65 protein-coding genes (2 of these 65 only partly in view) are annotated in these 54,379 nt (G+C 70.7%); 55 read left to right on the top strand and 10 right to left on the bottom strand.

Annotated features, from left to right (window positions below):
• The 21 genes from thrS to H1W00_RS12575 form a co-directional block, all read left to right on the top strand.
• Positions 1–1,079, top strand: the 3' portion of a protein-coding gene (gene thrS / locus H1W00_RS12675; protein WP_181756022.1) for a threonine--tRNA ligase. The gene continues 907 nt to the left of window position 1, outside the view; only the last 1,079 of its 1,986 coding nucleotides appear in the window; its start codon lies off the left edge, out of view; it ends in the stop codon at positions 1,077–1,079.
• Positions 1,079–1,582, top strand: a complete 504-nt coding sequence (locus tag H1W00_RS12670; RefSeq protein WP_181756021.1) for an HIT family protein — start codon at positions 1,079–1,081, stop codon at positions 1,580–1,582. The genes thrS and H1W00_RS12670 overlap by 1 nt, the downstream gene beginning before the upstream one ends.
• The gene (gene pgsA, locus H1W00_RS12665) at positions 1,582–2,187 is read left to right on the top strand and encodes a phosphatidylinositol phosphate synthase (RefSeq protein ID WP_181756020.1); all 606 of its coding nucleotides are present in this window, start codon (positions 1,582–1,584) and stop codon (positions 2,185–2,187) included. The genes H1W00_RS12670 and pgsA overlap by 1 nt, the downstream gene beginning before the upstream one ends.
• A 70-nt stretch (positions 2,188–2,257) precedes the next feature.
• Positions 2,258–3,169 carry a pyridoxal 5'-phosphate synthase lyase subunit PdxS gene (gene pdxS / locus H1W00_RS12660; RefSeq protein ID WP_181756019.1) on the top strand — a complete coding sequence of 304 codons (912 nt, stop codon included), beginning with the start codon at positions 2,258–2,260 and terminating at the stop codon, positions 3,167–3,169.
• 264 nt (positions 3,170–3,433) lie between these two features.
• Positions 3,434–4,021, top strand: coding sequence for a SipW-dependent-type signal peptide-containing protein (locus H1W00_RS12655; RefSeq protein WP_241733194.1), 588 nt, complete (start codon positions 3,434–3,436; stop codon positions 4,019–4,021).
• Entirely contained in the window at positions 4,018–5,082 is a 1,065-nt protein-coding gene (locus H1W00_RS12650; protein WP_181756017.1) for a signal peptidase I, read from the top strand. The genes H1W00_RS12655 and H1W00_RS12650 overlap by 4 nt, the downstream gene beginning before the upstream one ends.
• A gap of 257 nt (positions 5,083–5,339) precedes the next feature.
• Positions 5,340–5,879: an alternate-type signal peptide domain-containing protein gene (locus H1W00_RS12645; RefSeq protein ID WP_181756016.1), complete on the top strand. Its 540-nt coding sequence runs from the start codon at positions 5,340–5,342 to the stop codon at positions 5,877–5,879.
• A 47-nt stretch (positions 5,880–5,926) separates the two neighbouring features.
• Positions 5,927–6,502 (top strand): signal peptidase I, encoded by a 576-nt coding sequence (locus tag H1W00_RS12640; protein ID WP_181756015.1) that lies wholly within the window; start codon positions 5,927–5,929, stop codon positions 6,500–6,502.
• Complete coding sequence (locus tag H1W00_RS12635; protein WP_181756014.1) at positions 6,499–7,254, top strand: hypothetical protein; 756 nt, start codon at positions 6,499–6,501, stop codon at positions 7,252–7,254. Before H1W00_RS12640 ends, H1W00_RS12635 begins: the two co-directional genes overlap by 4 nt.
• Positions 7,236–7,922: a SipW-dependent-type signal peptide-containing protein gene (locus H1W00_RS12630; protein ID WP_181756013.1), complete on the top strand. Its 687-nt coding sequence runs from the start codon at positions 7,236–7,238 to the stop codon at positions 7,920–7,922. Before H1W00_RS12635 ends, H1W00_RS12630 begins: the two co-directional genes overlap by 19 nt.
• On the top strand, positions 7,919–9,340 hold the full coding sequence (locus tag H1W00_RS12625) for a signal peptidase I (RefSeq protein ID WP_181756012.1): 1,422 nt from the start codon (positions 7,919–7,921) through the stop codon (positions 9,338–9,340). Before H1W00_RS12630 ends, H1W00_RS12625 begins: the two co-directional genes overlap by 4 nt.
• 25 nt (positions 9,341–9,365) lie before the next feature.
• On the top strand, positions 9,366–9,959 hold the full coding sequence (gene pdxT / locus H1W00_RS12620; protein ID WP_181756011.1) for a pyridoxal 5'-phosphate synthase glutaminase subunit PdxT: 594 nt from the start codon (positions 9,366–9,368) through the stop codon (positions 9,957–9,959).
• 19 nt (positions 9,960–9,978) lie between these two features.
• Entirely contained in the window at positions 9,979–10,737 is a 759-nt protein-coding gene (locus H1W00_RS12615; RefSeq protein WP_181756010.1) for a YebC/PmpR family DNA-binding transcriptional regulator, read from the top strand.
• Positions 10,738–10,761: 24 nt separating this feature from the next.
• Positions 10,762–11,154 carry a hypothetical protein gene (locus H1W00_RS12610; RefSeq protein ID WP_181756009.1) on the top strand — a complete coding sequence of 131 codons (393 nt, stop codon included), beginning with the start codon at positions 10,762–10,764 and terminating at the stop codon, positions 11,152–11,154.
• Between the two features lie 87 nt (positions 11,155–11,241).
• Positions 11,242–11,754, top strand: a complete 513-nt coding sequence (gene ruvC, locus H1W00_RS12605) for a crossover junction endodeoxyribonuclease RuvC (RefSeq protein WP_206680075.1) — start codon at positions 11,242–11,244, stop codon at positions 11,752–11,754.
• On the top strand, positions 11,751–12,341 hold the full coding sequence (ruvA, locus tag H1W00_RS12600; RefSeq protein WP_181756007.1) for a Holliday junction branch migration protein RuvA: 591 nt from the start codon (positions 11,751–11,753) through the stop codon (positions 12,339–12,341). Before ruvC ends, ruvA begins: the two co-directional genes overlap by 4 nt.
• A gap of 2 nt (positions 12,342–12,343) precedes the next feature.
• Entirely contained in the window at positions 12,344–13,396 is a 1,053-nt protein-coding gene (gene ruvB, locus H1W00_RS12595) for a Holliday junction branch migration DNA helicase RuvB (RefSeq protein ID WP_181756006.1), read from the top strand.
• 10 nt (positions 13,397–13,406) lie between these two features.
• On the top strand, positions 13,407–13,694 hold the full coding sequence (yajC, locus tag H1W00_RS12590; protein WP_181756005.1) for a preprotein translocase subunit YajC: 288 nt from the start codon (positions 13,407–13,409) through the stop codon (positions 13,692–13,694).
• Complete coding sequence (locus H1W00_RS12585; RefSeq protein ID WP_181756004.1) at positions 13,691–14,221, top strand: adenine phosphoribosyltransferase; 531 nt, start codon at positions 13,691–13,693, stop codon at positions 14,219–14,221. Before yajC ends, H1W00_RS12585 begins: the two co-directional genes overlap by 4 nt.
• Positions 14,222–14,348: 127 nt before the next feature.
• Positions 14,349–16,670 carry a RelA/SpoT family protein gene (locus tag H1W00_RS12580; RefSeq protein WP_420826878.1) on the top strand — a complete coding sequence of 774 codons (2,322 nt, stop codon included), beginning with the start codon at positions 14,349–14,351 and terminating at the stop codon, positions 16,668–16,670.
• Positions 16,671–16,840: 170 nt separating this feature from the next.
• Positions 16,841–17,134, top strand: a complete 294-nt coding sequence (locus H1W00_RS12575; protein WP_181756003.1) for a GIY-YIG nuclease family protein — start codon at positions 16,841–16,843, stop codon at positions 17,132–17,134.
• 94 nt (positions 17,135–17,228) lie between these two features.
• Here the strand turns inward: H1W00_RS12575 and H1W00_RS12570 are convergent, their stop codons facing one another.
• On the bottom strand, positions 17,229–18,452 hold the full coding sequence (locus tag H1W00_RS12570) for a DUF349 domain-containing protein (RefSeq protein WP_181756002.1): 1,224 nt from the start codon (positions 18,450–18,452) through the stop codon (positions 17,229–17,231).
• A gap of 56 nt (positions 18,453–18,508) precedes the next feature.
• Here H1W00_RS12570 and H1W00_RS12565 point away from each other — a divergent pair, with 56 nt between their 5' ends.
• From H1W00_RS12565 to nusB, 18 genes are all read left to right on the top strand, one after another.
• Positions 18,509–19,204, top strand: a complete 696-nt coding sequence (locus H1W00_RS12565; protein WP_181756001.1) for an MBL fold metallo-hydrolase — start codon at positions 18,509–18,511, stop codon at positions 19,202–19,204.
• A gap of 76 nt (positions 19,205–19,280) precedes the next feature.
• The gene (gene hisS / locus H1W00_RS12560; protein WP_181756000.1) at positions 19,281–20,603 is read left to right on the top strand and encodes a histidine--tRNA ligase; all 1,323 of its coding nucleotides are present in this window, start codon (positions 19,281–19,283) and stop codon (positions 20,601–20,603) included.
• The gene (aspS, locus tag H1W00_RS12555) at positions 20,600–22,360 is read left to right on the top strand and encodes an aspartate--tRNA ligase (RefSeq protein WP_181755999.1); all 1,761 of its coding nucleotides are present in this window, start codon (positions 20,600–20,602) and stop codon (positions 22,358–22,360) included. The genes hisS and aspS overlap by 4 nt, the downstream gene beginning before the upstream one ends.
• A complete protein-coding gene (locus tag H1W00_RS12550) occupies positions 22,357–22,893 on the top strand; it encodes a DinB family protein (protein WP_181755998.1) in 537 nt (178 codons plus the stop codon). Before aspS ends, H1W00_RS12550 begins: the two co-directional genes overlap by 4 nt.
• 16 nt (positions 22,894–22,909) lie before the next feature.
• Entirely contained in the window at positions 22,910–24,271 is a 1,362-nt protein-coding gene (locus tag H1W00_RS12545; protein ID WP_181755997.1) for an AAA family ATPase, read from the top strand.
• A 10-nt stretch (positions 24,272–24,281) separates the two neighbouring features.
• Positions 24,282–24,791 carry a hypothetical protein gene (locus H1W00_RS12540; RefSeq protein ID WP_181755996.1) on the top strand — a complete coding sequence of 170 codons (510 nt, stop codon included), beginning with the start codon at positions 24,282–24,284 and terminating at the stop codon, positions 24,789–24,791.
• Entirely contained in the window at positions 24,788–25,057 is a 270-nt protein-coding gene (locus tag H1W00_RS12535) for a DUF6167 family protein (RefSeq protein ID WP_181755995.1), read from the top strand. Before H1W00_RS12540 ends, H1W00_RS12535 begins: the two co-directional genes overlap by 4 nt.
• Positions 25,057–27,714, top strand: a complete 2,658-nt coding sequence (gene alaS, locus H1W00_RS12530; protein WP_181755994.1) for an alanine--tRNA ligase — start codon at positions 25,057–25,059, stop codon at positions 27,712–27,714. Before H1W00_RS12535 ends, alaS begins: the two co-directional genes overlap by 1 nt.
• A complete protein-coding gene (gene ruvX, locus H1W00_RS12525) occupies positions 27,711–28,190 on the top strand; it encodes a Holliday junction resolvase RuvX (protein ID WP_181755993.1) in 480 nt (159 codons plus the stop codon). The genes alaS and ruvX overlap by 4 nt, the downstream gene beginning before the upstream one ends.
• Complete coding sequence (mltG, locus tag H1W00_RS12520) at positions 28,187–29,326, top strand: endolytic transglycosylase MltG (RefSeq protein ID WP_181755992.1); 1,140 nt, start codon at positions 28,187–28,189, stop codon at positions 29,324–29,326. The genes ruvX and mltG overlap by 4 nt, the downstream gene beginning before the upstream one ends.
• Before the next feature lies 1 nt (position 29,327).
• On the top strand, positions 29,328–30,131 hold the full coding sequence (locus H1W00_RS12515) for a shikimate dehydrogenase family protein (RefSeq protein ID WP_181755991.1): 804 nt from the start codon (positions 29,328–29,330) through the stop codon (positions 30,129–30,131).
• A gap of 10 nt (positions 30,132–30,141) precedes the next feature.
• Positions 30,142–30,798, top strand: a complete 657-nt coding sequence (locus H1W00_RS12510) for a prepilin peptidase (protein ID WP_181755990.1) — start codon at positions 30,142–30,144, stop codon at positions 30,796–30,798.
• A gap of 37 nt (positions 30,799–30,835) precedes the next feature.
• Positions 30,836–32,014 carry a chorismate synthase gene (aroC, locus tag H1W00_RS16265; RefSeq protein WP_206680022.1) on the top strand — a complete coding sequence of 393 codons (1,179 nt, stop codon included), beginning with the start codon at positions 30,836–30,838 and terminating at the stop codon, positions 32,012–32,014.
• Positions 32,011–32,523, top strand: coding sequence for a shikimate kinase (locus H1W00_RS12505; protein WP_338072898.1), 513 nt, complete (start codon positions 32,011–32,013; stop codon positions 32,521–32,523). The genes aroC and H1W00_RS12505 overlap by 4 nt, the downstream gene beginning before the upstream one ends.
• Positions 32,520–33,602 (top strand): 3-dehydroquinate synthase, encoded by a 1,083-nt coding sequence (gene aroB / locus H1W00_RS12500; protein WP_181755989.1) that lies wholly within the window; start codon positions 32,520–32,522, stop codon positions 33,600–33,602. The genes H1W00_RS12505 and aroB overlap by 4 nt, the downstream gene beginning before the upstream one ends.
• The gene (locus H1W00_RS12495; RefSeq protein ID WP_338072897.1) at positions 33,595–34,668 is read left to right on the top strand and encodes a M24 family metallopeptidase; all 1,074 of its coding nucleotides are present in this window, start codon (positions 33,595–33,597) and stop codon (positions 34,666–34,668) included. Before aroB ends, H1W00_RS12495 begins: the two co-directional genes overlap by 8 nt.
• A complete protein-coding gene (efp, locus tag H1W00_RS12490; RefSeq protein WP_241733185.1) occupies positions 34,665–35,231 on the top strand; it encodes an elongation factor P in 567 nt (188 codons plus the stop codon). The genes H1W00_RS12495 and efp overlap by 4 nt, the downstream gene beginning before the upstream one ends.
• A complete protein-coding gene (nusB, locus tag H1W00_RS12485) occupies positions 35,231–35,710 on the top strand; it encodes a transcription antitermination factor NusB (RefSeq protein ID WP_181755988.1) in 480 nt (159 codons plus the stop codon). Before efp ends, nusB begins: the two co-directional genes overlap by 1 nt.
• Here the strand turns inward: nusB and H1W00_RS12480 are convergent.
• Positions 35,672–36,874, bottom strand: coding sequence for an HNH endonuclease signature motif containing protein (locus tag H1W00_RS12480; RefSeq protein ID WP_181755987.1), 1,203 nt, complete (start codon positions 36,872–36,874; stop codon positions 35,672–35,674). The genes nusB and H1W00_RS12480 overlap by 39 nt on opposite strands.
• Before the next feature lie 85 nt (positions 36,875–36,959).
• Here H1W00_RS12480 and H1W00_RS12475 point away from each other — a divergent pair, with 85 nt between their 5' ends.
• The 6 genes from H1W00_RS12475 (at position 36,960) to H1W00_RS12450 (ending at position 41,239) form a co-directional block, all read left to right on the top strand.
• Positions 36,960–37,901 (top strand): hypothetical protein, encoded by a 942-nt coding sequence (locus H1W00_RS12475; protein WP_181755986.1) that lies wholly within the window; start codon positions 36,960–36,962, stop codon positions 37,899–37,901.
• 133 nt (positions 37,902–38,034) lie between these two features.
• Positions 38,035–38,274 (top strand): hypothetical protein, encoded by a 240-nt coding sequence (locus H1W00_RS12470; protein ID WP_181755985.1) that lies wholly within the window; start codon positions 38,035–38,037, stop codon positions 38,272–38,274.
• Positions 38,275–38,305: 31 nt separating this feature from the next.
• A complete protein-coding gene (locus H1W00_RS12465; RefSeq protein WP_181755984.1) occupies positions 38,306–39,064 on the top strand; it encodes an alpha/beta fold hydrolase in 759 nt (252 codons plus the stop codon).
• Positions 39,061–39,441, top strand: a complete 381-nt coding sequence (locus tag H1W00_RS12460; RefSeq protein ID WP_181755983.1) for a YciI family protein — start codon at positions 39,061–39,063, stop codon at positions 39,439–39,441. The genes H1W00_RS12465 and H1W00_RS12460 overlap by 4 nt, the downstream gene beginning before the upstream one ends.
• Positions 39,442–39,473: 32 nt before the next feature.
• Positions 39,474–40,070: a TetR/AcrR family transcriptional regulator gene (locus H1W00_RS12455; protein WP_181755982.1), complete on the top strand. Its 597-nt coding sequence runs from the start codon at positions 39,474–39,476 to the stop codon at positions 40,068–40,070.
• Positions 40,067–41,239, top strand: coding sequence for an SGNH/GDSL hydrolase family protein (locus tag H1W00_RS12450; RefSeq protein ID WP_181755981.1), 1,173 nt, complete (start codon positions 40,067–40,069; stop codon positions 41,237–41,239). Before H1W00_RS12455 ends, H1W00_RS12450 begins: the two co-directional genes overlap by 4 nt.
• Here H1W00_RS12450 and H1W00_RS12445 read toward each other — a convergent pair.
• Positions 41,236–41,595, bottom strand: a complete 360-nt coding sequence (locus H1W00_RS12445; RefSeq protein ID WP_194956266.1) for a VOC family protein — start codon at positions 41,593–41,595, stop codon at positions 41,236–41,238. The genes H1W00_RS12450 and H1W00_RS12445 overlap by 4 nt on opposite strands.
• An 18-nt stretch (positions 41,596–41,613) precedes the next feature.
• On the opposite strand from H1W00_RS12445, the gene H1W00_RS12440 reads away from it, so the two are divergent.
• On the top strand, positions 41,614–42,570 hold the full coding sequence (locus tag H1W00_RS12440; protein ID WP_181755980.1) for an NAD(P)-dependent alcohol dehydrogenase: 957 nt from the start codon (positions 41,614–41,616) through the stop codon (positions 42,568–42,570).
• Between the two features lie 56 nt (positions 42,571–42,626).
• Here H1W00_RS12440 and H1W00_RS12435 read toward each other — a convergent pair whose 3' ends face one another.
• On the bottom strand, positions 42,627–43,223 hold the full coding sequence (locus H1W00_RS12435) for a C40 family peptidase (RefSeq protein ID WP_181755979.1): 597 nt from the start codon (positions 43,221–43,223) through the stop codon (positions 42,627–42,629).
• Positions 43,224–43,588: 365 nt separating this feature from the next.
• Between H1W00_RS12435 and H1W00_RS12430 the strand changes: the two genes are divergently transcribed.
• The 4 genes from H1W00_RS12430 (at position 43,589) to H1W00_RS12415 (ending at position 46,111) form a co-directional block, all read left to right on the top strand.
• Entirely contained in the window at positions 43,589–44,047 is a 459-nt protein-coding gene (locus H1W00_RS12430) for a GNAT family N-acetyltransferase (RefSeq protein WP_181755978.1), read from the top strand.
• A gap of 32 nt (positions 44,048–44,079) precedes the next feature.
• Positions 44,080–44,634 carry a DUF2231 domain-containing protein gene (locus tag H1W00_RS12425; protein ID WP_181755977.1) on the top strand — a complete coding sequence of 185 codons (555 nt, stop codon included), beginning with the start codon at positions 44,080–44,082 and terminating at the stop codon, positions 44,632–44,634.
• 77 nt (positions 44,635–44,711) lie between these two features.
• A complete protein-coding gene (locus tag H1W00_RS12420) occupies positions 44,712–45,695 on the top strand; it encodes an RNA polymerase subunit sigma-70 (RefSeq protein WP_181755976.1) in 984 nt (327 codons plus the stop codon).
• Positions 45,692–46,111, top strand: coding sequence for a DUF6069 family protein (locus tag H1W00_RS12415; RefSeq protein WP_181755975.1), 420 nt, complete (start codon positions 45,692–45,694; stop codon positions 46,109–46,111). Before H1W00_RS12420 ends, H1W00_RS12415 begins: the two co-directional genes overlap by 4 nt.
• Here the strand turns inward: H1W00_RS12415 and H1W00_RS12410 are convergent.
• Both H1W00_RS12410 and H1W00_RS12405 read right to left on the bottom strand, forming a co-directional pair.
• The gene (locus H1W00_RS12410; RefSeq protein WP_181755974.1) at positions 46,049–46,792 is read right to left on the bottom strand and encodes an alpha/beta fold hydrolase; all 744 of its coding nucleotides are present in this window, start codon (positions 46,790–46,792) and stop codon (positions 46,049–46,051) included. The two genes, H1W00_RS12415 and H1W00_RS12410, sit on opposite strands and share 63 nt — an antisense overlap.
• A 5-nt stretch (positions 46,793–46,797) precedes the next feature.
• Positions 46,798–47,274 (bottom strand): Rrf2 family transcriptional regulator, encoded by a 477-nt coding sequence (locus tag H1W00_RS12405; RefSeq protein ID WP_181755973.1) that lies wholly within the window; start codon positions 47,272–47,274, stop codon positions 46,798–46,800.
• Between the two features lie 79 nt (positions 47,275–47,353).
• Between H1W00_RS12405 and H1W00_RS12400 the strand changes: the two genes are divergently transcribed.
• Positions 47,354–48,199, top strand: coding sequence for an SDR family oxidoreductase (locus H1W00_RS12400; protein WP_181755972.1), 846 nt, complete (start codon positions 47,354–47,356; stop codon positions 48,197–48,199).
• Here H1W00_RS12400 and H1W00_RS12395 read toward each other — a convergent pair whose 3' ends face one another.
• Entirely contained in the window at positions 48,200–48,520 is a 321-nt protein-coding gene (locus tag H1W00_RS12395) for a DNA gyrase subunit A (RefSeq protein WP_181755971.1), read from the bottom strand. It lies immediately after the preceding gene.
• A 94-nt stretch (positions 48,521–48,614) separates the two neighbouring features.
• On the opposite strand from H1W00_RS12395, the gene H1W00_RS12390 reads away from it, so the two are divergent.
• Positions 48,615–49,742, top strand: coding sequence for an alcohol dehydrogenase catalytic domain-containing protein (locus H1W00_RS12390; RefSeq protein ID WP_181755970.1), 1,128 nt, complete (start codon positions 48,615–48,617; stop codon positions 49,740–49,742).
• Here H1W00_RS12390 and H1W00_RS12385 read toward each other — a convergent pair.
• Both H1W00_RS12385 and H1W00_RS12380 read right to left on the bottom strand, forming a co-directional pair.
• A complete protein-coding gene (locus H1W00_RS12385) occupies positions 49,723–50,439 on the bottom strand; it encodes an ABC transporter ATP-binding protein (protein WP_181755969.1) in 717 nt (238 codons plus the stop codon). The genes H1W00_RS12390 and H1W00_RS12385 overlap by 20 nt on opposite strands.
• Positions 50,436–51,503, bottom strand: a complete 1,068-nt coding sequence (locus H1W00_RS12380; RefSeq protein WP_181755968.1) for an ABC transporter permease — start codon at positions 51,501–51,503, stop codon at positions 50,436–50,438. Before H1W00_RS12380 ends, H1W00_RS12385 begins: the two co-directional genes overlap by 4 nt.
• Positions 51,504–51,693: 190 nt before the next feature.
• On the opposite strand from H1W00_RS12380, the gene H1W00_RS12375 reads away from it, so the two are divergent.
• The 3 genes from H1W00_RS12375 to H1W00_RS12365 are packed head-to-tail and all read left to right on the top strand — an operon-like array spanning position 51,694 to position 54,084.
• Positions 51,694–52,887: a histidine kinase gene (locus tag H1W00_RS12375; RefSeq protein WP_206680021.1), complete on the top strand. Its 1,194-nt coding sequence runs from the start codon at positions 51,694–51,696 to the stop codon at positions 52,885–52,887.
• Positions 52,884–53,513 (top strand): response regulator, encoded by a 630-nt coding sequence (locus H1W00_RS12370; protein ID WP_181755967.1) that lies wholly within the window; start codon positions 52,884–52,886, stop codon positions 53,511–53,513. The genes H1W00_RS12375 and H1W00_RS12370 overlap by 4 nt, the downstream gene beginning before the upstream one ends.
• 13 nt (positions 53,514–53,526) lie before the next feature.
• The gene (locus tag H1W00_RS12365; protein ID WP_181755966.1) at positions 53,527–54,084 is read left to right on the top strand and encodes a hypothetical protein; all 558 of its coding nucleotides are present in this window, start codon (positions 53,527–53,529) and stop codon (positions 54,082–54,084) included.
• 24 nt (positions 54,085–54,108) lie between these two features.
• Here the strand turns inward: H1W00_RS12365 and H1W00_RS12360 are convergent, their stop codons facing one another.
• On the bottom strand, positions 54,109–54,379 hold the 3' portion of the coding sequence (locus H1W00_RS12360) for a DEAD/DEAH box helicase (RefSeq protein ID WP_241732849.1). 1,349 nt of this gene lie beyond the right edge of the window; the window shows 271 of its 1,620 coding nt (coding positions 1,350–1,620); its start codon lies beyond the right edge, outside the window; its stop codon occupies positions 54,109–54,111.

Raw genomic sequence — 54,379 nt, 5'->3', positions numbered from 1 at the left:
TCGAGGAGGGCTTCGAGTACGTCGGCACGCCGCACATCGCGAAGGAGGGGCTGTTCTACACGTCCGGCCACCTGCCGCACTACGGCGAGGGCATGTTCCCGGCGCTGGAGATCGACGGTGGCGACTACCGCCTCAAGGCGATGAACTGCCCGATGCACAACCTGATCTTCCGGTCGCGCCAGCGCTCGTACCGCGAGCTGCCGCTGCGCCTGTTCGAGTTCGGTCACGTCTACCGCAACGAGAAGTCGGGCGTGATCCACGGCCTGACCCGCGTGCGCGGCTTCGCCCAGGACGACTCGCACTCCTACGTCACGCCCGAGCAGGCCCCCGCCGAGGTGGCGCACCTGCTGAACTTCATGCTGAGCCTGCTCGACGACTTCGGGATGGACGACTACTACCTCGAGCTCTCGACCCGCGACGCGTCCAAGGACAAGTTCATCGGCTCGGACGAGGACTGGGAGAACGCCACCAAGGTCCTCGAGGAGGTCGCCACGGCGACCGGTCTCGAGCTGGTGCCCGACCCGGGCGGCGCGGCCTACTACGGGCCCAAGGTCTCGGTGCAGGCGCGCGACGCGATCGGCCGCACGTGGCAGATGGGCACCGTGCAGTACGACTTCAACATGCCGTCCGCCGACCGGTTCAACCTCGAGTACGTCGCCGCCGACGGCACCCGCCAGCAGCCGGTGATGATCCACTCGGCGAAGTTCGGCTCGATCGAGCGGTTCATGGGCGTGCTGGTCGAGCACTACGCCGGTGCGTTCCCTCCGTGGCTCGCGCCCGTGCAGGCCGTCGGCATCCCCGTGGCCGAGCGGCACGTGGAGTACCTGGAGCGGCTCGCGGTGCGCCTGCGCGCCGAGGGGATCCGCTTCGAGGTCGACGACTCCGACGAGCGCATGCAGAAGAAGATCCGCAACGCCCAGACGCAGAAGGTGCCGTTCATGGTGCTGGTCGGCGACAAGGACGTCGAGGCGAACGCCGTCTCGTTCCGCTTCCGCAACGGCGAGCAGGAGAACGGGGTGTCGCTCGACGACGCGATCGACAAGATCGTGACGGCCGTCCGCGACCGGGTGCAGGTCTGATGCCCGATCCCGACGGCCTCGAACGGCTGTGGGCGCCCTACCGCATGGCCTACGTGCGGGAGGCCGGCAATGACGCGGGCTGCCCGTTCTGCGCGATGGTCGCGGGGGAACGGCAGACGGACCTGATCGTGGTGCGCGGCGAGCACTGCTTCGTGGCGATGAACCTGTACCCGTACAACCCCGGCCACCTCATGGTGCTGCCGCTGCGCCACGAGTCGGGCCTGACCGAGCTGTCGCTCGAGGAGTCCAGTGAGCTGACCCTGCTGACCCAGCAGGCGATCCGCGCGATCGGCGAGGTCAGCTCGCCGCACGGGTTCAACGTGGGGCTCAACCTCGGGGCCTCGGCGGGTGGCTCGATCTCGCAGCACCTGCACCAGCACGTGGTCCCGCGCTGGGGCGGCGACGCCAACTTCATGACCGTCGTCGGGCGCACGAAGGCGCTGCCGCAGACGATCGCCGAGTCGGCCGAGCTGCTGCGGGACGTGTGGGAGAAGATGGCCTGATGCTGGAGCGTTTCCGTGCCTTCTGGAACCGGCTGTTCTCGCCGGTCGCCGACGGCCTCATCAAGATCGGCGTGACCCCCGACATGGTCACGTGGGTCGGCACGATCGGCGTCTGCGTCGGTGCCCTGTGGCTCTTCCCGCAGGGCGAGTTCTTCTGGGGCACGATCTTCATCACGGCGTTCGTGTTCAGCGACATCATCGACGGCACGATGGCGCGCAAGCTCGGCCGTACCTCCAAGTACGGGGCGTTCCTGGACTCCACGCTCGACCGCGTCGGCGACGCGGCGGTCTTCGGCGGCATCGCGCTCTGGTACGCGTGGGAGGGCGACTCGAAGGTCTACCTGTGCCTCGCGCTGGCGTGCCTCGTCCTGGGCGGCCTGACCTCGTACGCGCGGGCTCGCGCCGAGTCGCTCGGCATGGAGGCCAAGGGCGGCATCGCGGAGCGCTCCGACCGCCTCGTGGCCATCCTCGTGATGACCGGCCTGTCGGGCCTGTTCGACCTGCCGGTCCTGCAGCACATCACGCTCTGGGCCCTCGCGGTCGCCAGCGCGGTGACCGTCGGGCAGCGGATGGCGATGGTCAAGCGGCAGGCCGAAGCGGCCTGATCCGGGGCCGTCCGTCTCGCGGGCGCCGAGCGATGCGTGAAGCGCCGCAGACGCCTCGTAGACTTGACCTGTGAGCACCCAGAACCCCAGCAACGACCAGTCCACGACCGGCAGCGCCCGGGTCAAGCGCGGCATGGCCGAGATGCTGAAGGGCGGCGTCATCATGGACGTCGTCGACGCCGAGCAGGCCAAGATCGCCGAGGACGCGGGCGCAGTCGCCGTCATGGCGCTCGAGCGTGTGCCGGCCGACATCCGATCCCAGGGCGGCGTCGCGCGGATGAGCGACCCCGACCTGATCGACGGAATCATCGAGGCCGTCTCGATCCCCGTCATGGCGAAGGCGCGCATCGGTCACTTCGCCGAGGCGCAGGTCCTGCAGAGCCTCGGCGTGGACTACATCGACGAGTCCGAGGTCCTGACCCCGGCCGACTACGCCAACCACATCGACAAGTGGGCCTACACGGTTCCCTTCGTGTGCGGTGCGACGAACCTGGGTGAGGCGCTGCGTCGCATCACCGAGGGCGCCGCGATGATCCGGTCCAAGGGCGAGGCCGGCACGGGCGACGTCTCCAACGCCACGGGCCACATGCGCAAGATCCGTGCCGAGATCGCTCGCCTGCAGAGCCTGCCGAAGGACGAGCTGTTCGTCGCGGCCAAGGAGCTCCAGGCGCCGTACGACCTGGTCGTCGAGGTCGCCGAGGCCGGCAAGCTCCCCGTCGTGCTCTTCACCGCCGGTGGCATCGCCACCCCGGCCGACGCCGCGATGATGATGCAGCTCGGCGCCGAGGGCGTGTTCGTCGGCTCGGGCATCTTCAAGTCCGGCAACCCCGCCCAGCGCGCCGAGGCCATCGTCAAGGCCACGACGTTCTACGACGATCCCGACGTCATCGCCAAGGTCTCGCGCGGTCTCGGCGAGGCCATGGTCGGCATCAACGTCGACGAGATCCCCGAGCCCCACCGCCTGGAGACTCGCGGTTGGTGAGTGCCGCCACTCCATTTCGTCAGAACGCCCCCGGTATCCACCGGGGGCGTTCTTTCGTGTCATGGACCTGGTCACAACGAACTAGCCGTACCCCATCAATCAGTCGTGATCTCGGCCACTAACTCGCGTTTCTTTCACGTTTGACCCCATCAGCACCACGTTCCGTCGTTGTATGGGACTTGTCCAAAGTTGCTGGCGGGGGAGAAGGAAGAGAAGTTGATGCAGAGACGCTCCATCCCCTCTCGTTTGCTCGCCGTCGTGGCGATGCGGCGGACCCGCGCCCTGCTGGGTCTCGGTCTCGCGCTGGGCCTGACCAGCGTGAACACCTTGGCCTACTGGACGGACGAGGCCCAGCTGACGAGCGGCACGATCCAGTCGGGCTCCCTGGACCTGCTGATCGACGGCGAGCTCTCCGGGCAGGGCGGCGCGGTCACCCGAACAGCCCTGTCGGCTTCCTCCCTGATTCCCGGCGAGAGCTTCGCCTTCACCGTCCCGGTGCAACGCCGGGCCAACACGGCAGGCTTCGGCCTCAGCGCGACCGCCACGTCGGCCGGTGGGCTCGCCTCCCACCTGCGCTGGAGCGTCTTCGAGGGGACCGCCGGCACGCAGACCACGAATGCGAACGGGCTGCGGAGTGCCTCCTGCACCGGAACGAGCGTCTCCACCGGTGTGGCGCTCGGATCCACCGGCCAGTCGGTGATCGGTGGCACGAACCCCGTGGTGAACCTGGGCGGGGCGACCTTCAGCAAGACCCTCTGCATCCAGGTGTCGCTTCCCTCCACCGCCAGCAACGCGGCGCAGAGCACGAGCGCCACCACCACCTTCAGTCTCACGGCATCGCAGCTCCTGTGAGACGCCGACTGCGCGAGACGATCCTGTGGATCGGCGCCGCCCTCGGAACGCTGTGCCTCGTGTGGACGGGCGTCATGTTCGCCTTCGGCCTCACGCCGCTGGTCTTCACGTCCGGCTCCATGGAGCCCGCGATCGGTGCCGGCGACCTCGCGTTCGCCACGACGGTCGAAGCGGTGGACCTCGCCGAGGGGGACATCGTGAGTGTGATCAACGATCGCGGCACGCGCATCACGCACCGGATCACGAAGGTGGATCGCCAGGACGACGGGAGCGCGATCCTGCAGCTCAAGGGCGACGCGAACCTCTCGCCGGACCAGGAGTCCTACCGCGTCGATGACGTGGAGCGCGTGTCGTTCGCCGTGCCCGAGGTCGGTCGCCTGGTCAACCTCTTCGGCTCTCCCAACGGCATGTTCGTCGTCGGCCTCGTGGTGGCAGGTCTGCTCTACCTCGGCTTCCGCCGCCAGGACGAGGACGACGACGAGCCCCGAGGTCCGTCGTCGGGCCACGACGGCGATGGCGACGTCGATGGCGACTCCTCGACGCGCGGTGCGAGCGCCGTGCTCCGCCCCGTGACGATGGGCGTCTCGTTGGCTGCGCTCGCCCTCTCCGCGACGGTGGGTCCGGCGGTGCAGTCGACGACGGCAGCCTTCAGCGACTCCGCGCAGCTGACCACCGGGTCCGTGGGCGCGGCGGCCCTCCCGACGCGTCCGTCGAGCATCAGCTGCAGCAAGCCCTTCCTCTCGACGTCAGCGGTCGTCAGCTGGTCGGACGACGACGCGCGCCACGGCTACTACTACGAGGTGGACGACGATGCCGCCTTCGGCAGTCCCGACGCCGAGGCGTCGGTGGCGCCCAACGGCTCGAACAGCTTCACGTTCAACTCCGGGTCCGCCGGCGGCTGGTTCTCCTCGACCACCTACCACCTGCGCGTGTACTCCGCTCTCGTCGGTCCCGGGGGAGCGCTGACCTGGCGGTCGGCCAGCTACCGGTCCTACCGGGTGACCCGGTCGGCGTTCTTCAACGACTTCAGCTGCTCGGCGGTGACGTCTCCTGCAAATTGAGTAAACGCATGTGATGAATGTTACGCTTGGGATAACGCCTGCCGCGTCCTCGGACGCGTGTGGATTCCCCCTGCGTCCTGTTCCCGCTCTCGTGGAACAAATGTCCCAGTTCATGGGACCCATGTCACAATCCCGTCGTGACCTCTGTCATACACCCAAGATTCTTTCGGAATTCGGCGTCATTTTTCCGCCGATCCGTCGTTACATAGATGAAGCAACTGATCGATGGTCGATCAGCCAACCCAAGGAGAAAACACATGAACAAGTCCACCAAGGGCGCCGTCGCCGCCGGAGCCGCCGCCGTCCTGCTGCTGGGTGGCGCAGGCTCGCTCGCGTACTGGAATGCCGAGGGCGACGTCGTCGGCGGCAACATCGAGGCCGGCACACTGACCCTGACGCCTTCGGGCACGGCGGCCACCTGGACGCTGAACGGCACCGCCGTGGCAGGCAACGACCTCTCCTCCGTCCTGGTCGTTCCCGGTGACACGCTCCGCTACACGGGCACGTGGACCATCGGCGCGACGGGCGACAACCTGCAGGCGGACGTCGACTTCACCGGTCTGGACGGAACGGCGAGCGTCGCCGACAAGATGACCGTCACCGACACGTACACGCTCGATGCTGCTCCGCTGGCGGCCGGCGCCGAGATCACGGACGCCAACGACGGTGACGTGCTCGGCGCGACCGTCGTCGTCGACTTCCCGTTCGGCACGACCGTCGACAACACGTCGCAGGGCATGACGCTCGACCTCACCGAGGGCAACATCACGCTCACGCAGTCCGACGCCACGCCGTGACGAAGGCTTGAGTTCGCAATCGACCATCGATGAGTGAGGTCACGGGGATGACGAGTACGACCGACCGAGGGCGCTTCACGGCGCTCCGGTGGGCCGGCCAGGTGGTTGCCTGGCTCGTCATCCTCGTGGCCGTCTCGGCGGTCGCGGTCGGTGTGCTGATCCCACGGATCGGGGGCGCCACGCCCTACACGATCCTCACCAGCTCCATGGAGCCGAAGTACCCGCCCGGAACGCTCGTGGTGGTGAGGCCGACCCCCGCCGAACAGATCGGCGTCGGCGAGGTCGTGACCTACCAGCTGGCGTCGGGTGAGCGAGCGGTCGTGACCCACCGGGTCGTCTCCGTGGCTCTCGGAGCCGACGGTGAGCGCCGCTTCATCACGCAGGGCGACGCCAACTCGAGCGTCGACCGAACGCCGGTCATGCCGGTGCAGATCAAGGGAACCCTCTGGTACGCCGTCCCCAAGCTGGGATGGATGAGCAACGCGATCGGACAGGACCGGCGCAACGCCGCGGTCTACGTCGTCGCCGGGGGACTGGGATTGTACGCCGCCTGGATGCTGGGCGGGGCACTCCGAGAACGGTTCAGACGTGCTCGACCCACGGACGAGGAGGCGAGGCAATGAGGCGGCTCCTGACGACCGCCCTCGCGCTCGGCCTCGCGTTCGCGGGCATCTCGCCCGCAGCGGCTGACGACGGGATCGGCCTGAGCACGGACGGTACGCAATGGGCCGACACCATCAGCGAGCCCCTCTTCGATCAGGATGCCGTCTGGGTCCCCGGTGACAAGCGCACCGTCTCGTTCCACGTCCGCAACCAGGAGAGCTCGGACGCCGAGCTGACGGCCTCGGTGAGTAGCGACGACACCGACCGGCTCCTGGCCGCCGACCATCTCCGTCTGCGCGCGCGGGTGGACGGACGCTGGTTCGTCCTGCGCAACGGTGTCTCGTCGCCGGAGCTCACAGCGGCGAGCATCAGTCCGGGCAGCGCCGTGCGCGTCGACCTGGAGGCGGCCTTCGACCCAGCCTCGTCCAACGCCTCGCAGGCCTCTTCGCTGGACTTCGTGATCGAGGTCCGGCTGGCCGAGGCCGTGGAGGGCACGGATCCGGGACCCGGTGAGGAGTCGCCCACCGACCGTCCGACCGACAACTCGGACGACAGCGCGAACGAGGACCCGACTGCGGCTCCGGCGGACTCGAACGACTCCGACGGATCCGGTGCCGGCGTCCGCGACGACGCGAGCGACTTGGCGCGCACGGGGTCGGACACCCCAGCCATACTGATCTGGACGGCCATCCTCGCCATCACCGCCGGTGCCGCGTTCATCGCGGCCGGGCGGCGCGAAAGGGAAGACGAACCATGCGTGACACCGCGATGACCAGCCACGACGGTCGCCTGCGCTCGACGTGGCGAGTGGTGGCCTCGGTCCCGGTTCGGCTGCTGCTGTCGCTCGGCCTGGTCCTGGGGTTCGCTGCCGTGGGCACCACGGCGTACTGGGCCGACACCGCCACCTTCACCACGGGCAAGATCGAGGCCGGCAGTCTGGACCTCCAGCTCGGCGGACGTGACCCGGTCACGGGTGAGATCCGGTGGGAGGCCGTCGGACTCAACCAGTCGTGGACGTACTCCGTCATGCAGCTCGACAACGTCTCGCCCGGCGAGTCCGTGAGCATGGAGCTGCACATGCGCAACGTCGGCACGACGCCGCTGACCTTCACTGCGGTCGGGACGTCGACGACCAACGACATGAACCCGCACCTCTCGGCCACGACCATGCTGGGTGGCACGGCCAACAACGTCGGCACCCGCGAGGCCGTGAACCGCACCGGTACGTGCACCGGCGGCACGCCGTGGTGGACCAACCACGTGCTCTCGACCACGGGACAGCCGGTCACGCCGAACAACACCCCGATCCGGATGAACGCCAACGAGTCGATCCGCGTCTGCATGCTGGCCGGTCTGTCGTCCGCCGCGCCCAACTCCTTCCAGGGGACGTCCACGACCATCCGGGTCGTCATCTCGGCCAAGCAGGTCGGGGCGCCATGAGGCAGCGGCTGCTTCGTGTGCTGCGCACCGGCGGCAACGTCCTGCTGTGGGTGACGGCATTCCTGGGCGCGATGTCGCTCGTCCTCGGACTCGCCACCGTGGTCGCCGGCGTCCAGCCGCTCATCTTCCGTTCGAGCTCGATGGAGCCCGCGATCCACGCGGGCGCGCTCGGCCTGGCCAAGACGGTCGATGCCGGCGACGTGGCCGTCGGGGACGTGATCTCCGTCGAGAGCGCCAGCGGCGTTCGCGTGACGCACCGGGTCGTCGAGGTCGAGAAGGCCGGCGAGCAGATCAGCTTCACCCTCCGCGGCGACGCCAACGCGCAGCCCGACAGTCAGCCGTACCTGGCCACCGAGGTCGACCGCGTGTTCCTCGACGTCCCGTACCTCGGGTACGTGGCCAACGCGATGGCGACACCGTGGGCGCTCTTCGCGGCCGGGATCATCGTGGCGCTGCTGGCGGTCCGGCTGTGGCAGCGCGCCGGGCGGGAGACCCGGTCCGCGATGGGCACCGGTGCAGCCGGGGTGGCGGCCGTCGGCATCGCGATGGCCGGTCTCGTGCCGATTCCCCGGACCGAGGCCTACTTCACCGACGGCTCCACGTTCGAGGCCGGGCAGATCCACTCCCACCAGGTGCGCATCTTCGACTGGGGCTCTCCCGTGTGCACGAACGACGCGGGTGGCACCTCGATCACGCTGCGCACACTCGTGGCGTCGCAGCGCTACAACCAGATTTGGTACGTGGCGCCGGCCGGCGGACAGCTTCCTGCCACACCCTTCCGACGGGTCTCGCCGACCGGCGTGCCGGACAGCGTCGTGACCACCCAGATCAGGCGCGCCGACATCGGCGGCTCCTCGTTGGCCCCCGGCAACTACGAGCTCACGGGCCGCTCCGAGCTCAAGGGCACGGCGACGTCCCCGTGGCTCTCCAACGCCACGCGCACCGCGAACGTCTCGCTCACCGGGACCACGGACCTGCAGTGCGGAAGCGTCAACCTGCCGCCCGCGATCACGTTCACGACACCGCAGGACTCCACGACCTTCGCCTCGCCCTCGGCGGCCCAGTCCACCACCTTGGCGCAGTGCGGCCGCCGGTCGCCGTGCGGAACGGCCGCGGACAGCGACGGGATCTACCGCGTGGAGTACCGGCTCCAGCGCGTCAACTTCCTGCTCACCCGGTGCTGGGACACCACCTTCGGCTGGCCGGTGTTCAGCGGGTGCGGAACGTGGCACCAGGCGGACGTCACCCCCACGCTGCCCACCTCGACGGCGAGTCCGGTCACCTGGCGCGTCCCGCTGACGAACCTGGGGACATCGCCGTTCGCCGAGGCCGGCACGTACACCCTCTACCTGAGGGTCTACGACAACTCGTCGAGCAGGGTGATCACCGAGCGGACGATCCGGTTCACGATCAACTGATGGCGCCGCGCACTAGACTCTCGGGGTGACTTCGATCGGCGTCTTCGCGCTCCAGGGCGACGTGCGCGAGCACCTTGCGGCCCTCGAGCGACTCGGTGTCGAGGCGTTCACCGTCCGTCGCCCGGCCGAGCTGGCGCGGTGCGACGGGCTCATCGTGCCCGGCGGCGAGTCGACCACGATGTACAAGCTGGCCCGCACCTTCGAGCTGCTCGAGCCGCTGCGCCAGCGCGTGAAGGAGGGCATGCCGACCTTCGGGACGTGTGCCGGGATGATCATGCTGGCCGACCGGATCCGCGACGGGGCGCCCGGCCAGGAGACGATCGGCGGCCTGGACGTCACGGTCCGTCGCAACGCCTTCGGCCGCCAGGTCGACTCGTTCGAGGTCGACCTCGACCTGGAGGGCGTGGACCGCTCGGTGCACGCGGTCTTCATCCGCGCGCCGTGGGTGGAGGAGATCGGCCCCGGGGTCGAGGTGCTTGCCGAGGTCCCCTCGGGGGAGGCCGCCGGTAGAATCGTCGCGGTGCGGCAGGGGCCGCTCATGGCGACGTCCTTCCACCCCGAGGTCGGGGACGACGACCGTGTGCACGGACTCTTCGTTGACCTCGTGAAGCAGAGCTAGGACTACGCAAAGGAACGTCATGTCGGGCCACTCCAAATGGGCAACCACCAAGCACAAGAAGGCCGCGATCGATGCCAAGCGCGGCAAGCTGTTCGCCAAGCTGATCAAGAACATCGAGGTCGCGGCGCGCACGGGTGGCCCTGACCCCGAGGGCAACCCCACGCTCTACGACGCGATCCAGAAGGCGAAGAAGCAGTCGGTCCCCAACGACAACATCGACCGCGCGGTCAAGCGCGGCGGTGGCGCCGACGGCGGGGGAGTCGACTACACCACGATCATGTACGAGGGCTACGGCCCGAACGGTGTCGCGTTCCTCATCGAGTGCCTCACCGACAACAAGAACCGCGCCGCGATGGAGGTCCGCACCGCGATGACCCGCAACGGCGGCACGATGGCCGACCCGGGCTCGGTGTCCTACATGTTCAGCCGCAAGGGCATCATCATCGTCCCCGCCGAGCAGGAGGGCGGCCCGACGAACGAGGACGACGTGCTGATGGCCGTGCTCGACGCGGGTGCCGAGGAGGTCAACGACCACGACGGCAGCTTCGAGGTGCTGTGCGAGCCGGGCGACCTCGTCGCCGTCCGCACCGCGCTGCAGGAGGCGGGCCTGGACTACGACTCGGCCGACGCCTCGTTCGTGCCCAGCGTGCACGTCGAGGTCGACGCCGAGGGTGCCGCGAAGGTCGTCCGGCTCATCGACGCCCTCGAGGACAGCGACGACGTGCAGAACGTGTTCGCCAACTTCGACGCGCCCGACGAGGTCATGGCCGACCTCTGAGCCGGCCTCGGCCATGATGTGGCCATGGACCGACGCGTGCGCACTCCCGGCGGAGTCGGCTGGAGCGTCCGCGTCGGTCGCCCTGCGCTGCGCGGCTCCGAGGGGGACCTCGTCGTCGGCGGCGCCCCGGCGGCGGGCGGCTTCGCGCCGCTGCTCGTCGTGGTGGGGCTGATCCTGCTCGCGGTGCTGGCCCCGGTGCTCGTCAAGAGCGACCGGGCGTGGGCCCTGGCGTTCGTCCCGGTGCTGCTGGCCGCGGACTGGCTGCTGCTCGCGCGCTACCCGGTGGAGCTGCGCCGCGACGGCTCCGACCTGCCGCTGCACCGCACCCTCGTCGCCGGACGCGTGAACGCCCGCCGCGTCGCCGCCGAGCTCGCCGACGAGATCTCCCGCACGCCCGACGGGAAGCTCACGGGCTGACCGCCGATCCGACGAACTGGGCGGCGTGCCTCCACGGACGCGTCGCCGCCACCGCCTAGAGTGTCGAACATGCGTTCCCTTCGCGTCCTGGGCGTCGACCCCGGCCTGACCCGGTGCGGCGTCGGCATCGTCGAGGGGTTCGTGGGCCGACCGCTGGACCTGGTCGACGTCGGCGTCGTCCGCACCCCGAGCGACCTCGACCTCGCGAAGCGGCTGCTGCGACTCGAGCGCGCCCTCGACGAGATCGTCGTGCGGCAGCGACCCGACGTGGTCGCAGTCGAGCGGGTGTTCAGCCAGCACAACGTGCGCACCGTGATGGGCACCGCCCAGGCCAGCGGGATCGCGATGCTCGTGGCCGCGCGCCACGGGATCCCCGTCCAGCTCCACACGCCGTCGGAGGTCAAGGCCGCCGTCACCGGCAGCGGCCGCGCCGACAAGGCGCAGGTCGCGGCGATGGTCACCCGGCTGCTGCGCCTCGACGCGCCGCCGAAGCCCGCGGACGCCGCCGACGCCCTCGCCCTCGCGATCTGCCACATCTGGCGGGGCGCCGCCCAGAACCGACTCGCCGCCGCCGTCGCTGCCGCCGGAGCGGCCCGATGATCGCCCACGTGCGCGGCGCCGTCGCCGCGGTCTCGCTCAACTCCGCCGTCCTCGACCTGCAAGGCGTCGGCTACCACGTGATGTGCACGCCCTCCACGATCGCCGACCTGCGCCTGGGCCAGGAGGCCACGCTGTGGACCTCGATGGTCGTGCGCGAGGACTCGATGACGCTCTACGGCTTCGCGAACGCCGAGGAGCGCGACATGTTCGAGCTCGTGCAGACCGCCAGCGGCGTGGGTCCGAAGGTCGCCCAGGCGATGCTCGCGGTGCTCCCGCCCGAGCGGCTGCGCACCGCGATCGCCTCGTCGGACCACGCGACCCTCACGAAGGTGCCCGGGATCGGCCGCAAGGGAGCCGAGCGGATCGTGGTGGAGCTGAAGGACCGGGTCGGCGCCGTCGCCTCGTCCGCCGTCTCGACGGCCGGTCCCGCGTGGCGCGACCAGGTGCACGAGGCGCTCGTCGGGCTGGGCTGGTCGGCCAAGGACGCGGACGCCGCGATCGACCGGGTGGCCGACGGGGTGGGTCCCGACCCCGACATCTCGGCGATCCTGCGCGACGCCCTGCGATCGATGGACCGAGGCCGGTGAGCATGGACGAGTACGACGACTTCGAGTCGATCGTGGCCGAGGCCGCGTCGCCGCAGGAGAGCGCGTTCGAGCAGGCCCTGAGGCCGCGCACCCTCGACGAGCTGGTCGGTCAGGAGCGGGTCCGTGAGCAGCTTGCACTCGTGCTCGATGCCGCAGTGGCGCGCGAACGCACCCCCGACCACGTCCTGCTGTCGGGCCCGCCCGGACTGGGCAAGACCACGATCGCGATGATCATCGCGAACCAGCTCGCGGCACCGCTGCGCCTCACCAGCGGCCCGGCGATCCAGCACGCGGGCGACCTCGCGGCGATCCTCTCCGGCGTCAACGAGGGCGACGTGCTCTTCATCGACGAGATCCACCGGATGTCGCGGCCCGCCGAGGAGCTGCTCTACATGGCGATGGAGGACTTCCGGGTCGACGTCGTCGTCGGCAAGGGTCCGGGCGCCACCGCCATCCCGCTGCAGATCCCGCCGTTCACCGTCGTCGGCGCCACCACCCGCGCCGGTCTGCTGCCCGGCCCGCTGCGCGACCGGTTCGGCTTCACGGCCCAGCTCGACTACTACGAGCCGTCCGACCTCGACCGCATCGTGCGGCGCTCCGCCGATCTGCTCGACCTGCAGGTCAGCGCCGAGGCGTCCGCGGAGATCGGCTCCCGGTCCCGCGGCACCCCACGCATCGCCAACCGCCTGCTGCGGCGCGTCCGCGACTACGCGGAGGTCCGCGCCGACGGCGCCGTCGACCACGCGATCGCGCAGGCCGCCCTCGACCTGTACGAGGTCGACGACCTCGGCCTCGACCGGCTCGACCGCGCGGTGCTCGACGCCCTGTGCCGCAACTTCGGCGGGGGACCGGTCGGCATCGCCACGCTGGCGGTCGCGGTGTCGGAGGAGCGCGAGACGGTGGAGGAGCTGGCCGAGCCCTTCCTGGTGCGGCTGGGCTTCCTGGCCCGCACGCCCCGTGGGCGGATCGCCACCCCGGCGGCCTGGCGACACCTCGGCCTGACGCCCCCGGCCGGGGTCGATGCCGGGCAGCTGCCCTTCGACTCCGCCGACTAGACTCCATCCGGTGACCTTCGCTGACTTCCTGCCCCTGATCCTGCTGGCCCTGGTCTTCTTCCTGCTGATCATCCGTCCCATGCGGGAACGGCAGAAGCAGTACTCGGCGCTGCGCCAGATGCAGTCGGCGCTGAAGCCCGGTGCCCACGTGATGATCAGCAGCGGCATCCACGGCACCATCTCGACGATCGACGACGAGACCGTCGGCCTGGAGATCGCGCCCGGCGTGGTCATCACCGTGGCGCGCGCGGCCGTCGCCGAGGTCGTCGCGCCCGACGTGATCGACCCCGAAGCATGAGCGACTTCCCGGACGCCGCCGCGCGGCTCATCCGCGCCATCGACGACTGGCCCGAGGCCGGCGTCACGTTCCGCGACATCACGCCGCTGCTCTCCGATCCGCAGGGGCTGGCAGCCACCGTCTCCGCACTGGTCGACGCGGCCAGGGCCTTCGGGCCGCTCGACGTCGTGGCCGGCGTCGAGGCGCGCGGCTTCCTGCTCGCGCCGCTGATCGCCGAGGCGCTGGGCATCGGCCTGGTGCCCGTCCGCAAGGCCGGCAAGCTGCCCGCGCGCACCCTCTCGGAGTCCTACTCGCTCGAGTACGGCGACGCCGTCGTCGAGATCCACGCCGACGCCGTCCCCGAGGGCGCCCGCGTGCTCGTCGTGGACGACGTCCTCGCCACCGGGGGAACGCTCGCCGCCGCCGGCCGTCTGTTCGAGCGCGCCGGCGCCGTCGTCGCCGGCAACCTCGTCCTCATCGAACTGCCCGCCCTCGAGGGTCGCGCCGTGCTCGGCGACGTCCCCCTGACCGCACTCCTGGAGTACTGATGAGCCAGCGCACCGTCCGCATCGTCGCCATCATCGCCATTGCCGCGCTCGTCCTGGGCGTGCTGGCCTCGGTGTTCACCGGCGCCCTCTGAAGCGCCCTCCGTAGGATGGACTGAAGGAGGCACGCGTGGCTGAGCGCATCGATGGACCATCGACGAAGGCTGCCGAGACCAGGACCCCGGACTCGGCACGCACCTCCGCGCGCGTGCGCAGCCGGCTGGCCCGCATCGGCGGCAAGTCCACCGGCGGTGGCAACCCGGTCCTCGACCCGCTGATCAAGGTCTACCGCGACACCCATCCCAAGGGCGACGTCTCGTCGATCGAGAAGGCCTACGAGGTCGCCGCGGCGATGCACGAGGGCCAGAAGCGCAAGAGCGGCGACCCGTACATCACGCACCCGCTGGCCGTCGCCACGATCCTCGCCGAGCTCGGCATGACGGCGCCCACCCTGTGCGCGGCCCTGCTGCACGACACCGTCGAGGACACCTCCTACACGATCGAGCAGCTGCGCAAGGACTTCGGCGACGAGGTCGTCCACCTCGTCGACGGCGTCACCAAGCTCGACAAGGTCAAGTACGGCGACTCCGCCCAGTCCGAGACGATCCGTAAGATGGTCGTCGCGATGGCGCGCGACATCCGCGTGCTCGTCATCAAGCTGGCCGACCGCCTGCACAACATGCGCACCCTGCGCTACCTGCGCCAGGACAAGCAGGAGCGCATCGCCCGCGAGACCATCGAGATCTTCGCGCCCCTGGCCCATCGCCTGGGCATGAACACGATCAAGTGGGAGCTGGAGGACCTCGCGTTCGCCACCCTGCACCCCAAGGTCTACGACGAGATCGTGCGGCTCGTCGCCGAGCGCGCGCCGTCGCGCGAGGCGTTCCTGGAGCGCGTCATCCGCGACGTGAACTCCGACCTCGGCCACGCCAAGATCAAGGCGAAGGTCACCGGCCGACCGAAGCACTACTTCTCGATCTACCAGAAGATGCTCGTGCGCGGCCGCGACTTCTCCGACATCTTCGACCTCGTCGGCGTGCGCATCCTGGTGGACGACGTCGCCGACTGCTACGCCGTGCTGGGCGTCCTGCACGCCCGGTGGAACCCCATCCCGGGCCGCTTCAAGGACTACATCAGTGTCCCGAAGTTCAACATGTACCAGTCGCTGCACACCACGGTGATCGGCCCGCAGGGCAAGCCCGTGGAGCTGCAGCTGCGCACGTACGCCATGCACCGCCGCGCGGAGTTCGGCGTCGCGGCCCACTGGAAGTACAAGGCCGAGTCGCTCGCGGCCGTGGGCGGGAAGGCCAGCAAGGACGGGCCCGGCGGCAACGAGATGATGTGGCTGCGCGAGCTGGTCGACTGGCAGTCCGAGACCGAGGACTCCAGCGACTTCCTGGACTCGCTGCGCTTCGAGATGCAGAACGCCGGCGTCTACGCCTACACGCCGCGCGGTGACCTGATCCAGCTGCCGGCCCACGCCACGCCGGTCGACTTCGCCTACGGCGTGCACACCGAGGTCGGTCACGCGTGCGTCGGCGCCCGCGTGAACGGCCGCCTGGTGTCCCTGGAGTCCGAGCTCGAGAGCGGCGACGTGGTGGAGATCTTCACGTCGAAGTCGCCCACCGCGGCCCCGAGCCGCGACTGGCTCGACTTCGTCAAGAGCCCCCGCGCGCGCAACAAGATCCGGCAGTGGTTCACGAAGGAGCGCCGCGAGGAGGCCATCGACCACGGCAAGGACCTCATCGCGAAGCAGATGCGCAAGGAGGGTCTGCCGATGCATCGCCTGTTCCGGCAGGCGAACCTCGACACGGTGGCCAAGGAGATGGGCCACGCCGACATCTCCGCGCTCTACGCCGCGGTGGGGGAGAGCAACGTCGGCGCGCAGGGCGTGGTCGACCGCGTCATCGACCTCGCCGGTGGTCGCGAGGGAGCCGAGGAGGAGGCCGCCGAGGCCACGGCGATGCCGCTGCGCTCCAGCCGGCCGTCCACGGCTCGCGGCGACGCCGGTGTCGAGGTGGTCGGTGTCTCGGGCGACGTCATGGTGAAGCTTGCGCGCTGCTGCACGCCCGTGCCTGGTGACAAGATCGAGGGCTTCGTCACGCGCGGCTCCGGCATCTCGGTGCACCGCACCGACTGCGTCAACTTCGTCGAGCTCGCGCACCAGACCGAGCGGGTCGTGCAGGTGCGCTGGGTCGCCAACGCCAAGACCACGTTCCTCGTGGCGATGCAGGTCGAGGGCCTCGACCGTCCGCACCTGCTGTCCGACATCACCAAGGTGATCTCCGACCAGCACGTCAACATCCTGTCGGCCACGCTCAGCACCGGCCGCGACCGCGTTGCCAAGAGCCGCTTCACCTTCGAGATGGCCGACGCCAAGCACCTCGGCGCCGTCCTGAAGGCCGTCGGCGGCGTCCAGGGCGTCTTCGACGCCTACCGCGTCACCCAGTAGGCCCTCCAGCGTCGAGACACGTGATCTCGATACACCGTCTCGCTTCGCTCGCCGGCACTCGATCACCGGCTGCCCGGTGATCGAGTAGCTCGCGAGCGCCAGCGAGCGGCGTATCGAGATCACCTGTGGACGAGAGCGGTTCACCCAGAGATCTCCGCCACGCTGAGCGGATGGCTCACGTCTACATCCTCCGGTGCTCCGACGGCTCCTATTACGTCGGCAGCACACGCCACCTCGCTGGACGCCTCCGCCAGCACCAGACCGGCACGGGCGCGGAGTACACGAGGCACCGGCTCCCGGTCGAGCTCCTGTGGTCCCACGAGTTCGCATCAGTGGTCGATGCGTTCGCGGCGGAGAAGAAGATCCAGGGGTGGTCTCGAGCCAAGCGCGAGGCGCTCATGCGCGGCGACCTCCACCTCTTGCCCGGGCTGGCGAAGAAGCGAAATTGGCGCCGGGACGCATGATCTCGATACGCGGGCTCGTTCCTCGCCCCGCTACTCGATCACCGAGGAACCGGTGATCGAGTAGCTCGCGAGCGCAGCGAGCGGCGTATCGAGATCAGCCGAAGTCGGAGGCGGTGCGGCGGGCGATCTCGAGGAACGCCTGGCGCGACTCGAGGTTCTCGCGCAGGCTCTTGACCTTCTTGGCGTCGCCGGCCGCCTCGGCCTTGGCGATGTCGGCCTCGATGCCGGCGATGGCGTCCTCGAGCTTGGTGATCATGTCGTCCGCGCGGGCCGACTTCTCGGGGTCGGTGCGCTTCCACTCCTGGTCACCGGCGTCGCGGATCGCCTTCTCGACGGCGCGGATGCGGCCCTCGAGCTCCTTGATCTGGTCGCGCGGCACCTTGCCGGCGGCCTCCCAGCGGTCGGCGATGTCGTGCCAGGCACGGCGCGTGGCCTCGAGATCCTTGATCGGCAGCAGCGCCTCGGCCTCGACGAGGATCTCGCGCTTCACCGTGGCGTTCTCGGCGAACTCGGACTCCTGCGCGGCGTTGGCGGCCTCGCGAGCCTGGAAGAAGACGTCCTGCGCCGCGCGGAAGCGCTTCCACAGCTTGTCCTCGACGTTGCGCGGAGCGGAGCCGGCAGCCTTCCAGCGCTGCATGAGGTCGCGGTAGGCGCCCGAGGTGGCGCCCCAGTCGGTGGAGCCGGAGAGGGCCTCGGCCTCCTCGATCAGCTTCTCCTTGATCTTCTTCGCCTCGTCACGGCGCACGCTCTGCTCACCGAAGTGGGCCTTGCGCTTCTTCGTGTAGGCGGTGCGAGCGGTGGAGAACCGGTGCCACAGCTCGTCGTCGGCCGACTTGCTGAGGCGGGGGAGCGCCTTCCACTCGTCGAGCAGGGCGCGCAGCCGGTCGGCGCCGTTGCGCCAGTCCTGGCCCGCGCCGATCTTCTCGGCCTCGGCGACGATGCGGGTCTTGGCCTCGGTGGCCTCGGCGGTGCGCTGCTCGCGCTCGGCCTTGCGCTTGGCGCGGAGCTCGCCGAGGGCCGGCTCGACCTTGTCGAGACGCGCCGACAGCGACGCGAGGTCGCCGATCGCCTGTGCGTCGACGAGCTGCTCGCGGATCGTGGCGACGGCCTTGGTCGCGTCGTCGGGCGACACGGTTCCGGCCTCGATGCGCTTCTCCAGCAGGTCGACCTCGGTCTCGAGGTTGTCGAAGCGCCGGGTGTAGAACGCGAGCGCCTCAGCGGCGTCGCCTCCGGTGACCCATTGCCCGATCAGACGTTCGCCATCGCCCTCTTTGACGTAGACGTTGCCGTCCGCGTCGACGCGGCCCCAATCACTCATGGCGGTCAGTCTAGGAGGTTCGCGGCGTCAGGTCCTCCTCGCGTACCCTGACGGACGTGCTTCTCACCGCCTTCCCCGCCGGACCACTGCAGGCGAACTGCTATTTCGTCGCCTCCGGCCCGGGTTCCCCGTGCGCGATCGTCGACCCGGGCATGCAGTCCGCAGAGGGCGTGCGCGCCGTCGTGGCCGAGCACGACCTGACCCCCGCCGCCGTCCTGGTGACGCACGGCCATTTCGACCACATGTGGGACGCGGCGCGGGTCGCCGACGAGTACGGCTGCCCGCTCTGGATCCACCCGGCCGACCGGCACCTGCTGGCCGACCCGATGGCCGCGATCTCGGGCGAGTCGGCGGCGATGCTGCGCCAGCAGCTCGGGGAGATCGACGAGTCGCAGTTCTCCGAGCCGGCCGAGGTCCGCGACGCAGTCGACGGCGCCACGATCCAGGTCGGCGACCTGACGCTCACCGTCGACCACTGCCCGGGCCACACGCCGGGCACCGTGGCCTACCGCGTCGACTACACCGGTGACGAGCCCGTCTCGCAGATCATGTTCTCCGGTGACTTCCTGTTCTTCGGCTCGATCGGTCGGACCGACCTCGTCGGCGGCGTCCACGCCGAGATGCTGCGCAGCCTGCAGACCAAGGTGCTGACGCTGCCCGACGACGTCGTCGTGCTGCCCGGCCACGGCCAGCAGACCTCGATCGGCCGCGAGAAGGCCACGAACCCCTTCCTGCTGGAGCTGACCGCATGATCGAGCGCCAGCGAGATCCAATCAGGCACCTCATGGCGGCGCTTCCGTACTGTGCTTCTTCGACGGAGGTGGCGCCGTGAGCAAGCTGTCGGGCTTCCCCGAGTTCCTGCCGGCGGAGCGCAGCGTCGAGCTGGCGGTGTTCGACCACCTGGCCCGCGTCTTCGAGCTGCACGGCTTCGCCAACATCGAGACGCGAGCGGTCGAGCCGCTCGAGACGCTGCTGCGCAAGGGCGAGATCGACAAGGAGGTCTACGCCGTCCGCCGCCTGCACGCCGACGAGTCGGAGGCCTCCGAGCTGGCCCTGCACTACGACCTCACCGTGCCGTTCGCGCGCTACGTGGTGGAGAACGCCGGTCACCTGCAGTTCCCGTTCCGCCGCTACCAGATCCAGAAGGTCTGGCGCGGCGAGCGCCCCCAGGCCGGCCGGTTCCGCGAGTTCACCCAGGCGGACATCGACATCGTCGGCGACGGCGCGCTGCCGTTCCACTTCGACGTCGAGGTCGCGCGGGTCATGGCCGAGGCGCTGGCCGGGCTGCCGATCCCGGGCCTCTCGCTGACGCTCCAGGTCAGCAACCGCAAGGTGCTCGAGGGCTTCTACCTGGGCCTGGGCATCGAGAGGCCCACCGCCGTGATGCAGGTGATCGACAAGCTCGACAAGCTGTCGGCCGACAAGATCGCCGACCTGCTCGGCGAGCAGGGGCTCACCGAGGCCCAGGCCACGTCGTGCCTCGCGCTGGCCGAGATCGTCACCACCGACACGTCGTTCGTCCAGCAGGTCCGCGACCTCGGCGTCGAGCACCCGCTGCTCGACGAGGGACTCGCCGAGCTGGAGGCCGTCGTGGCGGGGTGTGCCACCGTCGAGGGCGTGACCGTCACCGCCGACCTGCGCATCGCGCGCGGCCTGGACTACTACACCGGCACGGTGTTCGAGACCCGCGTCGCCGAGCACCCGGGCCTCGGCTCGATCTGCTCCGGCGGCCGCTACGACGAGCTCGCCAGCGACGGCAAGCGCACGTACCCGGGCGTGGGCCTGTCGATCGGCGTCTCGCGCCTGCTCTCGACGCTGACCACGAGTGGCGTCACCGCGTCGCGCTCCGTTCCGTCGGCCGTCCTCGTGGCGGTCAACGACGAGGACTCGCGTCCCGGCAGCGACGCCATCGCCCAGCGCCTGCGCGCCCGTGGCATCGCCTGCGAAGTGGCCCCCGCGGCCCAGAAGTTCGGCAAGCAGATCCGCGTCGCCGAGCGCCGTGGCATCCCCTTCGTCTGGTTCGTCACGCAGGACGGCGACCAGGTGAAGGACATCAGAACCGGCGAGCAGGTGTCGGCCGATCCCGACGCCTGGACGCCCCCCGAGACCGACCTGCGACCGCAGGTGACCCACAAGGAGACGACAGCGTGATCCGCACCCATGACGCCGGAACCCTGACGGCCGCGAACATCGGCGAGAGCGTCACCCTCGCCGGTTGGGTCGCCCGCCGCCGCGACCACGGCGGAGTCGCCTTCATCGACCTGCGCGAGGCCAGCGGCGTCGCCCAGGTCGTCGTCCGCGAGGACGTCGCCCACCAGCTGCGCAGCGAGTTCTGCCTCAAGGTCACCGGTACGGTCCAGCGCCGTCCCGAGGGCAACGAGAACGCCGCGATCGCCACGGGCGAGATCGAGGTCATCGCCGACGACGTCGAGATCCTGTCGCGGTCCGAGCCGCTGCCGTTCCCCATCGACGAGCACGTTGAGGTGGGGGAGGAGGCGCGCCTCAAGCACCGCTACCTCGACCTGCGCCGGCCGGCCCCGGCCCACGCGATGCGGCTGCGCTCGAAGGTCAACGCCGCCGCCCGCGCCGTCCTGGACCGCCACGACTTCGTCGAGGTGGAGACGCCCACGCTGACCCGTTCCACGCCCGAGGGCGCGCGCGACTTCCTCGTGCCGGCACGCCTGCGTCCCGGCAGCTGGTACGCGCTGCCGCAGAGCCCCCAGCTGTTCAAGCAGCTGCTCATGGTGGGCGGCCTCGAGCGGTACTACCAGATCGCGCGCTGCTACCGCGACGAGGACTTCCGTGCCGACCGCCAGCCCGAGTTCACCCAGCTCGACATCGAGATGAGCTTCGTCGAGCCCGATGACGTGATGGCGCTGGCCGAGGAGATCTACGTCGCGCTGTGGAAGCTGATCGACGTCGACCTGCCCACGCCGTTCCCGCGAATCACGTACGCCGACGCGATGAGCAAGTACGGCTCCGACAAGCCCGACCTGCGCTTCGACCTCGAGCTGGTCGAGCTGACCGACTACTTCAAGGACACGCCGTTCCGCGTGTTCCAGGCGCCCTACGTCGGCGCGGTCGTGCACCCCGGCGGTGCCTCGCAGGCCCGCCGCACGCTCGACGGCTGGCAGGAGTGGGCGAAGCAGCGCGGCGCCCGCGGTCTGGCCTACGTGCTCGTGCAGGAGGACGGGTCCCTCACCGGTCCCGTCGCGAAGAACCTTTCCGACGCCGAGCGTGACGGCCTCGTGGAGGCCGCCGGCGCGAAGCCCGGCGACGCCGTCTACTTCTCGGCCGGCCCGGTCAAGAGCTCGCGCCAGCTGCTCGGTGCCGCGCGCATCGAGATCGCGAAGCGCGAGAACCTCATTGACGAGTCGAAGTGGGCCTTCGCGTTCGTCGTCGACTGGCCGATGTTCGAGTCGGTCAGCGAGCTCGACTCCGGCGACGTCGCGGTCGGCGGCGGCGAGTGGACCGCGGTCCACCACGCCTTCACGGCGCCTCAGGACCCCGAGACCCTCGCCACGCCCGGCGACTCGCTGGCGCAGGCCTACGACATCGTCTGCAACGGCAACGAGGTCGGCGGCGGCTCCATCCGTATCCATCGCGAGGACGTGCAGAAGCGCGTCTTCGAGATCATGGGCATCGGCGCCGAGGAGGCGCAGGAGAAGTTCGGCTTCCTGCTCGAGGCGTTCAAGTACGGCGCCCCGCCGCACGGCGGCATCGCGTTCGGCTGGGACCGCACGGTCGCGCTGCTCGCCGGCGCCGACTCGATCCGCGAGGTCATCGCGTTCCCGAAGTCCGGTGGCGGCTACGACCCGCTGACCGCGGCTCCGGCCCGGATCACGCCGGAGCAGCGCGCCGAGGCCGGCGTCGACGCCGAGCCCGACGAAGGCGACGACGCCGAGTGAGTCGCTGGCTGCCTGCGGGGGAGGACCCGCGCACCGAGGGCGAGCCGGTCGGTGAGAAGGCCACGTACCTGGAGTACCTGGCCAACCACCGCCTGACGCTGCAGCTCAAGTGCGCGGGCCTCTCGCCCGAGCAGCTGGCGCACCGCAGCGTGCCGCCGAGCACGCTGTCGCTGCTCGGCCTGGTGCGCCACATGGCGTACGTCGAGCACACGTGGTTCGTCCGCGTGGCGCAGCAGTCGCCGGAGGAGCCGCTGTTCCTCAAGGCCCACGACAGCGACGCGGACTTCAACGGCGCGGTCGGCACGCAGGAGTGCGTGGACGAGGCGTTCGAGGCCCTGCGCGCGCAGATCGCCCGGGCCGAGGCGTGGCTCGAGGGCATCGACGAGGCCGACTTCGGCCGCGAGCTGCCCCACCACCGCGCCGGCACCGTCGCGATCCGTGACCTGCTCGTGCACATGATCGAGGAGTACGCCCGCCACAACGGCCACGCCGACCTCCTGCGCGAGTGCATCGACGGTCGCACCGGGGAATGAGCCGTAGGCTCGTGGGGTGACCGACGGACTCTTCGACCTGCCCGAGGCGCCCGCCTCGGGACGCCGCGACTCCAGCGGATCCCTCGCGGGCAACGTGCACTCGAGCGCCCCGCTCGCGGTGCGGATGCGACCGCAGACCCTCGATGAGCTGGTCGGCCAGCAGCACCTCCTCGCGCCCGGGTCGCCGCTGCGGCGGATGATCGAGGGCAACGCCCCGCTCACCGTCCTGCTCTGGGGCCCGCCCGGCACCGGCAAGACCACGCTCGCGAGCCTCATCAGCCGCCAGGCCGACCGCCGCTTCGTCGAGGTCTCCGCCGTGAGCGCGGGTGTCAAGGAGGTCCGCGAGGTCATCGCCGGAGCCCGCCAGGCGCTCTCGCGGGGCAAGGAGACCGTGCTGTTCGTCGACGAGGTCCACCGCTTCAGCAAGGCGCAGCAGGACGCGCTGCTGCCCGGGGTGGAGAACCGCTGGGTCAGCCTCGTGGCCGCCACCACCGAGAACCCGCACTTCAGCGTGATCTCGCCGTTGCTGAGCCGATCGCTGCTGCTCACCCTCCAGCCGCTCACCGACGACGACATCGCGCTGTTGGTCGACCGCGCGATCGCCGACGAGCGCGGCTACGGCGGCGACATCGCGATCAGCGACGACGCCCGCGACCACCTCGTGCGGCTCGCCGGGGGAGACGGCCGCCGTGTGCTGACCTACCTCGAGGCCGCCGCGGGAGCCGCGTCCGACCAGGGCCACGCCGAGATCACCCTCGACGACGCCGCGCTCGCCGTGGACAAGGCGGCCGTCCGGTACGACCGCCAGGGCGACCAGCACTACGACGTGACGAGCGCGTTCATCAAGTCGATCCGCGGCTCCGACGTGGACGCGGCGCTGCACTACCTCGCCCGCATGATCGAGGCGGGGGAGGACCCCCGATTCATCGCGCGCCGCCTGATGATCCACGCGAGCGAGGACATCGGCATGGCTGATCCCACGGCGCTGCCGCTGGCCACCGCCACGGCCCAGGCGGTCGCCATGATCGGCTTCCCCGAGGCCAGGATCCCGCTGGCACAGGCGGTGATCCACCTCGCCACGGCGCCGAAGTCCAACGCGGTGATCCGCGCGATCGACGCCGCGATGGCCGACGTCCGCGCGGGCAAGATCGGCGCGGTGCCGCCCGCGCTGCGCGACGCCCACTACTCCGGGGCGAAGAAGCTCGGCCACGGGCACGACTACGTCTACGCGCACGACGACCCCCGCGGCGTCGTCCCTCAGCAGTACGCACCCGACGACGTCGACGGCTCCGACTACTACGAGCCGGGCCCTCACGGCGCCGAGGGAGCGATCGCCGAGCGCCTCGCCCGAATCCGCGCCATCGTCCGAGACCGGTAACCTCGTTCCCATGTCCGTGCAGCTCGCGATGCTCGTCGCCACCGCCGTCCTGGCGGTCGTGGCAGTGGTCGCGGCCATGGTCGCGCTGCGAGCGTTGCGCGAAGCGAAGGCACTCGGTGATCGAGTAGCACGCGACGAAGGAGCGGCATATCGAGATCAGCCCGAGGACTCACGCGATCTCGATACATCGCCTCGTGCCTCGGCGACACTCGATCACCGGGCCCCCGAGCCCGAGCCGACCACCGAGGTCGTGCGGGTCGTGGAGGGCCGCGTGATCGTGCAGCCCACCCACGACCAGCTCGTCGCGGCCACGATGACGCGCCCGTCGGTGCGCCTGAACATCCTCGTCGGCGGGATCGCCCACGCGCTGCGCCCCGAGAGCCGCGACCGGATCCTCGGCCTGATGCGCCGCGAGTACCGCGCGAGGAGGCGAGCTCGCCAGCGGGCCGCCCGCGCGGCGGCTCGCGCCACCAACGGTCCGCCCCCGTCGTCCGGCGGCCAGGGCTGGGTGGGCTCATGAGCGCCCGTCTCGCCTGGTTCGTCGCCGGAGCGGCGGCCGGCGTGTACTCCAGCGTCAAGGCCAAGCGAGCGGCCTACCGGCTCTCCATGCCGGGCCTGATCGACCAGGCCGCCGCACTCGGCTCCGGCGTGCGGGCCTTCCGCGCGGAGATGCACGAGGGGATGCACGCCCGCGAGGATCACCTGCGCCACCACCTGCTGGACCACGAACCCCGGCTCGCGCTGACCGAGCCCACCGAACCCCCCGAACCAAAGGACCCCCTCTGATGGAGACCGCTGAGATCCGGCGCCGATTCCTCTCCCACTTCGAGAACGCCGGCCACACGGTCGTGCCCTCGGCCCCCCTGCTGTTCGACGACCCGAACCTGCTGTTCGTCAACGCCGGCATGGTGCCGTTCAAGCCGTACTTCCTCGGCCAGGAGACGCCGCCGTTCGATCGCGCCACGAGCGTGCAGAAGTGCGTGCGCACGCTCGACATCGAAGAGGTCGGCAAGACCACCCGTCACGGCACGTTCTTCCAGATGAACGGCAACTTCAGCTTCGGCGACTACTTCAAGGAAGGCGCCATCACGCTCGCGTGGGAGCTGATCACCAAGTCGGTCGACGACGGCGGCCTGGGCTTCGACCCCGAGAAGATCTGGGTCACGGTGCTGCACACCGACACCGAGGCGCGCGAGCTGTGGAAGAAGGTCGCCGGCCTGCCCGACGAGCGGATCCAGGACCGCGGCCTGCTCGACAACTACTGGCACATGGGCGTCGAGGGCCCGGGCGGCCCGTGCTCGGAGATCTACGTCGACCGCGGCCCCGAGTACGGACCCGACGGCGGCCCCGAGGCCGACGAGGACCGCTTCCTGGAGATCTGGAACCTCGTGTTCATGCAGGAGGAGATCGCCAACGTCACCGCCAAGGACCAGTTCGACGTCATCCAGCCGCTGCCGAAGCAGAACATCGACACCGGCATGGGCCTGGAGCGCGTCGCGTATCTGCTCCAGGGCAAGGAGAACCTCTACGAGATCGACGAGGTCTTCCCCGTCATCGAGCGGGCCGCCGAGCTCACCGGTCGCAGCTACGGCGCCGACCACACCGACGACGTGCGCTTCCGCGTGGTCGCCGATCACGTCCGCAGCAGCCTCATGCTCATCGGCGACGGCGTCACGCCCGGCAACGAGAGCCGTGGCTACGTGCTGCGCCGCCTGCTGCGCCGCGCCGTGCGTTCGATGCGCCTGCTCGGCTACGAGGATCCCGCGCTGCCCCAGCTGCTCCCGGTGAGCATGGAGCGGATGAAGGCGTCCTACCCCGAGCTGGAGACGGACTTCGCCCGGATCAGCCAGATCGCCTACGCCGAGGAGGAGGCGTTCCGCCAGACGCTCGGCAAGGGCACCCAGATCTTCGACGTGGCCGCGGGCGAGACGAAGCAGTCCGGCGGCAGCGTGCTCAGCGGCAGCCAGGCCTTCCAGCTGCACGACACGTACGGCTTCCCCATCGACCTCACGCTGGAGATGGCGCAGGAGCAGGGTCTCTCGGTCGACCAGGAGGGCTTCCGCTCCCTGATGGCCGAGCAGCGGGCGCGGGCCAAGGCCGACGCGAAGTCGAAGAAGGGTCTGCACGCGGACACCACGGTGTACCGCGAGACGATCGACGCGTTCGGACCCACCGACTGGGTGGCGTACACGAACCTCATCACCGAGTCGAAGGTGCTGGCGCTGCTCTCGGGCGGTCAGTCGGTGCCCGTCATCACCGAGGGCCAGGTCGGCGAGGTCGTGCTCGACCGCACCGGCTTCTACGCCGAGTCCGGCGGCCAGAACGCCGACGCCGGCGTCCTGCGCTGGGACGGCGGCCACGCCGAGGTGCTCGACGTCCAGCGGCCCATCCGCGGTCTCGTCGTGCACCAGGTGCGCGTCGTCCAGGGCGAGCTGACCGCGGGCTCCGAGGTCTCGGCCGAGGTCGACCACGAGTGGCGCATCGGCGCCCGCCAGGCGCACTCGGGCACGCACGTCGTGCACGCGGCGCTGCGCGAGGTGCTCGGCCCGACGGCGCTGCAGTCCGGCTCGTACAACCGGCCCGGGTACCTGCGCCTCGACTTCGGCTGGGGCGGCGCGCTCGACCCCGAGCAGTTCCACCAGGTCGAGCAGGTCTCGAACCGGGCGCTGCGCGAGGACCTGCAAGTCTCGCAGCACTGGATGACCCTGCCTGAGGCCAGGGAGTTCGGCGCTCTCGCGCTGTTCGGCGAGACGTACGGCGAGGAGGTGCGCGTCATCGAGATCGGCGGCCCCTGGTCGCGCGAGCTCTGCGGCGGCACCCACGTCGAGCGCTCCAGCCAGATCGGCACCGTCGTGCTGACCTCGGACTCTTCGGTGGGCGCGGGCAACCGTCGCATCGAGGCGCTCACCGGCATCGAGGGCTTCCAGTACCTCGCCCGCGAGCGCGATCTCGTGCTCCAGCTCAGCGACGTGCTGAAGGCCAAGGCCGACGACCTGCCCGCCCGCGTGCAGGACCTCGTGTCCCGCCTGAAGTCCACCGAGAAGGAGCTCGAGAAGTTCCGGACGGCGCAGCTGCAGGCCGGTGCCGGTGACGTCGCGAAGTCGGCGGAGGACATCGACGGCGTCGCGTTCGTCGCGCACCGTGCCGAGGGCGTCGGTGGCGGCGACGTGCGCCAGCTCGCGCTCGACATCCGCGGCCGCCTCGCCGACCGCCCGGCCGTGGTCGTCGTGATCGGCACGGCGGGCGACAAGCCCTCCGCGGTCGTTGCGCTCAACCCGCAGGCCGTCGACCGGGGCCTCTCGGCCCAGCAGCTCATCGCCACCGTCGGCGAGCGGATCGGTGGCCGCGGTGGCGGCAAGGCCGACGTCGCCCAGGGTGGTGGCACCGATCTCGGTGGCATCGATGCGGCCTTCGCCGCCGTCCGGGACGCCCTGCGCGGATGACCTGGCGCAGGGGACGCCGCCTCGGGGTCGATGTCGGCGACGCCCGCATCGGGGTCGCGTCGTGCGACCCCGACGGGCTGATCGCCACGCCGGTCGAGACCGTCAAGGCGGGGGAGGGCTCGATCGCCCGCCTCGTGGCGCTCGTGGACGAGTACGAGGCCCTCGAGGTCGTCGTCGGTCTGCCCCTCGGGATGTCGGGTCGCGAGGGCCCCGCCGCGGTCAAGGTGAGGGCCTACGCGACCGCTCTGGCAGCGGCGCTTCCAGGTGTTTCGGTACGGTTGATCGATGAACGACTCTCGACGGTGGCGGGCCAGGCCCAGCTGCACGCGAGTGGGCGCACGACGAAATCGTCACGATCGGTCATCGACCAGGCGGCTGCCGTGGTGATTCTCCAGTCGGCGATCGACGCCGAGAAGGCGCGCGGAAGCGCGCCCGGCGAAGTGGTCGACGTGGCGACGGAAGGAAACGACGGATGAGCGAGAGTGACGGCGGGCTGGAGATCCTGACCGGCGAGGAGGAGCCCCGACGCAACCGTCCGGGCTCGCGTCGCAAGGAGGAGCCCCCGGCGAAGAAGAAGTCGGGCCTGAAGAACGTGATCGCCCTGATCGCGGTCATCGCGATCCTGATCGGCGGCTACGTCGTGGTCACCAAGGCCATGGACCGGATGGGCGGCGCCGAGGACTACTCCGGATCCGGCACCGGCACGGCCGAGGTGACCATCCCCTCGGGCGCGAACGGCGTCCAGATCGCCCGGATCCTGGCCGAGCAGGACGTCGTGAAGTCGTCCGAGGCGTTCTACCAGCTGAGCCTCACAGACGCGCGCGCCCAGCAGATCCAGCCCGGCACCTACACGCTGCGCCAGCAGATGTCCGCCGAGGCCGCACTCGCTGCCCTGGTCGACCCGTCGGCCCGCGTCCAGGCGAAGTTCACGGTGCCCGAGGGGGCGCGCGTGGGCCAGATCGTGGAGATCATCTCCAAGAACACCGAGCTCGAGTCGAAGGACCTCGAGGCCGCGCTCGACGACCCCGCCTCGATCGGCCTGCCCGACTACGCCAACGGGAACCCCGAGGGCTACCTGTACCCCGAGACCTACTTCGTCGAGCCGGGTGACGACGCCAAGGCCGTCCTGACCCGCATGGTGCAGCAGACGCTCAAGGTGGCCAAGGACCTCGACATCGGCACCCGGGCGCCCGCGCTGGGCCTGTCCGGCGAGGAGGTCCTCACGGTGGCCAGCATCCTGGAGTACGAGGGCCAGAAGCCCGAGGACTACGCCAAGATCGCCCGCGTGCTCTACAACCGCATCGAGCAGGGCATGCCCCTGCAGCTGGACTCCACCGTGTCCTACGTCAGCGAGCGCAAGGGCGACGTGTGGACCACGGCCGAGGAGCGCGCCAACCCGTCGCTGTACAACACCTACCAGCACCAGGGCCTGCCGCCGGGACCGATCGGCTCGCCGGGCGAGGCCTCGATCGAGGCCGCGCTCAACCCGGCCACCGGTCCGTGGCTGTACTTCTTCGCGAAGAAGGACGGCTCGGTGGTCTACAACGAGGACTTCGGCAAGCACAACTCCGACTGCCAGGCCGAGTACGGCGCCGGTTCGTGCGGCGGCTGACATGAGGTGCGCCGTCGTCGGCTCGCCGATCTCGCACTCGCTGTCGCCGGCGATGCACCGCGCGGCGTACCGCCAGCTCGGCCTCGACTGGAGCTACGGCGCCTTCGACGTGCAGGACGGCGAGCTCACCGAGTTCGTGTCCGAGCACCGCGAGGGCTGGCGCGGCTACTCCGTCACCGCGCCGCTCAAGCGCGAGGCGGCCGGCCTGGCCGCGGAGCGCGACGCCTACGTGGAGGCCCTCGGCGTCGCGAACACCCTCGTCGCCATCGACGGTGGCTGGTCCGCGCACAACACCGACGTGCCCGGAGCGGTGAGCGCGCTGCACGAGATCGGCGTCGGCTCCCTGCGCTCGGTGCGGATCGTCGGTGCCGGCGCCACGGCGGCGTCCATGGCCCTGGCGTGCCGGCGCCTCGGCGCCCGCGAGGTCGAGCTGCGGGTCCGCGACACCGCCCGCGCGGCCTCCACGGCCCGGACCATCGAGGGTCTCGGCCTGGCCGTCACGGTGGTCCCGCTGCACGTCGAGGTGCTCGAGTCGGTCGACCTCCTGGTCAACACGGTCCCGGACGGGTCGCTGGCCGGGCGTGAGCACGGGTTCGTCGGCGCGACGAACGCGGTGTTCGACGCGGTGTACGACCCGTGGCCCACGGCGCTCATGCGGTCGGCCCGGTCCGAGGGCCGCTCGCTGGCCACCGGACTCGACCTGCTGGCGCACCAGGCGGTGCTCCAGGTGAGCCTCATGGCCGGCGACACGGTCGAGCCGGCCGTCCTGGTGACAGCGGCCATGGAGGCGCTCGCCAGCCGTTAGGGTGCACCTCGTGCCCCTCGTCGTGAGTGCCCTGCTGGCCGGTCTGCTGGCGGCGGTCTCCCCGCTGCTGCTCGCGCGGCTCCCCGAGCCGGTGGCGGAGCCCGACGACGACATGCCGCCGAAGATCCCGTACGCCGACCTGGCGGCCGTGCCCAGCCTCGGACTGTGGCTGGCGCTGCCGGCGGCCGCGCTGGGAGCGGTCGCCGCCGCGACGATCTCGGAGCCGAGGCTGCTGCCGGTGTGGATCCCGATCGCGGCCGCCACGCCCGTGCTGGCCTGGGTGGACTGGAAGGTGCACCTGCTGCCGTACCTCATCGTCTCGCGCCTGTACGTCGTCTCGTGGCTGCTGATCGGCGTGAGCGCGCTGTGGATGCAGGACGCGTCGGTGCTGCTGCACGCGTTGATCGGCAACCTCGCGGTGTTCGGCTTCTACTTCCTGCTCGCCGTCCTCGGACCCATGGGATACGGCGACGTCCGGCTGTCGGCCGTGGTCGGCGTCGGGCTGGGCCCCCTGGGTCTGGTGGCCACGTACTACGGCGTGTTCTTCGGCCTGTGCATCGGCGCCCTCGTGGGCCTGGTGCTCGTGCGCGGCCGCATCGGGCAGCGGATCCCCATCGCCTTCGGTCCGTACCTGCTGCTCGGTGCGTTCGCCGCACTCTGGGTCTGACAGAGGCTGGGCGCCGGGGGTCTGAGAGAATCGCCCCATGCTTCGTTGGTTGACTGCCGGTGAGTCACACGGCCCCGCACTCGTCGCGACCCTCGACGGCCTCCCGGCCGGTGTGGAGGTCACGAGCAAGGAGATCCAGGCCGCCCTCGCGCGGCGCCGTCTCGGCTACGGTCGCGGCGCCCGGATGGCCTTCGAGGCCGACGAGCTGGAGATCATCGGCGGCATCCGCCACGGCCGCACCCTCGGCAGCCCGATCGCGATGCGCATCGGCAACAGCGAGTGGCCGAAGTGGGAGCAGGTCATGGCGGCCGACCCGGTCGATCCCGAGACGCTCGCCGGGCTCAAGCGCAACGCGCCGCTGACGCGTCCCCGCCCGGGGCACGCCGACCTCGCGGGCATGCAGAAGTTCGACTTCGACGAGGCCCGGCCGATCCTCGAGCGCGCGAGCGCCCGTGAGACCGCCGCCCGCGTCGCCCTCGGCGAGATCGCCGCGCAGTTCATCGCCCAGACCACGGGTGCCCGGATCGTCAGCCACGTCGTCGAGCTGGGCACCGTCAACGCGCCGGCGGGTGTGCTTCCGAGCCACGCCGACGTCGAACGACTCGACGCCGACCCGCTGCGCTGCTTCGACCCCGAGACGTCGCAGGCGATGGTGGCCGAGGTCGACGCGGCCCACAAGGACGGCGACACCCTGGGCGGCGTCGTCGAGGTCATCGTCGAGGGGCTGCCGCCGGGCCTGGGCTCGCACACGCAGTGGGACCGCCGCCTCGACAGCCGCCTCGCCGCCGCCCTCATGGGCATCCAGGCGATCAAGGGCGTCGAGCTGGGTGACGGCTTCGAGCTGGCGCGCACGCGCGGCTCGCTCGCGCACGACGAGATCGTCCCGACCGCCGACGGCATCCGCCGCGTCTCCGGTCGCGCGGGCGGCACCGAGGGCGGCATGACCACCGGTGAGCTGCTGCGGGTCCGCGCCGCCATGAAGCCGATCGCCACCGTGCCGCGCGCCCTGCGCACCGTCGACGTCGCCACCGGCGAGGAGACCCGGGCGCACCACCAGCGCTCCGACGTCTGCGCCGTGCCCGCCGCCGGCATCGTCGCCGAGGCGATGGTCGCGCTCGTCGTGGCCGACGCCCTGCTGGAGAAGTTCGGCGGCGACTCCGTCGGCGAGACCGCCCGCAACGTGCGCACCTACCTCGAGAACCTGAGCCACCGGTGACCGGCACCCGTCCGGTCGTCGTCGTGGTCGGGCCGCCGGGTGCGGGCAAGACCACGGTCGCCGAGCTCCTCGCCGACCGGCTCGGGGTCCGGGTCCGCGACACCGACCAGGACGTCGAGGCGAACGAGGGCGAGACCGTCCAGGACATCTTCGTCAGCCGCGGCGAGCCGGTGTTCCGCGAGCTCGAGGCCGCCGCGGTGGCCGAGGCCCTGCGCACCCACGACGGCGTCCTCGCACTCGGTGGCGGAGCCGTGATGGACGAGGGCACCCGCGCGCAGTTGGCGGAGCACACGGTCGCCCACCTCGACGTCGGGCTCGCGCACGCCGCCGCCCGCGTCGGCATGAACTCCGGCCGACCGCTGCTCATGGGCAACATCCGCGGCCAGCTCAAGAAGCTCATGGACGCGCGCCGTCCGCTCTACAACGAGGTCGCCACCTTCACGATCGACACGAACGACCTCACCCCGGACGAGGTCGTCGACCGCGTCCTGAAGGAGCTCGGCCGATGACCCGCCGCGTCGCCGTCGAGACGGCGCAGCCCTACGAGGTCGTGGTGGGCCACCGCGTCATGGCCGAGCTCGAGAGTCTCGTGCCCGAGGACGCCCTGCGTGTGGCGATCATCCACGCCGGCCCGGTCCTGGGCGTGGCCGAGGACCTGGCTCAGCACCTGCCCGGCCGCGAGGTGCTGCTGATCGAGGCGCCCGACGGCGAGCGGGCCAAGACCGTCGAGTTCCTCGCGCACTGCTGGGACCAGCTGGGCCTGCGCGGCTTCACCCGCTCCGACCTCGTGATCGGCGTCGGGGGAGGAGCCACCACCGACCTGGCCGGCTTCGTCGCCGCCAGCTGGCTGCGCGGCGTCCGCTTCGTCACGGTGCCCACCACGGTGCTCGGGATGGTCGACGCCGCCGTCGGCGGCAAGACCGGCATCAACGTCGCCGCCGGCAAGAACCTCGTCGGCGCGTTCCACGAGCCCGTCGGTGTGCTGTGCGACCTCGCCACGCTTGCCGAGCTGCCCCAGCGCGAGCTGCGCGGGGGACTGGCCGAGGTCGTCAAGTGCGGCTTCATCGCCGACTCGTCGATCCTGGACGACGTGGAGGCGACCCCCGAGCGTGCGCTCGACCCCGCCGACGACCTGCTCGCCGACCTCGTCACGCGCGGCATCGCGGTCAAGGCCCGCACCGTGGCCGGCGACCTGCGCGAGACCGGCGCGGACGGCTCGATCGGCCGCGAGGCGCTCAACTACGGTCACACCCTCGGCCACGCGATCGAGCGGCACGAGAAGTACACGCTGCGCCACGGCGAGGCGATCAGCGTGGGCATGGTGTTCGTCGCCGAGCTCGCCCACCGCTCCGGCCTGATCGACGAGGCGCTGGTGGCCCGGCACCGTGCGACGCTGGGTCTCGTGGGCCTGCCGACGAGCTACGACGGAGCGTCGTTCGAGGAGCTGCTCAGCGGCATGCGCCTGGACAAGAAGACGCGCGGCGACCAGCTGAGGTTCGTGGTGCTGGACGCGCTGGCGTCCCCGCGGATCCTTGCCGGGCCGGACGAGGACGTACTGCGTGCCAGCTGGGAGGCCGTCCGTGGCTGAGCCGACCCGCCTCGACCGGCTGCGTGGCCTCCTCGCGGAGTCCGGGCATGTCGCGATGTACGTGTCCGACCTGATCAACGTGCGCTACCTGACCGGGTTCACCGGCTCGAACGGTGCCTGCCTCGTTCGTGCCGAGGGCGAGGCGGTCTTCCTCACCGACGGGCGCTACCGCGACCAGTCCGCCGCCGAGCTCGCCGCCGCCGGGAACGACGACATCGAGATCGTCGTGACCCGCGACCTCCTCGGGGTCGCGGCGGGCCGCGCCCCGGCCGCCCCCGTGGCCGAGACGCACTCGCTCGACGGGGACTCGTGGCAGCAGCTGGACCGTCCCGAGTCCTCGGGTCGGTTGGTCGAGCGGCTCCGCGAGACGAAGGACGACAGCGAGATCGCCGCCCTGCGTCGCGCCTGCGAGATCTCCTGCGAGGCACTGGAGGCGCTCGTGGCCGGCCCGCTGGTCGGCCGTACCGAGCGCGAGGTCGCCCGCGACCTCGAGTGGCGGATGCTCGAGCTGGGCGCCGAGGACAAGGCGTTCGAGACGATCCTGGCCGCGGGGGAGCACACGGCGATCCCGCACCACGACCCCACCGACCGCGAGCTGCGCCGCGGCGACCTGCTGAAGATCGACTTCGGTGCGCGCGTCGACGGTTACCATGCCGACTGCACGCGCACCTTCGTCCTCGGCCCCGCGGCCGACTGGCAGCGCGAGATCCACGCCGCCGTCCGCGAGTCGCAGGCCGCCGGCCTCGACCGCCTCCGCGACGGCGTTCCGGTGGCCGATGCGAACACCGCCGCGCGCGGATCGCTCGAGGCCTCGGGCTGGCTGGACGCGTTCACGACGGGCCTCGGGCACGGCGTCGGACTGCAGATCCACGAGGACCCGTTCATCGCGTCGTCCCACACGGGTAGACTTGCCAGCCGCACCGTCCTGACGATGGAGCCGGGGATCTACCTTCCGGGCCGTGGGGGCGTGCGCATCGAGGACACCGTCCTCGTCACCGACCCCGCCCACGGCGGTGAGCCCGACGTGCTCACCGATCTGACCAAAGAACTCCTGGAGATCGACTGATGGCAACCACGAACGACCTCAAGAACGGCATGGTGCTCAAGATCGACGGACGGCTGCTGGCTGTCGTCGAGTTCCAGCACGTCAAGCCGGGCAAGGGCCCCGCCTTCGTCCGCACCAAGCTCAAGGACGTCGAGTCGGGCAAGACGCTCGACCGCACGTTCAACGCCGGCACCAAGGTCGAGACGGCCAGCGTCGACAAGCGCGACATGCAGTACCTCTACAACGACGGCTCCAGCTTCGTGTTCATGGACACGTCCACGTTCGACCAGATCGAGGTCACGCCCGAGGTCATGGGCAACACCGTCGACTACCTGCTCGAGAACCAGGACGCCGTCGTGGCCACGAACGAGGGCCGCGTGCTCTACGTCGAGCTGCCCGCCTCGGTCGAGCTCGTCATCGAGCACACGGATCCGGGCCTGCAGGGCGACCGCTCCAGCGGCGGCACGAAGCCGGCCCGCCTGGAGACCGGCAAGGAGATCCAGGTGCCGCTGTTCGTCGGCTCGGGCGAGAAGGTCAAGGTCGACACCAGGGACGGCAGCTACCTCGGTCGCGTGAAGGCCTGATGGCTGCACGCACCAAGTACCGCAAGCGGGCCCTGGACATCCTGTTCGAGTCCGAGTCCCGCGGGCTGGCCGCCGACGGCACCCTCGCCGACCGGCTCGAGGCCAACGACCCACCGGTGAATCCGTACACGGTCTCGCTGGTCGAGGGCGTCGCGGCGAACGTCCGGCAGATCGACGGGCTGCTGGAGGAGCACTCGCACGCCTGGTCCCTCGACCGCATGCCGGCCGTGGACCGCAACCTGCTGCGGATCGGCGTCTACGAGATCCTCTTCGCCGACGACGTGCCCGACCCGGTGGCGATCAGCGAGGCCGTCGAGCTGGCGAAGGAGCTGTCGACCGACGAGTCGCCGCGCTTCGTCAACGGCCTGCTGTCGAAGGTCTCGCAGATCAAGTCGACCCTGACCCTCGGCGAGCCCGAGCCCGAGCCCGAGCCCGAGGCGTCAGCTGACGCATCCGCCGAGGACTCCGGAGACCGCTGAGCCCGTCGGCGCCGCGCGCCGGTAGCGCTCGACATGCCGCACGGGCGTGTCGAGGTACCGGTCGTCGAGGTGACCGTGGGACTTCATGTTGTGGTGCTTCCTGCACAGGCACCTGAGGTTGGATCCGGTGGTCGCGCCGCCGCTGTCGTAGGCCTTCGCGTGGTCGAGGTCGGTCTCGTGGACCGGGGCGCGGCAGCCGGCGACCCGGCAGGTGCCGTCGCGCCAGCGGAGCGCTTGTCTCAGTGATTCGGGCGGCCGGTACTTCAGGACCGTGGTGTCGAGGACCTCGCCTACCGGGTCGAGGACCAGACGCCTGAGCACGGCATGCTCGGACTGGGCGAGCTCGCGGGCCCACGCGCTGCCGACCGGCTCGCCGTCGAGAGTCAGTCCGGGGCCGTCGGTCAGGCCGATGAGGTCGGTGGCCGAAATACTGATCGCGATCTCGGCGCGGATGTCGGTGCTGGTGCCGGTGCAGGACGTGAGCCAGTGCGCCACGAGGTCGGCCTGCTTCTGCTCGCGCGTGCGTCGGTCCTTCTCGCCGGACTCCCGGTCCATTGACGGCAAAGCCCTCGCAGCGCGACGCAGCCGGTCGCCGACGGCGATGGCGACCCCCGTGGGCAGGAGGGCGTTGAGCCACGACGTGCCGTCGCTGTTGTGGCTGATCGAGACGCGGCGCTCCTCGACCGCCCGATCGGTCTCCTGCTGCACCTGGTCAGGCTCGAGCCGCGCGCGCAGCCGCCGCAGCCAGGCCCGCAGCTCGGCGATCGTGTGGGTGGAGGCGTAGTCGGGCGCGGAGGCCTCGAGCGCCGCCCAGGCCTCCAGGGTCTCCAGGCGCTCGGCCGTGTCGGCGATCGCGGACACGCGAATGCCGTCGATCTCGCCCGATCGGAACGCCGACCAGACCGCCGGCACCCGCTCACGGACCACCGTGGCCTCGCTGACCATCGCCCACACCTGGCGCTCGGTGACGTGCAGTGCCTGAGCCAGCTCGAGGGTCACCTCGCGCCGCGCCAGATCCTTCGACAGCAGGATGTCGTCCGTGCGATCGATCTCGGCCACCCGTTTGGCATGGAATGAGGCGATGAAATCCCACTCCTCGAACTCGGCGATCGCCCGCGCGCGACGCACGGCCGCGCCCGTCACGATCGCGCGGTTCGAACTCATGTACCCAACCTAGTGGGCCCCACCGACAGAAACCGAGAGCGCGGAAAGTCCTGTGCGAGGGAAGCGCGAACACTAGGTTGACGCTGTGAACGAAGAGGTCGTCGAGATGCTGGTACGTCTCGCATGCGGGGTCCCGTCAGAGCCGCCGATCGTCGGCACCGTGGTGATCGGCGGTCGGCGGCATCGCGGCTGGAAGCATGCCGAGCGGGGGAGGGGGGAGACGCCGGAAGGCCGGCTGCAGATGATCTGCGACGGAGAGCGGCTGCTCAGCTTCTCCGAAGGCTCGGACCGACCCTTCTCGATGGGAGCCGAGGCCTTCGGTCTCCACGACGAGGATGCGCCGTGGCACCGACTGGCCCGACCCAGCCTCCGTGACCTGGAACTGAGCGAACGGCGGGCGGACGGGCCCGTCGAGCGCGGTGAGAGATTCGGTCGCGCGACCGTCTCCGTCACGTTGGATCACACGTACCACGACGACTTCCCCCTGCACCTCGTGCTGGACGCCGTCACGGGAATGCCCTTCGAGATGACCGAGGCCCGTTCCTCCGTCCTTCGGTGGACCGACCTGGAGGTGCTCGACTCGATCGACGAGGAGCAGTGGCGCTGGGACGGCTCCACGGGAGAAGCTCGGTGGTTCGGCTACGTGGGGGTGGACGACGAGCTGGTCGGCGACGTCCCTCCCTCGGTGCGTGAGCAGTTCCGGGAGGCGGCGCTCCGGGGCGCGAGGCTGGCGGAAGAGCTGAATCTGCCAGCCATGACCGCGGAGGTGCCGTTGGCGGTCGAGGTGGGCTCCTTCGAGCCCGGGATCGTCACGATCGACCTCGAGGGTGATGCCTTCGTCAGTGTTCGTGGTCAGGCGTCCCCAGATCCTGAAGGCCACCACCGTGCACAGTCGCAGTGGACGACGGCCGACGGATGGACGTGGACCCTGCACGCGTCGGGCGTCACCGACGAACAGCTCTTCGCGACGCTCCGTGACCACGTCACGGCGTGGCGCGACTCGCGTTCGCCCTCCAATCCCGACTGACCGGCTCTGGTGTCGGGCGAACTCCGGGAAGCCATGAGCGCGCCCTCTGGACTGGTTCGCCGCCGGCTGGGAGGCTGTCGCCGACCGTGCCCTCGAACGGGCGCTGCAGCAGCGGCGCCGGACCTGGAGATCCGTGGCTGAGTTCGTCCCTGCCGTCGGCAACATCCTGAGCCTGATCGAGCGCCGCGACTGGGTGCGCCTGGAGCGCAGCCTCGCCCCGGACGTGCACTGGACCACCGCCGTCGAGGAGCACCTGCACGGCCCGGCCGAGGTCATCGCGTGCCTGCGCGACGACCCCGTGCCGGGCCCGCCGGCGTACCACGACGTCGACGAGCGCGGCCGGCTCGTGCGCTGGGTCGACAAGATGGGCTGAATCCGGCATCGCGGGGGACTACGTTGCGAGGATGGAGCCTGCAGCACTCCACGTCGTCCGTCACGGGCAGGGTCGCCCGGTGGTGGTGCTGCACGGCGCGGGAGTCGACCACCGCGAGCCGGAGGCGTGCTTCGAGCCGATCCTCGGGCAGGTCGACAGGCTGCGCCGCGTGTACCCCGACCTGCCGGGCATGGGGCGCTCGCCGGCGCCGGAGTCGCTGCGGTCGTCCGACGACGTCCTGCACCTGATGCTGGACTTCGTGCACGCCGAGTGCGGTCGCGAGCCGTTCCTGCTCCTCGGCCACTCGTGGGGTGCGTACCTCGCGCGGGAGATGGCCGCGCGGGCGCCCGAGCAGGTAGCCGGGCTGGCCCTGGTGTGCCCCGTGCTGACGGGCGACCATGACGTTCCGGAGCACCGCGTGGTCGCCGGACCGGGAGGTCTCGGCGACGCCGTCTTCCGCGACTACTTCGTGGTCCAGACACCGGAGATGCTCGAGCGGTACAAGAGGTTCGTCGCGCCCTCGGCGGAGCTCGTCGACGAGGCGGCGATGGAGCGCATCGGCGAGAACTGGGGGCTCTCGCTGGCCGCGGTGCCGTACCCCGGGCCGACCCTGGTCGTGGCCGGACGTCTGGACTCGACGGTGGGGTACGCGGGTGCGGTCGAGCTGCTCGGCGTCCATCCGCGCGCGACGCTCGCCGTGGTCGACGACGCGGGTCACGCCCTCCCGCACGAGCAGCCCGAGCTGCTGGGTGCGCTAATTCGCCAGTGGCTGGCGCGGGTGGCGCCGTGACGGCCGGTGACGTTCCTGACGCCTTCGACGTCTTCACGGTGGTGATCCTGCGCAGGCCCGTCGATGCCCCGGAGCTGCCCCAGGACGAGCTCGAGGCCCTCCAGGAGCGCCACCTCGCGTATCGCGCCGAGCTGGGGCGGAGAGGCGTCCTCGTCGCGAACGGACCCTTCCTGGAGCAGTCGAACCCGTCGTTCCGGGGCATGTCGATCTTCAGGAGCGACCCGGACGAGGCCGCGCGGCTCTCGGCTGAGGACCCGTCGGTGCTGGCCGGGCGGCTGGCGTTCGAGGTGATGCAGTGGTGGGTCGGCGCCGGCTCGCTGGCGTTTCCCGGCGCGGAGGGGACAGTCGGGGAGCGTCGCTCCACGGACGGCCTATAGACTGTAGGTGAACACCTACAGGAAGTAGATCCATGGCTGCCCGTCCCACCCTCACCGCCGAGTCGCTCGCCACGACCGCGGCCGACCTCGCCGACGAGCTCGGCTTTGAGCGGCTCAGCGTCTCCGAGGTCGCCCGGCGCGTGGGGGTCAAGCCGGCGAGCGTGTACTTCCACCTCGATGGCGCCGACGACCTGCGCGGTCGCGTGAGCACGCTGGCCCTCCTCGAGCTCGGTGACCGGCTGGCCCTCGCGCTCGCCGGGCGTGCCGGACGGGACGCGCTCGGGGCGCTCGTCGACACGGTGCGCGGCTACGCGCTGGAGCACCCGGGACGCTGGGAGGCGACGCAGGTGCGCATCACCGCACCGGAGGCCGCACCGGCGGGTGCGCGCGTCGGCGCCCTGATGCTCGGCGTCGTCCGGGCGTACGGGCTGCCGGAGGACGAGCAGACGCACGCCGTGCGCCTCATCGGCAGCACCGTCAATGGCTTCGTGCGCCTGCACGTGAACGGCGGCTTCGACCACTCCGAGCCCGATCCCGAGGACTCATGGCTCCGCATGACCCAGGCGCTCGACAGCGCCCTCATCCACTGGCCCGCCAAGGCCGCACCCGACCAGGACACCTCACGATGAACCCAACTCTCCATGACGTCCCTCTGGCCGAGGAGCTGTTCCGCGGCGCGGTCGAGCTCGAGCCGACGGCGCGCGGCGTGCAGCCGCACCGGCTGCCGGCGTGGGCCCGGCGACAGCTGCCCGACCCGCAGCTCCTCATGGCCGAGGCCCAGCCCTCCGGCGTGCGCCTCGTGATGCGCACGGCGGCCACGACGATCGAGATCACGGCCCAGCCGACGCGCGTGGCCTACGTCGGGGCGCCGCCGCGCCCGCTCGGCGTCTACGAGCTGCTCGTCGACGGCGTGCCGGCCGGGCACGGATCGGTCGCCGGGGGAGACGTGCTCACCATCGACATGAGCACCGGCGGACGCGAGGTGACCCACGGAGAGCCCGGCACCGTGACCTTCGAGGGCCTGCCGGCGACCGAGAAGACGGTCGAGATCTGGCTCCCTCACAACGAGCTGACCGAGGTCGTCGCCCTGCGGGCGGACGCACCGGCGGACCCCGTGCCGGCGGGCGACCGGAGGGTGTGGCTGCACCACGGCAGCTCCATCAGCCACGGATCAGCGGCGGTGCGCCCCACCGGAACCTGGCCCGCCGTCGCGGCGACCGCCGGGGGAGTGGACCTGGTGAACCTCGGCTTCGGCGGCAGCGCCCTGCTCGACCCGGCCACCGCGCGCACGATGCGCGACCTCCCGGCCGACGTGATCAGCGTCAAGATGGGCATCAACCTCGTCAACGCCGACCTCATGCGCGTGCGCGGGTTCGTCGCGGCGCTGCACGGCTTCCTCGACACCATCCGCGACGGCCACCCCGAGACGCCCCTGCTGCTGGTCTCGCCGATCCTGTGCCCGATCCACGAGGACACCCCCGGACCGGGCCTCGTCGACCCCGCGACCCTCGGCACCGACGACGTCCGGTTCAAGGCCGGCGGCGACCCGGCCGACGTCGCGTTCGGCAAGCTCACGCTGCGCGTGATCCGCGAGCAGATGGGCCAGGTCGTGGAGTCCCGCCGGGTCGACGATCCGCACCTGTACCTGCTCGACGGGCGCGAGCTCTACGGCGAGGCCGACTTCGAGACCGACCCGCTGCCCGACGCCCTCCACCCCAGCGCCGACACCCACCGGCTCATGGGGGAGCGCTTCGCGAAGCTCGCCTTCGCCGCGGGCGGCATCTTCGGGTCCGACTAGGACGCGGACTCGGGCGGCATCTCGGCGAACGCCAGCGCGTTGCCGTCCGGGTCGGACACCATCACGTGGCGCACCCCGTTGCCGTAGGTCTCGATCTCGCCGTGCCCGATGCCGGCAGCCGCGAGCCTCTCCAGCAGGTCGTCGAGGCCGGAGACGCCGAAGGTGACGCGGCCGGCGCCGGCGCGCTCGGGAGCCGGCTCGATGAAGAGCGTCGCGTGCTCCTCGATGTCCCAGAGAATCTCGTCGCCGGCGCGGAAGTCCGGCTCGCGACCGAAGAACCGCCGGTACCAGTCGAGCGAGGCATCGAGGTCGGACACCGGGACTCCGGCGATCATGTGAGTGATTGATCCCGCCATGGGTGGATGATGTCGCACATGAGAGCGGTGGTCCATGACCGTTATGGCGGACCGGAGGTCCTGCGGGTCGAGGACGTCCCGGTCCCGACGCCGTCAGCGGGCCAGGTGCTGGTGCGGGTCGAGGCGACCTCGGTCAACCTCAGCGACTGGGAGTGCCTCGTCGGCTCGCCGGCGTACGCGCGGATCGGAGGGCTGCGGGCCCCGGCGCGCCCGACGCTCGGCTCCGACATCGCGGGCGTCGTCGAGGCCGTGGGCGAGGGCGTGACCTCGTTCCGTCCGGGCGACGAGGTGTACGGCGACAACCTCGCGCTGAAGGGCGGCTTCGCGGAGTACGCGGTGGCCCCGGAGGCGGTGCTCGCCACCAAGCCGGCCGGGCTCTCGTTCGCCGACGCCTCGACGATTCCGCAGGCCGGCGCGATCGCGATCCAGGGCACCGCGTGGGCGCGACCTGGCTCGCGCGTGCTGGTCAACGGCGCGGGCGGCGGATCGGGCTCGTTCGCGATCCAGCTCACGAAGCGCCTCGGTGCCCACGTCACCGGCGTCGACAACGCCACGAAGCTGGACTTCATGCGCTCGGTCGGCGCCGACGAGGTACTGGACTACCGGCTCCAGGACTTCACCCGGACCGGGCCGTACGACCTCGTCCTCGACCTTGTGGCGCGCCGCTCCGTCCTCGCGTACCGCCGCTCGGTGGCGCGGGGCGGGACGTATCGCTGCGTGGGCGGCTCGGTCGGCACGCTCCTGCGCGTGCTCACCGCCGGCACGGTGGTCGGGACGGCCACCGGCCGCTCGCTGGGCGTCCTCGTGGTGAAGGAGGGGCCCGCGCAGTTCGTGCCGCTCGCCCACCTGGTCAGCCGCGGCGACGTCAGGGTGCACATCGAGCGGACCTATCGCCTCGACGAGGTTCCCGACGCTCTCGCCCACGTCGGCGAGGGGCGGGCCCTGGGCAAGCTCGTGGTGGTCCCGACCTCGTGACATGCCAAGGGCGAGCCACCGTGCGGTGACTCGCCCTCGACGGGATCTGCGGTCGCTCAGACCCGGCGGACCTTGTACGAGCCGGTCCAGATCTTGACCTTCTCGACGGACTTGCCCGGACGGGGCGAGTGCCAGATCTTGTTGTTACCGGCGTAGATCGCGATGTGGTAGACACCCGAGCCGTTGTAGAAGCCGATCAGGTCGCCCTTGCGCTTGTTGCCCTTGGAGACCTTCTTGCCCTTCTTCATCTGGGCACCGGCGACGCGCGGCATGTTCTTCTTGACGGACTTCTTCACGACGTACTTCACGAGGCCGGAGCAGTCGAAGCCCGAGGGGCTCGCGCCGCCGTAGCGGTACGGCGTGCCCTTGTACTTCGCGGCGGCGTTCATGATCTTCTTGCCGCGGATGATGGCGCGCTTGCGCTTGATCGCCTTCTTGCGCGCGATGACGTACTTCTTGCGCTTGATGGCGGCCTTGCGCTTCACGATGCGCTGGTAGCGCAGCTGGGCCGCGGACGGTGCCGCGGTCGTGGTGGAGACGGAGCTCTGGGCGCCGCTCGAGCTGACGGTGGCGGGGGCCGCCTGGGCCGGAGCACTCACGGTCATGATGGAGGCCGCCAGGGAGGCAGCGAGAATCGTTGCGACATGTCGCATAGGGGGATCTCCTTCAACGCCTTCGAGGAGAGACCTGTCGGACTGGCAGTGAAGGTGTGCCCCACGCTCGGTGGTTAGCCCCAAGTCGCGCGAACGCGACGCAATGCTGGTTTCCCCGGCTCGCCGATTGTGTGTTGATGGACTGGTCCCGTGAACCTCGGCGAGTTCAGCGTGCTCACGGCCTGGCCCAAGTAGGGCCTCAGGGACCATAGGCACGTGAAATCCGGGACCACGAATCGGAGAGATTCCGCCGTTTCCCTCTGAAATCGGGGCGTTCACTGGCATTCCAGCGCTAAACGCAGTTTGCGAAATCAGGCCACGCGTGAGCCATCTCACACTTTCGCGGTGTCGGGGAGGATGCACCCATGGTCATCCTCGAACCTGCCACCGCCGAGAACTGGCGCGACATCGCGAAGGTCCGCGCCTCCGATGCCCAGGGCGGCTGGGTCGCCGAGCCCACGTACTACCTGTGCCTGTCGGCGTACGACGGACTGTGGCGCTCCTGCGCCGTGCGGACCGAGGACGGGACGACCGTCGGACACGTCATGTGGGCCGTCGATCCCGACGACGACAGCCACTGGATCGGTGGCCTCATGATCGACGCGGAACGCCAGGGGGAGGGCTTGGGCCGCGCCACCGTCGAGGCTTTGCTGACCCTGTGGGAGCGCGAGGAGCCCGCGCTCTCCGGGACGCCCTACCGGGAGGCGGCGCTGTCGGTCTCGGCCGACAACGAGGTCGCGCTCGGGCTCTACCGGTCCCTCGGCTTCGTCGAGACCGGCGAGCTCTCCGACGACGAGATCGTGCTGAGGCGTCCGCGCCCCTAGCCGGGGCCTAAGCACGGGCGTACGTTGAGAGGGTGTCGTCGGGCTCGATGGTGCAGGGCGTGGTCCGGGCCGTGGGCGAGAGCCCGGTCGCGGAGTGGGTCGCCGACGCCCAGCAGACCGTCTACCGCCCACTGCTCGAGTGGGCCAGGCGAAGTCCACTGCACTCCGGAGTCCTGGGCCACTCGGTGCATCCCGTGCTCACCGACGTCACCCTCGGCTGCTGGCTCAGTGCCTCGATCCTCGACGTGGCCGGCGGGTCGAAGGCGCACGACAGTGCGAGGCTGCTGGTCGCGAGCGGGCTCGCGGCCGCGATACCGACCGCCGTCGCGGGTGCCGCCGACTGGACCGAGCTGTCGGGTGCGGAACGCAGGATCGGCGCGGTGCACGCCGCCGGCACCGACATCGCCACCGTGCTCTTCTTCGGCTCCTTCGTCGCGCGGATGCGGGGGAACCGAGTCACGGGCTCGAAGTTCGCGATCGCGGGAAACCTCGTCATGGTCGGCGCCGGCCTGCTCGGAGGGCACCTGGCCCTCACGAAGGGAACGGCGAACCGCACGGTCGCAGGGGGCGCCGCTCCGAGCGCCTGACCACCCCCGGTGATGAGTTCCCGGCCCTTCCGCCGTCTTACCTGTGACAGGACATGACGAGACGGAAGAGGATGGCCATGAGTGTGGACACGCAACTGGGGGAGCGCAGCGACATGACCGAGGTCGACGAGCCGACGTTCTCCGCGATGGCCGAGCGGCACCGGCGGGAGCTGCACGTGCACTGCTACCGGATGCTCGGCTCCTTCGAGGACGCCGAGGACACCGTGCAGGAGACGTTCCTGCGGGCCTGGCGGCGGAGGGAGACCTACGAGGGTCGCTCGACGTTCCGCGCCTGGCTCTACAGGATCGCGACGAACGCCTGCCTCGACCTGCTGGCCAAGCGGCGCCCCGAACCGGCCACCGGCGGCGAGGTGCTGTGGCTGCAGCCGTACCCCGACCGGCTGCTCGACGAGCTGCGCGCGGACGACGCCGACGAGCCCGAGTCGCGGGTCGTGGCACGCGAGACGATCGAGCTGGCCTACTTGATCGCGGTCCAGCACCTGGCGCCACGGCCGCGGGCCGCGCTGATCCTGCGCGACGTGGTGGGCTGGCCGGCGAAGGACGTCGCCGAACTCCTCGGGGACTCCGTGAACTCGGTGAACTCGGCGCTGCAGCGCGCCCGCGCCGGGATGCGCGAGCACCTGCCCGCCGAGCGCCAGGAGTGGACCGGCGGCGCTGACGACCCCGAGACGCTCGAGCTGGTGCGCCGCTACACGGAGGCGTGCGTCGCCACGGACATCGACTCGATCGCCGAGATGTTGCGCGAGGACGTGCGCTGCTCGATGCCGCCGACTCCGGGACTGCTGGTCGGTCGCGACGCGGTGGTCGGCGACTGGGTCGAGAGCGGCTTCGAGAGCATGACGGGCCTGCGCGTCGTCGCGACGTCGGCGAACCGGCAGCCCGCGGTCGGGGCCTACCTCTGGCGCGAGCAGGAGAACGCCTACCTGCCCCTCACGGTCGACGTGCTGCGGATCGAAAGCGGGAAGATCAGCGAGATCCTCACCTTCCACAGCGACCAGTTCCCGCGGCTGGGACTGCCCGAGCGTCTGAAGGCGTCATGAGCGCCGCGGAGGCACGGATCGGCATCCGACCCGGCCTCGGCAGGATCGCCGTCACCGGCGTCGTGGCCGCGGTCGTGGCGGCAGCGGTCACCACCGCCTGCGCCGCGCTGGCGAATGCAGCCGGCGTGGACTTCGAGGTCCCCGACGGTGGCGAGGCGATCCCGGTGGGCGGCTTCGCCACGGTGACCGTGTTCTTCTCGCTCGTCGGCGTGGCCGTCGCGCTGGCGTTGGGACGGTGGAGCGCTCGCCCGGCGCAGCGGTTCCTCCAGGTCACGCTGGCACTGACCGCGGTGTCCCTGATGCCGCCGTTCCTCGCGGGAGGCAACGCGGCGACGACCGCCACCCTCGTGGGACTACACCTCGTCGCGGCGGCGGTAGTCATCCCCGTCGTGGCGCGGGCGCTCCGCACGCCGTGAGAGCCACTCGGTGATCGCGCAAAGCTCGAGGTCGAGCCGCTGCAGCATCCCGTCGTGGTCGAGCCCCGGCACGACCTCGTACGGGATGCCGCGGGCGTCGAGGTCGCGCCCCAGTTGGGCGGGGGAGAGGAGCGATGCCAGGACGGCGTCGTCCTCGCCCCACCAGAGGCGGAGTGGGCGGTCGAGGTCCGCCAGTGCGCCGGGCGGCAGGGCGGCGACGTCGTCCCAGAACGCTTCGGCGGCCGCGGGGTCGTAGGTCGCGAGGACCTCCTCCCACTCGTCCGGGTCGTCGCGTGCCGAGGCGTTGCGGGCTCGCGCACGGTCGCCCATGCCGCTCAGGTCGGCGGTGAGGGGGAAGCCACCGCAGGCCACCGCCGTCACGCGGGCGCTGCTCAGGGCGAGCCGCGCGGCCATCACGCCGTTCATCGAGTACCCGAAGGTGGCGTAGGACTCGATGCCGAGGTGGTCCAGCACCCGCTCGACGTCGCCGACGAAGCCGCTCATGTCATACGACCCGGGCCGGGCGCTCGGTCCGAATCCGCGCGGAGCCACGATCACCACCCGGAACCGTTCGGTGAGGGCGGACAGGTCCATCGACGACCAGTCGACGTTCAGGCGCGGCACCACCACCGCGGCTCCCTCGCCCGCCGAGGACCACCAGATCCCGTCGAGCTCGGCCATGCGGCTCAGCGCATCCCGGCCATGGCGGTCAGCTCGGCGAAGTCGTCGGCGTCGAAGCCCGCGTCCGTGAGGACGTCCTTCAGCGAGATCGCGTCGAGCCTTGCGACGATCGCCTCCGCCACAAGTCGGTCGAGGTCGGTCAGCACGCCCTGGATGCTGCCGCCGACGGCGCACGCGGGGTTGGGGCCGTGGATCCCGAGCACCGGATCGTCGCCCTGGAGCAGTTGCCAGACCTGCGCGAGCGTGACGGATGCGGGGTCGACCGGCAGCTCCCAGCCACCGCGGGCGCCGGGACGCGAACGGACCAGGCCGCCGGCACGCAGCGGACCCAGCACCTTGCGCACGTGCACGGGGTTCACGGCAGTGCTGCCGGCCAGCTCCTCGGAGCCCACGGGCGCGACGCGACCCGCCGCCGCACTGGCGGCGAGGTACGTCAGCACGTGCACTGCCACCGCGAACTGGGTGTTGGTCGACCTGGCCATGACCCCATCTTGCCATACCGCCATCGTCGTGACTACAGTTATGAACTGTCATCACCGTAACTACAGATCGGGAGATCCCATGACCCTCGCCATCACCGGTGCCTCCGGCCAGCTCGGCCGCCTCGTCGCCGACCAGCTCCTCGCCACCGTCGACCCCTCCGAGGTCGTGCTGCTGACGCGCGACCCCGCCAAGCTCTCGGAGTTCGCCGATCGCGGTGCGACCGTCCGTGCCGCCGACTTCGACCAGCCGGACGGCCTGGTCGACGCGCTCGCCGGCGTGGAGCGGATGCTGCTGATCTCCACCGACGTGGTCGGTGCCCGGGTCGACGGCCACCGCGCCGCCATCGACGCCGCCGTGAAGGCCGGCGTGCGTCACGTCGCCTACACGTCGATCCCCGAGCCGACCGAGGACAACCCCTCGGGCGTCGTCCCCGACCACGCGGCCACCGAGGACGCACTCCGCGCCAGCGGCCTGGCGTGGACGATGCTGCGCAACAACCTCTACGCCGAGATGCAGGTCGGCACGATCGAGCAGGCGGCCGCCAGCGGCCAGCTGTTCACCAACACCGGTGACGGCGGAGCCGCCTACGTCACGCGCGACGACGTCGCCGCCGTCGCGGTCGGCGTCCTCACCGGCGAGGGCCACGAGGGCCAGGCCTACGACGTGACCGGTCCCGCCGCGGTGACCGCCACGGATCTGGCCGCGCTCGCCACGAAGCTCGCCGGACGCCCCGTCGAGGTCATCAACGTCGACGACGAGGCTTATCAGGGTGGACTCGTTGCCGCTGGTGTGCCGGAGGCGTTCGCGCCGCTGCTCGTGTCGTTCGGCGCCTCGATCCGGCTCGGCAAGCTGGCCCGCGTCACCGACGTGGTCGAGCGGGTCGGCGGCCGTACGCCGACCGCTCTGGAGGATCTGCTCTCCTGATCAGGGCCGACGCCGGCGCCGCTGCTCCAGAGCGATGGCCAGTTCGTCCTTCATCCTGTCGAGGTCGCGCCTGATCCGCTCCCGGTCTTCCGCGGTGGCCCGCCTCACCTGGATGTCCATCACGGCCTGGGCCTGGACATCGTCGAAGCCCATGAACTCGCGGAGTCGACCTCTGGCGTGCTTCTCCGACGTCGAGGAGTGGATCACGTCGGTGACCTCGCGCCACCGCTGCAACGCGTCGTGCAAGGCCTGAAGGATGTGCAGGCGTTCGAGGATGCGGCGGACGTCGTCGTCGGTGTACTCGTGCGCCTCGTCGTCCATGCGCGTCAGCATTCCACGGGACGACGCGCTGCGAGGGCGCGATCCGGGCGCCGGTCACAATGGTCGCGTCCCACGTGTTCGAAAGGTGATGCAGATGCGCGCGCTCGTCCTCGATGCCGTCAGGTCCCAGCCGGAGATTCGTGACGTTCCCGAGCCCACGGCTCCGGACGGTGGCGTGGTGGTCCGCGTGGTCGCCACGGGGCTGTGCCGCAGCGACTGGCACGGGTGGGCCGGCCACGACGACGGCATCACCTTCCCTCACGTGCCGGGCCACGAGCTGGCCGGCGTGATCTCCGAGGTCGGGTCCGGCGTCACCCTCTGGAGGGTGGATGACCGCGTCACGGTCCCGTTCGTCGCCGGCTGCGGCACCTGTGAGTGGTGCCTGGCCGGCGACGCGCAGGTCTGCCCCGACCAGGAGCAGCCCGGCTTCACCTACTGGGGATCGTTCGCCGAGTTCGTCGCCGTGCACGCGGCCGACACCAACCTCGTGCGGATCCCCGAGTCGGTCGACTTCGCGACCGCGGCCAGCCTGGGCTGCCGGTTCGCCACGGCCTATCGCGCGCTCGTCGGTCGCGCCCGGGTCGTCGATGGCGAGTGGGTCACGGTCGTCGGCGCCGGGGGAGTGGGCCTCAGCTCCGTCATGATCGCCCGCGCGCTCGGCGCCCGGGTCATCGCCGTCGACCGGAACCCCGAGGCGCTCGCGGTCGCCGCCGAGCTCGGCGCGGAGCACGGCATCCTCACGGGGCCGGACCACTCCGGTGGCCTTGCCGCCGCGCCGCCCCCGACTTTTGTGACGGCAGTCGGTCCGGAAGTCGAGCGGGAGCGGAACCGCGTCACAAATGTCGCCCTTGCGGTCGCGGACCTCACCGGCGGCGGGAGCCACGTCGCGGTGGACGCGGTGGGCAGCGAGCAGACCTGCGCCGACGCGATCCTCAGCCTGCGCCGACGCGGCCGCCTCGCCCAGGTGGGCCTGCTCCCCTCGATCGAGGGCCACCCCCGCGTGCCGATGGAGCGCGTCATCGGCTGGGAGCTCGACCTCCTCGGCAGCCATGGCATGGCCGCCGCCGCCTACCCGGGCATGATGGCGCTCATCGAGCAGGGCTCGCTGGAGCCGCAGCGTCTCATCGAGCGCACCATCGGCCTCGACGAGGCCGCCGCACTCCTGCCGGTCTTCGACGAAGCGAAGCTCGCCGGCATGACGATCATCGACCCGATGCGCTGACGGACGCCTCCAGAGCGAGGGGACGCAGCCGACCGTCGATCATCGTGTGGGCACTGGTCAGGCGCGGCAGGATGCGCTGGTCGTGCGTGACGAGGATCGTCGCTGTGTCGTGCTCGGCCGTGAGTCGCAGCAGCAGGTCGACGATCTGGGTGCCGCGTTCCTGGTCCAGTGCGCTGGTGGGCTCGTCGACGATCAGCACGGAGGGACGGTGCATCAGCGCGCGGGCGATGTTGACGCGCTGGCGTTGACCGCCCGAGAGCTGTGCGGGTCGTTTGTCGGCGTCGCGGCTCAGGCCGACCGCTTCGAGGAGCTCGGCGGCGCGCTCGCGCGTCACATTGCGCGCGCCGCGACGCTGCCGGTCGGTGGTGAGCTCGTTCATCACCAGCAGCTGCTCGAAGGCCGTCAAAGAGGCCAGCAGGTTGGACTGCTGGAAGACCAGTCCCACTCGTGTGCGGCGGAGCTCGGCTCGCTCGGGAAGGGTGAGGCCGGTCGCTTCGACGCCGTCGATGGTGACGGTGCCGCGGTCGGGCGTGATCAACGTCGAGGCAACGGCCAGCAGGCTGGACTTCCCGGATCCTGACGGGCCGGTGATGCCCACCGTCGCACCGGCCTCGACGTGCAGGCTGGCGTCGTCGATCGCGGTCACGCGGGATGTGCCGTCGGGGAACGTCAGGGTGATGTTGGCGAGGTCGATCATCGGTTGCTCCCGAGTGCGGTGAGGGGGTCGATCCGGGTGACGGATCGGGTGGCGAGACCGGCGCCGGCGAGCCCGAGCGCCGTCATGACGAGCCCGGGCAGGACTGTGGTCAGCGGACTCAGGACGAACGGCAGGGCAGCGCCGGCCACAGCACCCAGCACGGCTGTCACGGCGATCCCGCTCGTCACGCCGACGAGCAGCACGACGGCGGCCTGTCCCAGGGCGTCGAACGTCAGCATGCGGTTGGTGGCGCCGAGCGCCTTGAGCACCGCGATGTCCGGCTGTCGCTGGATGCTCCACACGGTGAAGAACGCGCCGACGACCAGGGCCGAGATGCCGAAGAGCATCCCGACCATGAGCAGCAGCGATCCGATCTCGGACTTGAAGGACCCGAGTGCCGGGAGCGAGGTCAGCACACCGGTGGACTCCGTGCCCGCCTCGGCGTCGGCAGCGGCGAAGTCGACCTGCGATCCGGAGACGGCCAGGACGGTCGCGAACGGTTCCGGCTCGCCGGGTCGTGCGGCGAGCGCCTGCCAGTCGTCCAGCGCGAGGTTGGCCACCGGCAGGTGGGAGTACCACGACACGTCGCGAATGGAGTCGACGACGAACGTGCGGTCCGTGATCCGGACGGTGTCGCCGGCAACGACGCGCAACTCCTGCGCCGTCTCCGCGCCCAGGGCGACGTGGCCACGCGGAGGTGACGGCTCGGAGGACGTGGGTGGGCCGCCACCGAACAGCGCGACGGTCTCGTTCCGTTCGGCTGCGGACACCCGTGACGTGCTGATGCCCAGCGGGGCGACGGAGGTGACCCCGTCCCTCCCGGTCCAGGTGTCGGTCTGGGCCTGGGTGACCGCCGAGTCGGCGTAGGACGGCGGCTCGTCGCCCGAGGTCGAGAAGACGATGCGGTCCGCGTCGAGGGAGCTGATGGCCGAGACGTTCTGCTGGGCCAGCCCACCCGTGAGTCCGGCGAGGAACGTCACCAGGACGGTGATGAGCGTGACGACGACGGCGATGAGCGCAAATCGTCCCTTCGCCACTTTGAGGTCGCGCCAGGCGACGAACATGGGATTCCTTCGAGAGAGGTGCGCACGATCCCGATGACCGGTGCGTCCCCTCCACCGTCGCTCGATTCCGGCGCCGCGCCATCGTGCACCCGAACGCTCTTCCGGTGGGCGAACGTACGAAGCGCAATTCCACCTTTCGAACGAGGGGTACCGACCGTCGCGCCACCTAGACTGGATCGGTGATGTGGGTGTGAAGCGGGACGACAGCAGCCGCGGGATCGGCCCGGTCTCGAGCTGGCTCTCGATGTCACTCCACGCGCTGGTGGCCGCACTGATCGCGATCGTGGTGCTCAACTCCGCCGACGGGACCGCCGCGGACCGCGTCGCGGTGATCTCGCTGGCGACGCTGTTCGCCGTCACGTACGTCCTCGGCGTCGTGCCGGAGGGCGCGCTGCCCGAGCCGGGACGGCGGGGCTGGTGGTGGATCGTGGCCCTGACCCTGGAGTGGCTCGCGCTGATGTGGCTCAGCGTGGAGGCGACCTACCTGGTCTTCGCGCTGTTCTTCCTCTACCTGCGCCAGCTCGGGACGGCGCTCGGCATCATGGCGGTGATCGGCGCCACGATGGTCGCGATCGGCGCCTTCGGCCTGCACCGGGGCTTCGACGTCGCCGGGATCGTCGGGCCAGCCCTCGGCGCGGGCGTCGCCATCGTGATCGGCTGGGGCTACGAGGCCCTCCAACGCGAGGTCGCGCAACGACAGCGGCTGATCGAGGAGCTGACGCGGACTCGCGACCAGCTGGTGGTGGCCGAGCATGCCGCGGGCGTGGTGGCCGAACGCGAACGGCTGGCCCGCGAGATCCACGACACCGTCTCGCAGTCCCTCTCGAGCGTCATCATGCTGCTGCATGCCGCACAGCGGAGCGGTCCCGGTACGCCGAAGGGCGGCGAGCGGCTGGAGCAGTCCCGACAAGCGGCCACCGAGGCCTTGGCGGAGACACGCGAGTTCATCCACGCTTTGGCCCCACCCGCGTTGCGGAACGCCGGCATCGGGGATGCGCTGGTGCGGCTGGGAGCACGAACCCGGGAGACCACCGGTCTCCAGGTCGAGGTCGACGTGCCTGCCGATACCGGCATCCTGCCCATGCCGGTGGAGACGGCACTCCTGCGCATCGCCCAGGGCGCGATGGCGAACGTGATCCAGCACGCCCACGCCACTCGGGTCGACGTGACCCTGACGCGGCTCGATGACGAGGTCATCCTCGACGTCGTCGACGACGGCCTCGGGTTCGACCCGGCTCACCTCGGGCCGCTCGGGGACGCCTCCACGTCGTTCGGGCTGGCGGCCATGCGCGAGCGGGCGGCGTCCCTCGGTGGTCGACTCGACGTGGAGTCCCGCCCCGGGCACGGAACCAGCGTCGTGGCGAGCTTCGGAGTGGCCGGATGAGCGTGCGCGTCCTCATCGTCGACGACCACCCGCTGATGCGCGCCGCTCTGTGCGCACTGTTCGAGACCGAGGGGACGATCGAGGTCGTCGCCGCCGTGGGCACCACGGCGGAAGCCCTCGACGAGGCCCGGCGGAGCCGCCCCGACGTCGTGTTGATGGACCTCCAGTTCAACGGGGTCTTCGAGGGCGCGCGGGCCACCCGCGAGATTCGCGGACTGGCGGAGCCGCCCGCTGTGCTCGTCCTGACGAACTTCGACACCGACGCTGACATCATCGAGGCCATCGAGGCGGGTGCCGCCGGCTATCTGCTGAAGGACGCCGCGCCGGAGGAGATCACCGCGGCCATCCATGCCGCCGCCGCAGGTCAGACCGCTCTGTCACCGTCGGTCGCGACGCGCCTCCTCGCACGGATGCAGCAGCCGCGGACGTCCCTGAGCGTGCGGGAGCTCGAGGTGCTGAACCTGGTCGCCGCGGGACACAGCAACACGGACATCGCCCGGCGGCTGCACCTGAGCGAGACCACCGTGAAGTCCCATCTGGCGCACGTCTACCCCAAGCTGGGCGTGAACTCGCGCACCGCGGCCGTCGCTGAGGCGCGTCGGCGCGGTGTCATCGGCCGCGCCTGAGAGGCTCGTCCCCATGGCATCGAAGGCGGCGAGCATCACCAAGGCCACCGGAACCGCGTGGACCGCGTGGGACGAGTGGCTGACCGAGCAGGGAGCCCAGGAGCTTCCCCACCCCGACATCGCGAGGCTCGCGCTGAAGCGCGTCCACGAGCTGGGCATCACGCATCACGCAGCGAACGGCAAACCGTTCAACGACGGTTGGTGGGCCCAGACGATCGCGATCGAGTACGGGCACCAGCACGGCCTGCGGGAGAAGGGCCAGCTGTCGGCGGGGGACCACGCGGTGTCGGCGTCGAAGAAGGTCGTGGGCTCGCTCGACGAGCTGCTCGACCGCTGGCTCGCGCTCGTCGCCGGCCAGGACGCGTTCGACGGGGTGGTGCTCGCGGAGGAGCCGCGGGTCAGTTCGACGGAGAAGTGGCGCTACTGGCGCGCGAAGCTGTCGGACGGCTCGACGGTCAAGGTGGACGTCTCCGCCGATCGCATCGCGATCCAGCACGCCGGCCTCGCGTCGACGGCCGAAGGTGAGCGCTGGCGTCCCTACTGGAAGGCCCGCCTCTCCGATCTCGCGTGAGGTCGGTGTCCTGGTCGAGACGGATCAGACTCCGTCCTCGATCAGGGCCGTGGTCGGCAGCCAGTCGGCCCCGAGGAGCTGGGCCAGCTCGCTGAAGCCTGTGGTGTCGCCTCCCGCGGTGTCGGAGGCTGCGGCGATCCGCTCCACCATGACCTTGCCGACCCGTTCCTCCACGGTGCCCTCGGCGTAGGCGATGTGCCATGGCGAGACCTGGTGGTCGCGGTGGGTCCGGCCGGTCACCTGTCGTCCGGCGATGCCCGAGAATCGCGCTTGGTGGAAGATGCCGACCCGCGGC

It is taken from the genome of Aeromicrobium phoceense (genome assembly GCF_013868155.1).
In the GTDB taxonomy this organism is placed as follows: domain Bacteria; phylum Actinomycetota; class Actinomycetes; order Propionibacteriales; family Nocardioidaceae; genus Aeromicrobium; species Aeromicrobium phoceense.
Note: the sequence above shows the minus strand (reverse complement) of the source record. Positions and strands in the feature narration are given on the sequence as shown.

Coding starts and splice junctions, on each gene's coding strand:
- nusB (WP_181755988.1), top strand. CDS start 35,231: ATGGCTGCACGCACCAAGTACCGCAAGCGGGCCCTGGACATCCTGTTC.
- H1W00_RS12435 (WP_181755979.1), bottom strand. CDS start 43,223: ATGCGACATGTCGCAACGATTCTCGCTGCCTCCCTGGCGGCCTCCATC.
- alaS (WP_181755994.1), top strand. CDS start 25,057: ATGGAGACCGCTGAGATCCGGCGCCGATTCCTCTCCCACTTCGAGAAC.
- H1W00_RS12630 (WP_181756013.1), top strand. CDS start 7,236: ATGCGTGACACCGCGATGACCAGCCACGACGGTCGCCTGCGCTCGACG.
- H1W00_RS12670 (WP_181756021.1), top strand. CDS start 1,079: ATGCCCGATCCCGACGGCCTCGAACGGCTGTGGGCGCCCTACCGCATG.
- H1W00_RS12365 (WP_181755966.1), top strand. CDS start 53,527: ATGGCATCGAAGGCGGCGAGCATCACCAAGGCCACCGGAACCGCGTGG.
- ruvX (WP_181755993.1), top strand. CDS start 27,711: ATGACCTGGCGCAGGGGACGCCGCCTCGGGGTCGATGTCGGCGACGCC.
- H1W00_RS12385 (WP_181755969.1), bottom strand. CDS start 50,439: ATGATCGACCTCGCCAACATCACCCTGACGTTCCCCGACGGCACATCC.
- ruvB (WP_181756006.1), top strand. CDS start 12,344: ATGGACGAGTACGACGACTTCGAGTCGATCGTGGCCGAGGCCGCGTCG.
- H1W00_RS12640 (WP_181756015.1), top strand. CDS start 5,927: ATGACGAGTACGACCGACCGAGGGCGCTTCACGGCGCTCCGGTGGGCC.
- pgsA (WP_181756020.1), top strand. CDS start 1,582: ATGCTGGAGCGTTTCCGTGCCTTCTGGAACCGGCTGTTCTCGCCGGTC.
- H1W00_RS12455 (WP_181755982.1), top strand. CDS start 39,474: ATGGCTGCCCGTCCCACCCTCACCGCCGAGTCGCTCGCCACGACCGCG.
- H1W00_RS12420 (WP_181755976.1), top strand. CDS start 44,712: ATGAGTGTGGACACGCAACTGGGGGAGCGCAGCGACATGACCGAGGTC.
- H1W00_RS12610 (WP_181756009.1), top strand. CDS start 10,762: ATGGACCGACGCGTGCGCACTCCCGGCGGAGTCGGCTGGAGCGTCCGC.
- H1W00_RS12445 (WP_194956266.1), bottom strand. CDS start 41,595: ATGGCGGGATCAATCACTCACATGATCGCCGGAGTCCCGGTGTCCGAC.
- H1W00_RS12655 (WP_241733194.1), top strand. CDS start 3,434: ATGCGGCGGACCCGCGCCCTGCTGGGTCTCGGTCTCGCGCTGGGCCTG.
- H1W00_RS12515 (WP_181755991.1), top strand. CDS start 29,328: ATGAGGTGCGCCGTCGTCGGCTCGCCGATCTCGCACTCGCTGTCGCCG.
- H1W00_RS12585 (WP_181756004.1), top strand. CDS start 13,691: ATGAGCGACTTCCCGGACGCCGCCGCGCGGCTCATCCGCGCCATCGAC.
- H1W00_RS12575 (WP_181756003.1), top strand. CDS start 16,841: ATGGCTCACGTCTACATCCTCCGGTGCTCCGACGGCTCCTATTACGTC.
- H1W00_RS12380 (WP_181755968.1), bottom strand. CDS start 51,503: ATGTTCGTCGCCTGGCGCGACCTCAAAGTGGCGAAGGGACGATTTGCG.
- H1W00_RS12390 (WP_181755970.1), top strand. CDS start 48,615: ATGCGCGCGCTCGTCCTCGATGCCGTCAGGTCCCAGCCGGAGATTCGT.
- H1W00_RS12430 (WP_181755978.1), top strand. CDS start 43,589: ATGGTCATCCTCGAACCTGCCACCGCCGAGAACTGGCGCGACATCGCG.
- H1W00_RS12625 (WP_181756012.1), top strand. CDS start 7,919: ATGAGGCAGCGGCTGCTTCGTGTGCTGCGCACCGGCGGCAACGTCCTG.
- H1W00_RS12540 (WP_181755996.1), top strand. CDS start 24,282: ATGTCCGTGCAGCTCGCGATGCTCGTCGCCACCGCCGTCCTGGCGGTC.
- ruvA (WP_181756007.1), top strand. CDS start 11,751: ATGATCGCCCACGTGCGCGGCGCCGTCGCCGCGGTCTCGCTCAACTCC.
- H1W00_RS12410 (WP_181755974.1), bottom strand. CDS start 46,792: ATGGCCGAGCTCGACGGGATCTGGTGGTCCTCGGCGGGCGAGGGAGCC.
- H1W00_RS12615 (WP_181756010.1), top strand. CDS start 9,979: ATGTCGGGCCACTCCAAATGGGCAACCACCAAGCACAAGAAGGCCGCG.
- H1W00_RS12535 (WP_181755995.1), top strand. CDS start 24,788: ATGAGCGCCCGTCTCGCCTGGTTCGTCGCCGGAGCGGCGGCCGGCGTG.
- aroB (WP_181755989.1), top strand. CDS start 32,520: ATGACCCGCCGCGTCGCCGTCGAGACGGCGCAGCCCTACGAGGTCGTG.
- H1W00_RS12465 (WP_181755984.1), top strand. CDS start 38,306: ATGGAGCCTGCAGCACTCCACGTCGTCCGTCACGGGCAGGGTCGCCCG.
- mltG (WP_181755992.1), top strand. CDS start 28,187: ATGAGCGAGAGTGACGGCGGGCTGGAGATCCTGACCGGCGAGGAGGAG.
- H1W00_RS12440 (WP_181755980.1), top strand. CDS start 41,614: ATGAGAGCGGTGGTCCATGACCGTTATGGCGGACCGGAGGTCCTGCGG.
- H1W00_RS12400 (WP_181755972.1), top strand. CDS start 47,354: ATGACCCTCGCCATCACCGGTGCCTCCGGCCAGCTCGGCCGCCTCGTC.
- H1W00_RS12370 (WP_181755967.1), top strand. CDS start 52,884: ATGAGCGTGCGCGTCCTCATCGTCGACGACCACCCGCTGATGCGCGCC.
- H1W00_RS12395 (WP_181755971.1), bottom strand. CDS start 48,520: ATGGACGACGAGGCGCACGAGTACACCGACGACGACGTCCGCCGCATC.
- H1W00_RS12635 (WP_181756014.1), top strand. CDS start 6,499: ATGAGGCGGCTCCTGACGACCGCCCTCGCGCTCGGCCTCGCGTTCGCG.
- H1W00_RS12405 (WP_181755973.1), bottom strand. CDS start 47,274: ATGGCCAGGTCGACCAACACCCAGTTCGCGGTGGCAGTGCACGTGCTG.
- H1W00_RS12415 (WP_181755975.1), top strand. CDS start 45,692: ATGAGCGCCGCGGAGGCACGGATCGGCATCCGACCCGGCCTCGGCAGG.
- aroC (WP_206680022.1), top strand. CDS start 30,836: ATGCTTCGTTGGTTGACTGCCGGTGAGTCACACGGCCCCGCACTCGTC.
- H1W00_RS12480 (WP_181755987.1), bottom strand. CDS start 36,874: ATGAGTTCGAACCGCGCGATCGTGACGGGCGCGGCCGTGCGTCGCGCG.
- H1W00_RS12570 (WP_181756002.1), bottom strand. CDS start 18,452: ATGAGTGATTGGGGCCGCGTCGACGCGGACGGCAACGTCTACGTCAAA.
- H1W00_RS12645 (WP_181756016.1), top strand. CDS start 5,340: ATGAACAAGTCCACCAAGGGCGCCGTCGCCGCCGGAGCCGCCGCCGTC.
- H1W00_RS12450 (WP_181755981.1), top strand. CDS start 40,067: ATGAACCCAACTCTCCATGACGTCCCTCTGGCCGAGGAGCTGTTCCGC.